General features: G+C 71.5%; 50 protein-coding genes. 33 read left to right on the top strand and 17 right to left on the bottom strand.

Annotated elements, in window-relative coordinates; translation table 11 throughout:
• Positions 1 to 395: 395 nt before the first annotated feature.
• Positions 396 to 3,008, top strand: a complete 2,613-nt coding sequence (locus ACZ6IM_RS20235; RefSeq protein ID WP_469557937.1) for a SpoIIE family protein phosphatase — start codon at positions 396 to 398, stop codon at positions 3,006 to 3,008.
• 241 nt (positions 3,009 to 3,249) lie between these two features.
• Complete coding sequence (locus ACZ6IM_RS20240) at positions 3,250 to 4,392, top strand: glycoside hydrolase family 18 protein (RefSeq protein WP_052840871.1); 1,143 nt, start codon at positions 3,250 to 3,252, stop codon at positions 4,390 to 4,392.
• Here the strand turns inward: ACZ6IM_RS20240 and ACZ6IM_RS20245 are convergent.
• Genes ACZ6IM_RS20245 through ACZ6IM_RS20260 form a run of 4 tightly spaced genes read right to left on the bottom strand, consistent with a single transcriptional unit; the run spans position 4,389 to position 8,266 of the window.
• A complete protein-coding gene (locus ACZ6IM_RS20245; RefSeq protein ID WP_469557942.1) occupies positions 4,389 to 5,168 on the bottom strand; it encodes a succinate dehydrogenase/fumarate reductase iron-sulfur subunit in 780 nt (259 codons plus the stop codon). The two genes, ACZ6IM_RS20240 and ACZ6IM_RS20245, sit on opposite strands and share 4 nt — an antisense overlap.
• The gene (locus tag ACZ6IM_RS20250) at positions 5,165 to 7,114 is read right to left on the bottom strand and encodes a fumarate reductase/succinate dehydrogenase flavoprotein subunit (protein WP_052840869.1); all 1,950 of its coding nucleotides are present in this window, start codon (positions 7,112 to 7,114) and stop codon (positions 5,165 to 5,167) included. The genes ACZ6IM_RS20245 and ACZ6IM_RS20250 overlap by 4 nt, the downstream gene beginning before the upstream one ends.
• Positions 7,114 to 7,947 (bottom strand): hypothetical protein, encoded by an 834-nt coding sequence (locus ACZ6IM_RS20255; protein WP_052840868.1) that lies wholly within the window; start codon positions 7,945 to 7,947, stop codon positions 7,114 to 7,116. Before ACZ6IM_RS20255 ends, ACZ6IM_RS20250 begins: the two co-directional genes overlap by 1 nt.
• 28 nt (positions 7,948 to 7,975) lie before the next feature.
• Complete coding sequence (locus tag ACZ6IM_RS20260; protein ID WP_052840867.1) at positions 7,976 to 8,266, bottom strand: hypothetical protein; 291 nt, start codon at positions 8,264 to 8,266, stop codon at positions 7,976 to 7,978.
• A 301-nt stretch (positions 8,267 to 8,567) separates the two neighbouring features.
• Here ACZ6IM_RS20260 and ACZ6IM_RS20265 point away from each other — a divergent pair, with 301 nt between their 5' ends.
• The 12 genes from ACZ6IM_RS20265 to ACZ6IM_RS20320 all read left to right on the top strand — a co-directional run bounded on the left by ACZ6IM_RS20265 (position 8,568) and on the right by ACZ6IM_RS20320 (position 25,889).
• The gene (locus ACZ6IM_RS20265; RefSeq protein ID WP_469557947.1) at positions 8,568 to 10,847 is read left to right on the top strand and encodes an ABC transporter family substrate-binding protein; all 2,280 of its coding nucleotides are present in this window, start codon (positions 8,568 to 8,570) and stop codon (positions 10,845 to 10,847) included.
• Positions 10,848 to 10,979: 132 nt separating this feature from the next.
• Positions 10,980 to 12,896, top strand: coding sequence for a translational GTPase TypA (typA, locus tag ACZ6IM_RS20270; protein ID WP_052840865.1), 1,917 nt, complete (start codon positions 10,980 to 10,982; stop codon positions 12,894 to 12,896).
• Between the two features lie 918 nt (positions 12,897 to 13,814).
• Positions 13,815 to 14,846, top strand: coding sequence for an ABC transporter permease (locus ACZ6IM_RS20275; RefSeq protein ID WP_052840864.1), 1,032 nt, complete (start codon positions 13,815 to 13,817; stop codon positions 14,844 to 14,846).
• Positions 14,847 to 14,955: 109 nt separating this feature from the next.
• Positions 14,956 to 16,758, top strand: coding sequence for an ABC transporter substrate-binding protein (locus ACZ6IM_RS20280; RefSeq protein WP_052840863.1), 1,803 nt, complete (start codon positions 14,956 to 14,958; stop codon positions 16,756 to 16,758).
• 112 nt (positions 16,759 to 16,870) lie between these two features.
• Positions 16,871 to 17,848, top strand: coding sequence for an ABC transporter permease (locus tag ACZ6IM_RS20285; protein WP_052840862.1), 978 nt, complete (start codon positions 16,871 to 16,873; stop codon positions 17,846 to 17,848).
• A 10-nt stretch (positions 17,849 to 17,858) separates the two neighbouring features.
• A complete protein-coding gene (locus tag ACZ6IM_RS20290) occupies positions 17,859 to 18,920 on the top strand; it encodes an ABC transporter ATP-binding protein (RefSeq protein WP_052840861.1) in 1,062 nt (353 codons plus the stop codon).
• Positions 18,921 to 18,947: 27 nt separating this feature from the next.
• Complete coding sequence (locus ACZ6IM_RS20295) at positions 18,948 to 20,093, top strand: ABC transporter ATP-binding protein (protein ID WP_052840860.1); 1,146 nt, start codon at positions 18,948 to 18,950, stop codon at positions 20,091 to 20,093.
• A 200-nt stretch (positions 20,094 to 20,293) separates the two neighbouring features.
• On the top strand, positions 20,294 to 21,928 hold the full coding sequence (locus tag ACZ6IM_RS20300; protein ID WP_052840859.1) for a peptide ABC transporter substrate-binding protein: 1,635 nt from the start codon (positions 20,294 to 20,296) through the stop codon (positions 21,926 to 21,928).
• Positions 21,929 to 21,937: 9 nt separating this feature from the next.
• Complete coding sequence (locus tag ACZ6IM_RS20305; protein WP_052840858.1) at positions 21,938 to 22,861, top strand: ABC transporter permease; 924 nt, start codon at positions 21,938 to 21,940, stop codon at positions 22,859 to 22,861.
• Positions 22,854 to 23,834 (top strand): ABC transporter permease, encoded by a 981-nt coding sequence (locus ACZ6IM_RS20310; protein WP_052840857.1) that lies wholly within the window; start codon positions 22,854 to 22,856, stop codon positions 23,832 to 23,834. Before ACZ6IM_RS20305 ends, ACZ6IM_RS20310 begins: the two co-directional genes overlap by 8 nt.
• Before the next feature lie 8 nt (positions 23,835 to 23,842).
• A complete protein-coding gene (locus ACZ6IM_RS20315; protein ID WP_052840940.1) occupies positions 23,843 to 24,826 on the top strand; it encodes an ABC transporter ATP-binding protein in 984 nt (327 codons plus the stop codon).
• Positions 24,819 to 25,889 (top strand): ABC transporter ATP-binding protein, encoded by a 1,071-nt coding sequence (locus tag ACZ6IM_RS20320; RefSeq protein WP_469557957.1) that lies wholly within the window; start codon positions 24,819 to 24,821, stop codon positions 25,887 to 25,889. Before ACZ6IM_RS20315 ends, ACZ6IM_RS20320 begins: the two co-directional genes overlap by 8 nt.
• Before the next feature lie 132 nt (positions 25,890 to 26,021).
• Here ACZ6IM_RS20320 and ACZ6IM_RS20325 read toward each other — a convergent pair whose 3' ends face one another.
• On the bottom strand, positions 26,022 to 28,145 hold the full coding sequence (locus ACZ6IM_RS20325; protein ID WP_469557960.1) for a S9 family peptidase: 2,124 nt from the start codon (positions 28,143 to 28,145) through the stop codon (positions 26,022 to 26,024).
• 188 nt (positions 28,146 to 28,333) lie between these two features.
• Here ACZ6IM_RS20325 and ACZ6IM_RS20330 point away from each other — a divergent pair, with 188 nt between their 5' ends.
• The 6 genes from ACZ6IM_RS20330 (at position 28,334) to ACZ6IM_RS20355 (ending at position 34,235) form a co-directional block, all read left to right on the top strand.
• Positions 28,334 to 28,528, top strand: coding sequence for a hypothetical protein (locus ACZ6IM_RS20330; protein WP_052840854.1), 195 nt, complete (start codon positions 28,334 to 28,336; stop codon positions 28,526 to 28,528).
• 96 nt (positions 28,529 to 28,624) lie between these two features.
• Positions 28,625 to 29,512 (top strand): N-acetyl-1-D-myo-inositol-2-amino-2-deoxy-alpha-D-glucopyranoside deacetylase, encoded by an 888-nt coding sequence (gene mshB / locus ACZ6IM_RS20335; RefSeq protein WP_469557963.1) that lies wholly within the window; start codon positions 28,625 to 28,627, stop codon positions 29,510 to 29,512.
• Positions 29,509 to 29,931, top strand: a complete 423-nt coding sequence (locus ACZ6IM_RS20340) for a DUF6113 family protein (protein WP_469557965.1) — start codon at positions 29,509 to 29,511, stop codon at positions 29,929 to 29,931. The genes mshB and ACZ6IM_RS20340 overlap by 4 nt, the downstream gene beginning before the upstream one ends.
• A gap of 155 nt (positions 29,932 to 30,086) precedes the next feature.
• Entirely contained in the window at positions 30,087 to 32,426 is a 2,340-nt protein-coding gene (locus ACZ6IM_RS20345; protein ID WP_469557967.1) for a hypothetical protein, read from the top strand.
• A gap of 31 nt (positions 32,427 to 32,457) precedes the next feature.
• On the top strand, positions 32,458 to 33,624 hold the full coding sequence (locus ACZ6IM_RS20350) for a sensor histidine kinase (protein WP_469557970.1): 1,167 nt from the start codon (positions 32,458 to 32,460) through the stop codon (positions 33,622 to 33,624).
• Entirely contained in the window at positions 33,621 to 34,235 is a 615-nt protein-coding gene (locus ACZ6IM_RS20355; protein ID WP_469557972.1) for a response regulator, read from the top strand. Before ACZ6IM_RS20350 ends, ACZ6IM_RS20355 begins: the two co-directional genes overlap by 4 nt.
• Positions 34,236 to 34,306: 71 nt before the next feature.
• Here the strand turns inward: ACZ6IM_RS20355 and ACZ6IM_RS20360 are convergent, their stop codons facing one another.
• Together ACZ6IM_RS20360 and ACZ6IM_RS20365 are read right to left on the bottom strand one after the other, a co-directional pair.
• The gene (locus ACZ6IM_RS20360) at positions 34,307 to 35,191 is read right to left on the bottom strand and encodes a transglutaminase-like domain-containing protein (RefSeq protein WP_052840848.1); all 885 of its coding nucleotides are present in this window, start codon (positions 35,189 to 35,191) and stop codon (positions 34,307 to 34,309) included.
• Positions 35,192 to 35,239: 48 nt separating this feature from the next.
• Entirely contained in the window at positions 35,240 to 36,256 is a 1,017-nt protein-coding gene (locus ACZ6IM_RS20365) for a GNAT family N-acetyltransferase (protein WP_469557976.1), read from the bottom strand.
• 140 nt (positions 36,257 to 36,396) lie between these two features.
• Here ACZ6IM_RS20365 and fdxA point away from each other — a divergent pair, with 140 nt between their 5' ends.
• Entirely contained in the window at positions 36,397 to 36,717 is a 321-nt protein-coding gene (gene fdxA, locus ACZ6IM_RS20370) for a ferredoxin (RefSeq protein ID WP_003973842.1), read from the top strand.
• Between the two features lie 116 nt (positions 36,718 to 36,833).
• Positions 36,834 to 37,931, top strand: coding sequence for a bifunctional succinyldiaminopimelate transaminase/glutamate-prephenate aminotransferase (locus ACZ6IM_RS20375; protein ID WP_469557980.1), 1,098 nt, complete (start codon positions 36,834 to 36,836; stop codon positions 37,929 to 37,931).
• Positions 37,932 to 38,134: 203 nt separating this feature from the next.
• On the opposite strand, the gene ACZ6IM_RS20380 is transcribed toward ACZ6IM_RS20375, so the two are convergent.
• Together ACZ6IM_RS20380 and ACZ6IM_RS20385 are read right to left on the bottom strand one after the other, a co-directional pair.
• Entirely contained in the window at positions 38,135 to 38,566 is a 432-nt protein-coding gene (locus ACZ6IM_RS20380) for a hypothetical protein (RefSeq protein ID WP_052840845.1), read from the bottom strand.
• A gap of 337 nt (positions 38,567 to 38,903) precedes the next feature.
• Positions 38,904 to 39,872 carry a VldE C-terminal domain-containing protein gene (locus ACZ6IM_RS20385; RefSeq protein ID WP_469557984.1) on the bottom strand — a complete coding sequence of 323 codons (969 nt, stop codon included), beginning with the start codon at positions 39,870 to 39,872 and terminating at the stop codon, positions 38,904 to 38,906.
• Between the two features lie 83 nt (positions 39,873 to 39,955).
• On the opposite strand from ACZ6IM_RS20385, the gene dapE reads away from it, so the two are divergent.
• Both dapE and ACZ6IM_RS20395 read left to right on the top strand, forming a co-directional pair.
• The gene (dapE, locus tag ACZ6IM_RS20390; RefSeq protein WP_052840844.1) at positions 39,956 to 41,035 is read left to right on the top strand and encodes a succinyl-diaminopimelate desuccinylase; all 1,080 of its coding nucleotides are present in this window, start codon (positions 39,956 to 39,958) and stop codon (positions 41,033 to 41,035) included.
• A gap of 108 nt (positions 41,036 to 41,143) precedes the next feature.
• Positions 41,144 to 41,902: an LOG family protein gene (locus ACZ6IM_RS20395; RefSeq protein ID WP_052840843.1), complete on the top strand. Its 759-nt coding sequence runs from the start codon at positions 41,144 to 41,146 to the stop codon at positions 41,900 to 41,902.
• 55 nt (positions 41,903 to 41,957) lie between these two features.
• Here ACZ6IM_RS20395 and folP read toward each other — a convergent pair whose 3' ends face one another.
• A complete protein-coding gene (gene folP, locus ACZ6IM_RS20400; RefSeq protein WP_052840938.1) occupies positions 41,958 to 42,818 on the bottom strand; it encodes a dihydropteroate synthase in 861 nt (286 codons plus the stop codon).
• 201 nt (positions 42,819 to 43,019) lie between these two features.
• On the opposite strand from folP, the gene ACZ6IM_RS20405 reads away from it, so the two are divergent.
• Together ACZ6IM_RS20405 and ACZ6IM_RS20410 are read left to right on the top strand one after the other, a co-directional pair.
• Complete coding sequence (locus ACZ6IM_RS20405; RefSeq protein WP_052840842.1) at positions 43,020 to 43,379, top strand: DivIVA domain-containing protein; 360 nt, start codon at positions 43,020 to 43,022, stop codon at positions 43,377 to 43,379.
• Complete coding sequence (locus ACZ6IM_RS20410; protein ID WP_052840841.1) at positions 43,376 to 43,969, top strand: DNA-3-methyladenine glycosylase I; 594 nt, start codon at positions 43,376 to 43,378, stop codon at positions 43,967 to 43,969. The genes ACZ6IM_RS20405 and ACZ6IM_RS20410 overlap by 4 nt, the downstream gene beginning before the upstream one ends.
• Here ACZ6IM_RS20410 and chcB read toward each other — a convergent pair.
• Positions 43,966 to 44,775, bottom strand: a complete 810-nt coding sequence (gene chcB / locus ACZ6IM_RS20415) for a 2-cyclohexenylcarbonyl CoA isomerase (RefSeq protein WP_469558277.1) — start codon at positions 44,773 to 44,775, stop codon at positions 43,966 to 43,968. The two genes, ACZ6IM_RS20410 and chcB, sit on opposite strands and share 4 nt — an antisense overlap.
• A gap of 373 nt (positions 44,776 to 45,148) precedes the next feature.
• Between chcB and ACZ6IM_RS20420 the strand changes: the two genes are divergently transcribed.
• A complete protein-coding gene (locus ACZ6IM_RS20420; RefSeq protein WP_003966491.1) occupies positions 45,149 to 45,316 on the top strand; it encodes a DUF3117 domain-containing protein in 168 nt (55 codons plus the stop codon).
• Positions 45,317 to 45,451: 135 nt separating this feature from the next.
• Here ACZ6IM_RS20420 and ACZ6IM_RS20425 read toward each other — a convergent pair whose 3' ends face one another.
• Positions 45,452 to 46,150 (bottom strand): O-methyltransferase, encoded by a 699-nt coding sequence (locus tag ACZ6IM_RS20425; RefSeq protein WP_469558280.1) that lies wholly within the window; start codon positions 46,148 to 46,150, stop codon positions 45,452 to 45,454.
• A gap of 247 nt (positions 46,151 to 46,397) precedes the next feature.
• On the opposite strand from ACZ6IM_RS20425, the gene sigE reads away from it, so the two are divergent.
• From sigE to ACZ6IM_RS20450, 5 genes are all read left to right on the top strand, one after another.
• Entirely contained in the window at positions 46,398 to 47,069 is a 672-nt protein-coding gene (gene sigE / locus ACZ6IM_RS20430; protein WP_052840838.1) for an RNA polymerase sigma factor SigE, read from the top strand.
• Positions 47,066 to 48,061, top strand: coding sequence for a zf-HC2 domain-containing protein (locus ACZ6IM_RS20435; RefSeq protein WP_052840837.1), 996 nt, complete (start codon positions 47,066 to 47,068; stop codon positions 48,059 to 48,061). Before sigE ends, ACZ6IM_RS20435 begins: the two co-directional genes overlap by 4 nt.
• 94 nt (positions 48,062 to 48,155) lie before the next feature.
• A complete protein-coding gene (locus ACZ6IM_RS20440) occupies positions 48,156 to 50,039 on the top strand; it encodes a S1C family serine protease (RefSeq protein ID WP_469557992.1) in 1,884 nt (627 codons plus the stop codon).
• Between the two features lie 147 nt (positions 50,040 to 50,186).
• Positions 50,187 to 50,648: a sec-independent translocase gene (locus ACZ6IM_RS20445; protein ID WP_052840835.1), complete on the top strand. Its 462-nt coding sequence runs from the start codon at positions 50,187 to 50,189 to the stop codon at positions 50,646 to 50,648.
• A gap of 227 nt (positions 50,649 to 50,875) precedes the next feature.
• Complete coding sequence (locus tag ACZ6IM_RS20450) at positions 50,876 to 51,547, top strand: hypothetical protein (RefSeq protein ID WP_052840834.1); 672 nt, start codon at positions 50,876 to 50,878, stop codon at positions 51,545 to 51,547.
• Positions 51,548 to 51,622: 75 nt separating this feature from the next.
• On the opposite strand, the gene ACZ6IM_RS20455 is transcribed toward ACZ6IM_RS20450, so the two are convergent.
• The 3 genes from ACZ6IM_RS20455 to ACZ6IM_RS20465 are packed head-to-tail and all read right to left on the bottom strand — an operon-like array spanning position 51,623 to position 54,685.
• Positions 51,623 to 52,756 (bottom strand): Mrp/NBP35 family ATP-binding protein, encoded by a 1,134-nt coding sequence (locus ACZ6IM_RS20455; RefSeq protein WP_052840833.1) that lies wholly within the window; start codon positions 52,754 to 52,756, stop codon positions 51,623 to 51,625.
• Between the two features lie 44 nt (positions 52,757 to 52,800).
• Positions 52,801 to 53,400 (bottom strand): DUF1003 domain-containing protein, encoded by a 600-nt coding sequence (locus ACZ6IM_RS20460; protein ID WP_052840832.1) that lies wholly within the window; start codon positions 53,398 to 53,400, stop codon positions 52,801 to 52,803.
• Positions 53,390 to 54,685, bottom strand: coding sequence for a magnesium transporter MgtE N-terminal domain-containing protein (locus tag ACZ6IM_RS20465; protein WP_052840831.1), 1,296 nt, complete (start codon positions 54,683 to 54,685; stop codon positions 53,390 to 53,392). The genes ACZ6IM_RS20460 and ACZ6IM_RS20465 overlap by 11 nt, the downstream gene beginning before the upstream one ends.
• 263 nt (positions 54,686 to 54,948) lie before the next feature.
• Between ACZ6IM_RS20465 and ACZ6IM_RS20470 the strand changes: the two genes are divergently transcribed.
• A complete protein-coding gene (locus ACZ6IM_RS20470) occupies positions 54,949 to 55,686 on the top strand; it encodes a hypothetical protein (protein ID WP_469557998.1) in 738 nt (245 codons plus the stop codon).
• A 15-nt stretch (positions 55,687 to 55,701) separates the two neighbouring features.
• Here the strand turns inward: ACZ6IM_RS20470 and ACZ6IM_RS20475 are convergent, their stop codons facing one another.
• Together ACZ6IM_RS20475 and ACZ6IM_RS20480 are read right to left on the bottom strand one after the other, a co-directional pair.
• Positions 55,702 to 56,214, bottom strand: a complete 513-nt coding sequence (locus ACZ6IM_RS20475; protein ID WP_469558000.1) for a hypothetical protein — start codon at positions 56,212 to 56,214, stop codon at positions 55,702 to 55,704.
• A gap of 33 nt (positions 56,215 to 56,247) precedes the next feature.
• Positions 56,248 to 57,363, bottom strand: coding sequence for a magnesium and cobalt transport protein CorA (locus ACZ6IM_RS20480; RefSeq protein WP_052840828.1), 1,116 nt, complete (start codon positions 57,361 to 57,363; stop codon positions 56,248 to 56,250).
• Between the last annotated feature and the right edge of the window lie 308 nt (positions 57,364 to 57,671).

Raw genomic sequence — 57,671 nt, forward strand, 5'->3', positions numbered from 1 at the left:
CCGCCCCCAGGCCCTACGTCTGGACCAAGACCGCGGACGAGATCCTCGAACGCCTCGCCAACTATCTGAACAGAATTCCCGACTCAGAAGACTAGCGCGACGGCCTCGTGACGCACCGTCGCCACCGCTCCGGTCGGGAATCCGAAATGTCCTCATATCAACCATGCTCCGGGTCGTCGACCGGTTCAGGCCAGTGGCAGTTGTGGGACTCCGTGATTCGATGCCGTGTCCGCTGGTTAGAAGACTGGAAGTGTTGTCACGGTCCGGACCGAAAACCATCGGGACCGTGCTGTGATCGTGAACACCGTGTCGTGCGGCGCCGTAGTGCTGGATACTGCGGGCAGCCGCCTCCGGTGACCGGTGCCGGACGCGGTGAGCTGGAGGGGACGGTTCGCGTGAGCGAGATACCAGCGAGGGCCAAGGAGCCCACGGAGTCCACGGAGTCCGAGGGCCCGTCGGCAGACGCGCCACTCGGTGACGCGGTGTGGCAGAGCAGCCCGCCCGGCTCCATCTACGACTACATCAAGGTCGCCTCCTTCTCCATCGGCCCCGATGGCCTCGTCGACCAGTGGAGCCTGCGCGCGGAGCAACTGCTCGGCATCCGGGCCGAGGACGCCGTGGGCACGGACCCCATCGAGGCCTTCATCGATCCCGACCTGCGCGAACGCGGCCAGCGCAAGATGACCGAGATCCTCGACGGGCGGGAGTGGACCGGCGTGGTCCCCTTCCGCGCCCCGGACGAGGCCACCGGAACCGAACTGCCGGAGGGCGGACGGCGCGCACGGCGCGGGCTCGCCGAGGTGTACGTCATGCCGACGCGCACGGAGGACGGGGAGAGGGCCGCCGTCTGCATCGTCGTCGACGTCCGCGTCCTGCGCAGCATCGAGACCGATCTCGCCGCGTCGCAGGCCATATTCGGCCAGTCTCCGTTCGGCTTCCTGCTGATCGACCCCGACCTGCGGGTGCGCCGTGCCAACCAGCGGTTCGCCTCCACCTTCGGCGGCACACCCGACGACCACCGCGGCAAGGGCGTCCACGACTACCTGCCGCGCGCCGAGGCCGACCGGGTCTCCGCGACCCTGCGCCGGGTCCTGGAGACCGGCGGCTCCATCACCGACATGCACGTCACGGGTTTCGTGCCGGGCTCGGAGGAACGCCGCCACTGGTCCGTCAACCTCTACCGCGTGCACAGCGGTTCCGGCCGGCCCATCGGCGTCGCCTGGCTCGGCACCGACATCACCGCCCGCCGCCAGGCAGCCCGCGAGGCCGCCGCCGCCCGGCGCAACCTCGCCCTGCTCAACGAGGCCGGTGCCCGCATCGGCAACTCCCTCGACCTGGAGACCACCGCCCGCGAACTCCTCGACGTGGTCGTCCCCGGCTTCTGCGACCTGGCCACCGTCGACCTCTACCAGGGCCTGCTGGTCGGCGACCAGTCCCCGCCCGGCCTCGCCGACGGCAGCGCGGAACTGCGCCGTGTCGCCTTCTCCAGTGCGGTCTCGGACGCGCCCTTCCTCGGCACCGGCGAGCGGGTCAAGCTCGGCGCCGTCCACCACTACCCGTTCAACTCGCCCTGCGCGGACGCCCTGCGCACCGCCCGGCCGCGCGCCGTCCCCGCCGAGGACGGCGGCCTCGTGCAGTCCACGCTCGCCGTGCCGATGGTGGCCCACGACACGGTCGTCGGCCTCGTCCAGTTCGCCCGCACCAAGGGCAGCGAGCCGTTCGGCGACCGCGACCGCAACCTCGCGGTGGAACTGGCCGCGCGCGCCGCCGTCTGCATCGACAACGCCCGCCTCTACCGGCGCGAACACGAACGCGCGCTGATACTGCAACGCTCGCTGCTCCCGCCCGGCGACCCGGAGGCCTCCGGCCTCGACATCGCCTGCCGCTACCTGCCCGGCAACGCGGCCACCGGCCGGGCCAGCGAGGTCGGCGGCGACTGGTTCGACGTCATCGAACTCCCCGGGCACCGCACCGCGCTGGTCGTCGGCGACGTCATGGGCCGCGGTCTGCGCGCCGCCGTCGCCATGGGCGAACTGCGCACCGCCGTACGCACCCTGGCCCAGCTCGACCTCGAACCGGCTGAGGTGCTCTCCCAGCTGGACGAGATCGCCCGCGGCCTCGGCGCGCCGGGAGGCGTCCAGCAGGCCACCCGGGCCGCCCGCCGCCCCCGAGAGGCCGACCTGTCCGAGGTCTACCTGGCGACCTGCGTGTACGCCGTCTACGACTCGGTGACCCGGCGCTGCACCTTCGCCAACGCGGGCCACCTGCCGCCGGTCCTGGTCGAGCCCGGCGAGACCGCGCTGATGCTGGACGTGCCGCCGGGGCTGCCGCTCGGCGTCGGCGGGGAGCCCTTCGAGGAGGTGGAGGTCGAACTGCCCGAGGGCGCCCTGCTCGCCCTCTACACCGACGGACTGGTCGAAAGCCGCGACCACCCCCTCGACGAGGGCCTCCAGGCCTTCGTGGGCGCCCTCACCGACCCCGCCCAGCCCCTGGAGGACGTCTGTGACCAGGTCCTGCACACCCTCGACAGCCACCACGGCGAGGACGACATCGCCCTGCTGATGGCCCGCGTCCAGGGACTGCCCAGCGACTCGGTCGGCGACTGGACCCTGCCGCGGGAGCCGCGCAGCGTCGGCCGGGCCCGCGAGTACGCCCGCGCCCAGCTGCTCGCCTGGGACATGGAGCCGCTGGTCGACACCACGGAACTGCTCGTCAGCGAGCTGGTCACCAACGCGCTCAGGTACGGCGAGGGCGAGATCAGGCTCCGCCTCCTGCTCGACCGCACGCTGGTCTGCGAGGTCTGGGACTCGGGCCTGGTCCAGCCGCGCCGGCGCCGCGCCCGCGACACCGACGAGGGCGGCCGCGGTCTGCAACTGGTCGGCCTGCTCAGCGCGGCCTGGGGCTCGCGGCGTACGCCGCGCGGCAAGACGGTCTGGTTCGAACTGCCCCTGCCGGGCGGCGACACCCAGCTCACCGACCCCGCGGAGGCCCTGCTGAGCCTGTTCTGACCCGGCCCGGAGTCGTCCGCGTCCGGGCCCGCCGGATGCGGCGCACCCGGCCGTACCCGGCCAGCAGCAGCGCCGCCCCGGCCGTGGCCAGGGGCGGCAGCAGATCGGCGGAGATCATCCTCACGCACCCCTGACCGCAACCGGAACACCGGTTCGCGTCGTCCCCGCTGGCACCACGCTCGGAGCGTAGGCGCGGAATCCGGCCACCGCGACCGGGGCCGGGCCACAGGGAGGGGACACCGTGGAGGACACGGACCGGAGAGACACCGAATCACAACCCGACCGGGCAGTCGCCGGCGACGATCAGCCCCCGCCGGGGCCACCCACGCCCGACGGCGAATGCGGCACGGGCGGTGCGGACGGGAAGCCGGAGAAGAAGAAGCGCCTCCGCCGCACCCGCCGCATCACCCTCGCCGTCCTCCTCGTCCTGCTCCTCCCCCTCCTCACCGCGGAGACCGCCCTCCGCGTCAACTACCTGGGCGACCCCGCCGACGGCACGTACACCCGCGACCGCGACGCGATCTGGCTCGGCCACGCCTGGGTCGACGGCCGCAAGGACGACGCGGACCTCGCCGCCTTCGCCCGCCGCGTCAAGGCGACCGGCATCCGCGACCTGTACGTCCACACCGGCCCGATGGAACACGACGGCACGCTGCCCGAGTCCCTCCACCCGAAGGCCGGCTGGCTGGTCGACGCCGTGCACCGGGAGCTGCCCGGGGTCCGCGTCCAGGCCTTCCTCGGCGACGTCCTCGCCACCGAGAGCCCCGACGGCATGCGGCTGGAGAAGGCCGCCACCCGTGCCGCCGTCGTCGACTCGGCCCGCCAGGTCCTGGACGTGGGCTACGACGGCGTCCACCTCGACCTGGAGCCGCTGCACTCGGGCGACCGGAACTACCTCTCCCTCCTGGACGACGTCCGCGCCGTCACCCGCGCCCGCAACGCGCAGCTCTCCGTCGCCGCCCACCAGATCGACCCGCTGCCGGGCTTCCACTCCTTCTGGGGCACGGTCGCGGGACACCCCAAGTGGTGGTCGCAGGCGTTCTTCGGCCAGGTCGCCCGCCGCGTCGACCAGATCGCCGTCATGTCCTACGACACCATGCAGCCGCTGGAGAGCCTGTACGGCGGCTACGTCGCCCAGCAGACCTCACTGGCGCTGGAGGCCACCCCGCCCACGACCCACCTCCTGATGGGCCTGCCCTTCTACCACGAGAACCGCTTCGGCCACTGGAACCACGCGGAGACCGTCGCCGCCGCCGTCCGCGGCGTCCGCCTCGGACTGTCCCGCACGGACGCCGACCGGGAGCGGTTCGGCGTCGCCGCGTACATCGACTTCGCGGCGACGGAACAGGACTGGGCGTCGTACCGGGACGGCTGGGTGCGCTAGGACCGGTCCCGGGTCCGGCGCCCGATCTTCGAGCCCAGCCACACCAGTGGGTCGTACTTGCGGTCGACGGCCCGCTCCTTCAGGGGGATCAGCGCGTTGTCCGTGATCCTGATGCCCTCGGGGCACACCTCGGTGCAGCACTTGGTGATGTTGCAGTAGCCGAGGCCGTGTTCGTCCTGGGCGGTGCGTGACCGGTCCAGGCCGGTGTCCCCGGCGGCGTCCAGCGGGTGCCTGTCCAGCTCGGCGACGCGCATGAGGAAGCGCGGGCCCGCGAAGGCCGGCTTGTTCTCCTCGTGGTCGCGGACCACATGGCAGGTGTCCTGGCACAGGAAGCACTCGATGCACTTGCGGAACTCCTGCGAGCGGTCCACGTCCTCCTGCGTCATCCGGTACTCGCCGGGGCCGAGGTCGGCGGGCGGGACGAAGGCGGGGACCTCGCGTGCCTTGGTGTAGTTGAAGCCGACGTCCGTCACCAGGTCCCGGATCACCGGGAAGGCGCGCAGCGGCGTGACGGTGACCGTCTCCTCGCGGGTGAACACGGACATGCGGGTCATGCACAGCAGCCGCGGCCGCCCGTTGATCTCGGCCGAGCACGAACCGCACTTGCCCGCCTTGCAGTTCCAGCGCACCGCGAGGTCGGGGGCCTGGGTGGCCTGGAGGCGGTGGATGATGTCGAGGACCACCTCGCCCTCGTTCACCTCGACGGTGAAGTCCGCCAGGCCGCCGCCCTCCACGTCACCGCGCCACACCTTGAACCGGGCCTCGTAGCCGCTCATTCGGACAGGCCCTCCAGTTCCTCGTCGGCGAGGTACTTCACCAGCTCCTCCTTGTCGAAGAGGGCGAGCAGGTCGGGCCGGATCGGCTCGGTGGTCTGCCGCTCCAGGGCGATCCGGCCGCGCTCCGGGTCCGTCGCCGCGAGTTCGTCCGCCGGGCCGGCCAGCGAGCAGAGCAGGTTGACCGGGCGCCAGCGCCGGTCCATCGACGGATGGTCCTCACGGGTGTGCCCGCCGCGCGACTCGGTGCGCTCCAGCGCCGCCCGCGCCACGCACTCGCTGACCAGCAGCATGTTGCGCAGGTCCAGCGCGAGGTGCCAGCCCGGGTTGAACTGCCGGTGCCCCTCCACCCCGGCCCGGCGGGCCCGCACCCGCAGCTCCGCCAGCTTCTCCAGGGCCTGCTTCATCTCCGCCTCGCGGCGGATGATCCCCACCAGGTCGTTCATCGTCTGCTGGAGTTCCTGATGCAGGGTGTACGGGTTCTCCGGCGGGCCCGCGTCGGGCTCGTGCGCCTCGGCGGAGAACGGCCGCAGGGCCTCCGCGGCGGCGGCGTCGACCTGCGCGTCCTCGACCCGGGCGCGTACGCCGTCGCCCGACCGCCCCGCCGCGTACTCGGCCGCGTACCTCCCCGCCCGGCGCCCGAACACCAGCAGGTCGGACAGCGAGTTGCCGCCCAGCCGGTTGGAGCCGTGCATGCCGCCGGCCACCTCACCGGCCGCGAACAGCCCCGGCACCCCGCGTGCGGCGGCGGTGTCGGAGTCGACGGCGACGCCGCCCATGACGTAGTGGCAGGTGGGCCCGACCTCCATCGCCTCCGCCGTGATGTCCACGTCCGCCAGCTCCTTGAACTGGTGGTACATGGAGGGCAGTCGGCGCCGGATGACGTCGGCGGGCATCCGGGTCGACACGTCGAGGAAGACCCCGCCGTGCGGCGAGCCCCGCCCCTCCTTCACCTCGGCGTTGATCGCGCGGGCGACCTCGTCGCGGGGGAGGAGTTCGGGCGGGCGCCGGTTGTGGTCCGGGTCGTCGTACCAGCGGTCGCCCTCCGCCTCCGACTCGGCGTACTTCTCCTTGAAGACGTCCGGGATGTAGTCGAACATGAACCGCTTGCCCTCGGAGTTCCTCAGCACCCCGCCGTCGCCGCGCACCGACTCGGTGACCAGGATGCCCTTCACCGAGGGGGGCCAGACCATGCCCGTCGGGTGGAACTGCACGAACTCCATGTTCAGCAGCGGCGCCCCGGCCAGCAGCGCCAGGGCGTGACCGTCGCCGGTGTACTCCCACGAGTTCGACGTCACCTTGAACGACTTGCCGATGCCGCCGGTGGCGATCACCACCGAGGGCGCCTCCAGCACGAAGAAGCGGCCGCTCTCGCGCTCGTAGCCGAAGACGCCCGAGACCTCGCGGCCCTCCTTGAGCACCCGGGTGACCGTGCACTCCTGGAAGACCTTCAGCCGGGACTCGTGGTCCCCGGTCTCCCGGAAGTCCTCCTGCTGGAGCGAGACGATCTTCTGCTGGAGGGTGCGGATCAGCTCCAGGCCCGTGCGGTCGCCGACGTGGGCCAGGCGCGGGTACTCGTGGCCGCCGAAGTTGCGCTGCGAGATCCGGCCGTCCGCGGTGCGGTCGAACAGCGCGCCCCAGGTCTCCAGTTCCCACACCCGCTGCGGGGCCTCCTGGGCGTGCAGCTCGGCCATCCGCCACTGGTTGAGGAACTTGCCGCCGCGCATGGTGTCGCGGAAGTGGACCTGCCAGTTGTCGCCGGAGTTGACGTTGCCCATGGAGGCGGCGATGCCGCCCTCGGCCATCACGGTGTGCGCCTTGCCGAACAGCGACTTGCAGATCACGGCCGTACGGGCGCCCCGCTCGCGGGCCTCGACGGCGGCGCGCAGCCCGGCGCCGCCCGCGCCCACCACGACGACGTCCCACTCCTGCCGGTCGACCACGGACATCAGAACAACCTCGGATCGTCGAAGGCACCGGACGCGACGAGATACACGTAGAAGTCGGCGAGCGCCACGCTCACCAGCGACGCCCAGGCGAGCTGCATGTGCCGGGCGTTGAGCCTGCCGACCAGCTGCCACATCCGGTAGCGCACGGGGTGCCGCGAGAAGTGCTTGAGCTTGCCGCCGACGATGTGCCGGCAGGAGTGGCAGGAGAGGGTGTACGCCCAGATCAGCGCGATGTTGGCGAGGAAGACCAGGGTGCCGAGCCCCATGTGGCCCCACGCGTAGTCCTCGTCGCGGAAGGCGAGCACGGTGTCGTAGGTGAGGATGCCCGCGACCAGCAGTGCCGCGTAGAAGAAGTACCGGTGGACGTTCTGCAGGATCAGCGGGAAGCGGGTCTCGCCGGTGTACTTCTTGTGCGGCTCGGCCACCGCGCAGGCCGGCGGGGACGCCCAGAAGCCCCGGTAGTAGGCCTTGCGGTAGTAGTAGCAGGTCAGGCGGAAGCCGAGCGGGAAGATCAGGATGATGATCGCGGGGGAGACGCCCCACCAGGTGCCGAGGAGTTCCCAGTTGGGACCCGAGCGCATCGGCTCGCAGTTCTCCGCCAGACAGGGGGAGTAGAAGGGCGAGACGTAGGGGGCCGCGTAGTAGTCGGCGTTCGCGAAGGCCCGCCAGGTCGAGTAGACGACGAAGGCCAGCAGGCCCGCGGCGGTGGCGGCCGGTGCCAGCCACCAGCGGTCGGTGCGCAGGTGCGGGGCGCGGATGGCGGCGCGCGTCGGGGTGTGCACGCCGCCGCGCGGATGGGGGTCGGTGGCAGGGGGTTCCGTACCAGTGGCCACTGGGCGACTCCGGTCGGTCGGGTCGGGTTCAGGGGGCGCGGCGGTCGCGGGCGCCGAGGCCCTCGTCGTCCGAGTCCGTCCACAGCGAGCCGTCGTACGGCGTGTCGGGGATGGGGACGAGGTCCGGACGCCTGGGCGCGTCCGGGGCGGCGGCCGCCGCACGCAGCAGCGCGACACTCTCGCGCAGGTGGTCGGCGTCGGTGCGGACCCGGCGGACCTCCAGTCCACCGCTGCCCAACTGCTGTTCCAGCCGGGTCACCGTCCGGGACAGCTCGTCCAGGCTGCGCTGCACCGATGAAAGATCGTCGTGCACGGACAAGACGTGACCTCATTTCCGTCGGACACGGCGGCAGGCGGCCGGTCCCGGGGGCTACGTTCACGCGCCTGAGAGTGTCGCGCGTCACACCGGCCGCTGGGAAGGGATGTGCAGGGATTGGCCGGGGCGCGTCGGTGCAGCGCGGGTGGCGTTGCGCCGCACGGGTGGCGTTACGCACCGTCGCCGCCGTGTCTCCCAGCGTGGGCGAACCGTTTCCCCTTCAGTGGCCGCATCCCCGTCCGGATACAAATGATCAACCTGAATACCGCAAATCTCGCAAACGCGGCCTTCCGGAGGTAGCAAGATGTCCCACGTCGGCGTCGGACCGAGCGCGGTCACGCGTTCGGTCGCCTTCCTCACCGCGGGTGTCCTCGCGGTCCCCGCGCTGGCCGGCTGCACCTCCGAGGAGCCGTCGGGCAAGCCGCTCGCCGAACAGGACGTCGCCGCCGCGGCCCGCGCCCGGATCTCCGACGGCGGCACCCTGCGCTGGGCCGTGGACTCCGTGCCGGACACGCTGAACGCCTTCCAGTCGGACGCCGACGCCACCACGACCCGCGTCGCGCAGGCCGTGCTGCCCGCGATGTACCGGATGGACGAGACCGGCAGCCCGGTGCGCGACGCCGACTACCTGGAGTCGGCCGAGGTCGTCGACACCGAGCCCAAGCAGGTCGTCGTCTACAAGCTGAACCAGCAGGCCGTCTGGAGCGACGGCCGGGAGATCGGCGCCGCGGACTTCGCCGCCCAGTGGCGCGCCCTGTCCGGGAAGGACAGCGCCTACTGGACCGCTCGCAACGCCGGCTACGACCGCATCGAGAAGATCGAGCGCGGCGCCGACGACCTGGAGGTCAAGGTCACCTTCAGTCGGCCCTACGCCGACTGGAAGGCCCTGTTCACGCCCCTGTACCCGAAGGACGTCACGGGCACCCCCGACGCCTTCAACGACGGCGCGCGACGGACGCTCAAGGTCAGCGCCGGCCCCTTCGCCGTCAAGAAGGTCGACACCAAGGGCGACCGGGTCGTCCTCACCGGCAACCCGCGCTGGTGGGGCGAGCCGGCGAAGCTGGACCAGATCGTGCTGCGCGCCGTCCCGCGCGACGAGCGGGTCTCCGAACTGGTCGCCGGCGAGCTCGACCTCGCCGAGATCGACCCGGAGACCGCCGACGAGGTCGGTCTGGCCGCCGGGCCCCGGGACCCCGCCACCGGCACCCCCCTCATGGGCCCCGGGGGCAGCCCGGCCCCCGGTCCGCAGGGCAGGTCCGCCGCCGAGGCGCTGCGCTCCTGGGCGATCGCCAACGGCTCCGACGAGGAGGCCGCCGAGGAGGAGGTCCTCGCCCGTGAGGAGCGGCGCGAGGCCGAGGCGAAGGTCCGGCGCCGCCAACAGGCCCTGAGCGGCTTCGAGGTACGCAAGTCGCTGGAGCCCGCCTACACCCAGCTCGCCCTCAACGGCGCCGACGGCCCCCTCGCCGACGAGCGCGTCCGCAGGGCCGTGGCCCGCGCCCTGGACCGCGGGAAGCTGGCCCGTGCGGTGCTGAAGCCGCTCGGCCTGCCCGCCGAGCCCGTGGGCAGCCACCTCGCGCTGTCCGGCCAGCCCGCCTACGCCGACGGCAGTGGCGCGCTCGGCGAGCAGAACGCCAAGGAGGCCCGGGCCCTGCTCGCGGACGCCGGGTGGGTCTCCGGCGGCCCGGTGAAGAAGAAGGACGGCGAGGAGGCGGCCGGCGCCGAGAAGGACAAGAAGGGCGACAAGGGCGAGGACGAGAAGGACGAGAAGGACGAGAAGACGTCCGAGGGCGACGACGACGGCACGTACATCGTCGGCGAGGACGGCAAGAACGACGGCAGGGACGACGCCAGGAACGACCACGGTGACGACGCCAAGGACGGCGCCGACCAGGAGAGCGGCGAGAAGCACAGCAGCGGCAAGAACACCGCGCAGGGCGGCGCGCCCGGCGCCTACGCCCCCAAGGGCACCGCGGCCCCGGCCGGCTCGGCGGCGGCTCCGCTCGCCAAGGACGGCAAGGCGCTCACCCTCCGCTTCGTGCTCCCCTCCGGCCCCGGCTCCGAGACCCTGCGCACCGTGGCCGACCGCATCACGGACATGCTGAAGGAGATCGGCATCGGCACCGAGGTCACCAAGGTGCCGGACGAGAGCTACTTCAAGGACCACATCGCCGCCGGCGAGTACGACCTGGCGCTCTACTCCTGGCCCGCCTCCGCCTTCCCGGCTACCGACGCCCGCCCCATCTACGCCAAGCCCGTCCCGGCCGCCGACGGTTCCCTGAACGTCGCGCAGAACTACACCCGGGTCGGCACCGACCAGGTCGACCAGCTCTTCGACCGGGCCATGGCCACCCTGGACCAGAAGGAGGCCCGGGACCTGCTGCGCAAGGCCGACTCGCGGATCTGGGCGGCGGCCGGCTCCGTCCCCCTCTACCAGCGCCCCCAGCTGGTGGCGGCCCGCGAGAACCTTGCCAACGCGGGAGCCTTCGGCTTCGAGACGCCGGTCTACGAGGACATGGGCTTCCTGAAGAAGGGCGCCCAGGGCTCCCGGCCCTCCGCCCCTTCCTCGGCCTCGCCCTCGTCCTGAACCCTCCTGGCAAGCCGCAGCCTCCGGGGCCCCGTACCATTGGGTGAGGCCGTGGCATGTACCGCCCGGCAGGCCCGCGTGACACGGACGTCCGCGAGGGCCGTCCTCACACCCTCCGGGAGTAAGCCACTTATGGCTGCGTCTACAACGCGTCACGACATCCGCAACGTCGCCATCGTCGCCCACGTCGACCACGGCAAGACCACCATCGTCGACGGAATGCTAAAGCAGGCCGGCGCCTTCGCCGCGCACCAGCTCGAAGGCGTCGACGACCGCATGATGGACTCGAACGACCTGGAGCGTGAGAAGGGCATCACGATCCTCGCCAAGAACACGGCGGTGAAGTACCACCCGAAGGATGGCGGCGACGTCATCACCATCAACATCATCGACACCCCGGGCCACGCCGACTTCGGTGGCGAGGTCGAGCGCGGTCTGTCGATGGTGGACGGCGTCGTCCTGCTCGTGGACGCCTCCGAGGGCCCGCTGCCGCAGACCCGCTTCGTGCTGCGCAAGGCGCTCCAGCAGCGGCTGCCGATCATCCTCTGCATCAACAAGACGGACCGTCCGGACGCCCGGATCGACGAGGTCGTCAACGAGACGTACGACCTCTTCCTCGACCTGGACGCCGACGAGGAGCAGATCGAGTTCCCGATCGTCTACGCGTGCGGCCGGGACGGCGTCGCCTCCCTCACCAAGCCGGAGGACGGCACGGTCCCGTCCGACTCCACCAGCCTGGAGCCGTTCTTCTCGACGATCCTGGACTACATCCCGGCCCCGACCTTCGACGAGGACGCCCCGCTCCAGGCGCACGTGACCAACCTGGACGCCGACAACTTCCTCGGCCGCATCGCGCTGCTGCGCGTGCACCAGGGCGAGCTGAAGAAGGGCCAGACGGTCGCCTGGATGAAGCGCGACGGGTCCGTGCAGAACGTGCGGATCTCCGAGCTGATGATGACCGAGGCGCTCACCCGCAAGCCCGCGGAGAAGGCCGGCCCCGGTGACATCTGCGCGGTCGCCGGCATCCCGGAGATCATGATCGGCGAGACCCTGGCGGACCCGGAGAACCCGGTCCCGCTGCCGCTGATCACGGTGGACGAGCCCGCGATCTCCATGACCATCGGCACCAACACCTCCCCGCTGGTCGGCCGCGGCGCCACCGGCAAGGGCGCCGACAACAAGGCGGTCGTCAAGGACCGCAAGGTCACCGCCCGCCAGGTCAAGGACCGCCTGGACCGCGAGCTGATCGGCAACGTCTCGCTCCGCGTCATGGACACCGAGCGCCCGGACGCCTGGGAGGTGCAGGGCCGCGGTGAGCTGGCGCTGGCCATCCTGGTCGAGCAGATGCGCCGTGAGGGCTTCGAGCTGACCATCGGCAAGCCGCAGGTCGTCACCAAGGAGGTCGACGGCAAGACGTACGAGCCCGTCGAGCGGATGACGATCGACGTGCCCGAGGAGCACATGGGCGCGGTCACGCAGCTGATGGGCGTGCGCAAGGGCCGGATGGACAACATGTCCAACCACGGCTCCGGCTGGGTCCGCATGGAGTTCGTGGTCCCCTCGCGCGGCCTGATCGGATTCCGGACGGAGTTCCTCACCCAGACCCGCGGCACCGGCATCGCCCACTCCATCCACGAGGGCCACGAGCCCTGGTTCGGCACCCTGACGACCCGTAACAACGGCTCGCTGGTCGCCGACCGCTCGGGCGCCGTCACCGCGTTCGCGATGACCAACCTCCAGGAGCGCGGCGTGCTCTTCACGGACCCCGGCACCGAGGTGTACGAGGGCATGATCGTCGGCGAGAACTCGCGCGCCGACGACATGGACGTGAACATCACCAAGGAGAAGAAGCTCACCAACATGCGGTCGTCCTCGGCCGACTCGTTCGAGGCGATCGTCCCGCCGCGCAAGCTCTCCCTGGAGCAGTCCCTGGAGTTCTGCCGCGACGACGAGTGCGTCGAGGTCACCCCGGAGGCCGTCCGGATCCGCAAGGTGAACCTGGACGCCCGCGAGCGCGCCCGCGCCGCCAGCCGCGCCAAGCACGGCTGACCCCGCCGCACGACCGACGGCACCGGACACCACGGCTCACGTGGTGTCCGGTGCCGTTCGGCGTGGTGGCGACGGAGCCGGGACGCGGGTGGGGCCGGGGCGTAGGGAAAACCCTCGATTTTCCGGCGGTGCGGCACAGGGCGGGCAGAGCCGCACTAACCTGCGCGGAAGCACTCCGCCCGGAGCGCCGGCGGGCGCTCCCGCCGGGCGGTCCGGCGGCCGGCGCCGACGGACGTGCCGGGCGCGGGACATACCTGTGGGTCAGCTTGCACCCACCGCACGTTACGCGCAATCAATTTCTGTCGCGCGGACGTCCGTTATACGGACGGTCACCACCGTTAGATGTGTAACAAGTCCGTTTCGCAGCGATCTCGTACCAAACCCTTTGTCCGGATTTTGAAAGATCTGGCCCCTATCTGTGATCGAACCGAGACCTCGAACCAGTGGTTCGTTCCCCGGAGGATGGCAGATAGTTAGGCGCGTAGAGCTCGGATAAACGGGTCACGCGCTGACGGGGCGCAGGCTCGCGAGCGTGAGGGTGCCAGGCGATCCCATCACCGGCCGGTGGCCGGAATGTGTCGCGTGCTCCTCTTTGCGGTGAACCAGCGGATTCATGAGGAGGAACCCATGCGAGGTGCCACAAGCGCCATATGGGTCGCGTCGTCCCCGATGGCAGGTGTAGGCCCCGCGGGTGCGTTCAGTGCCGTCACGGTTGATGCGGCAGCGGCCCGGCGTCGCGAACTTCCTTGACGTCGTGTGCCGTCGGTCGGCAGCCGCCGACCGCGAGCCAGGGTTCTCCGGGGGCGGTGTCGCCCCTCCGTCGTTGTTCCCCTCGCGCGCTGCGGAAGACGTACGCCGTGCGAAGGCCGTCGGCCGCGTGCACTCCCGACGACCTCCTACCTGTGAAATGGACGAATCATGACAAGTCCAATCGAGATTGAGGGTGCTGAAGCCTCTTCCGTCTTGGACAAAGAGAGCGCGCCGCAGGGCGACGCCCCGAAGCCCAAGGAGCCGGAAGGGCGCAAGCCCGGCCAGTTGATGTGGGCGCGCTTCAAGCGCGACCGGGCCGGTGTGATCTCTGCCTGCATCGTCCTGTTCTTCTTCGTCATCGCCGCGGCGGCGCCGCTGATCTCGAAGGTCTACGGCAAGGACCCGTATACCCTGTACGGGCAGGAGAACCCCAACCTCCTGGACATGTTCACCATGCCGGCCGCGCCCTTCGGCGGCATCGACGGCGACTTCTGGTTCGGCATCGAACCGGGCCTCGGCCGCGACGTGTTCACCCAGCTGCTGTACGGCATGCGCAACTCGATGGCCACCGCGCTGGCGGCGACCCTCATCATGACGGTGCTGGGCGTCCTGATCGGCCTGGCCGGCGGCTACTTCGGCGGGAAGATCGACTACTGGCTCGGCCGGATCACCGACTTCTTCATGGCACTGCCCAGCCAGCTCTTCTTCGTCGCCGCGATGCCCGTCATCACCACGGTGTTCGTCGCCCCCGACAAGGAGACGCCCACCTATGTGCGCGCCTCCGCGATCATCATCGTGCTGTCCTTCCTGGGCTGGATGAGCATGGCCCGGATCGTCCGGGGCGCCACGATGTCCCTGCGCGACCGGGAGTTCATCGAGGCGGCCCGCATCTCCGGGGCCTCGCCCTGGCGCATCCTCCGCAAGGAGCTGCTGCCCAACATCGTCACTCCGACGCTGGTACAGGCGACGCTCACGCTGCCGAGCACCATCCTCAGCATCGCGTTCCTGTCCTTCGTGGGCGTGGGGTACGTCGAGCCCACGCCGGACTGGGGGCGGATGTTCGCCATCGGCGCGGACATCGTCGAGCAGGACCCCTACTACATGCTCTTCCCCGGCGTCGCCATGGTGATCTTCATGGTGGCCTTCAACCTCCTCGGTGACTCGATCCGGGACGCCTTCGACCCCAAGGGAAACCGCTGAGGCCAGGGGGACCCCCCACATCCTCGCCCGGCCGGTTCGGTGCCGCTCAGCCCGGCCCCGGCCACGTACCAGCAGTGCTCACTACTCACAGGCAGGTGGATTCGTCCCTATGAGCATTCTCCGCAACCGCACCGCCACGGCCGCCATAGTCGCGGTCGCAGCCGGCGCCCTGACCCTCACCGCCTGCGGCGGCGGCGACGGCGGCAGCTCCGCCAAGGACAACAGCAAGAAGAAGGAAGACGCCAAGTCGCAGTCGAAGCCGGTGCAGATCGGCGACGCGCAGGCGTCCACGGGCCCGGCCCCCGAGGTCCCGGGCGCCAAGCCGGGCGGCGTGGCGACCGTGTACCAGGAGGCGGACTTCTCGCACCTGGACCCGGGCCAGATCTACGTCTCGGACGGCAAGCTGCTCAGCCGCCTCATCTTCCGCGGTCTGACCCAGTACGACGAGGACGAGAACGGCAACCTGACCGTCGTGGGCGACCTCGCCACCGACGCCGGCAAGGCGTCCGACGGCGGCAAGACCTGGACGTACACCCTCAAGGACAACCTGAAGGACGCGAACGGCAACCCGATCAACTCGGCGGACATCCGCCACACGATCGAGCGCCTCTACGCCAACTACATCACCGACGGCCCGACCTACCTGCAGCAGTGGCTGTCGGGTGACGGCACCACCTACCGCGACGCCTACGCGGGCCCGGACAAGGGCAAGCACCTGCCCGACTCCGTCCTGGAGACGCCGGACGACAAGACGATCGTCATGCACTTCAAGAAGGCGCGTCCCGACGTCCCGCAGATGCTGACCATGCCCGGTTACAGCGTCGTGCCGGAGGAGACGGACACCAAGGAGAAGTACGACAACGCCCCCGTCGCCGTCGGCCCGTACAAGATCGCCGACTTCAAGCCGGGCAAGTCCATGAAGCTGGTCAAGAACACCCAGTGGGACCCGAAGTCCGACTCGGTGCGCCACCAGTACGTCGACGGGTTCAACATCTCGATGAACCACGACGACGAGGACCAGACCAAGACCCTCCTCGCCGACCAGGGCGAGGCCAAGAACGCCATGATGTTCACGGGTCAGGTCGCCACCACGCAGCTGCAGAAGGTGGTCGGCGACAAGGACGCGATGAAGAACCGCACGATCCAGGGCTACGCCCCGTACGTGTGGCAGCTCAACTTCAATCTGGACCGCATCAAGGACAAGAAGCTCCGTGACGCGATCACCCTGGCGCTGCCCTCCGACTCGGTCTTCAAGGCCGACGGTGGCGCCTACGGCGGTGAGGTCGCCAACTCGCTGATGTCGCCCACGACCCCGGGCTACGACGACAAGTTCGACCCGTTCAACCGGCTCAAGAAGCCGAACGGTGACATCGAGGCCGCAAAGAAGCTGATCAAGGAGGGTGGCTTCGAGGGCAAGAGCCTCGTCTACGCCTACGGCAACACGCCGACCCGCCAGAAGCAGGCCGTCCTGATCGCCGACGCCCTGGAGAAGATCGGTCTGGACATCCAGAAGAAGGAGATCGACTCCGCCACCTGGTACGAGCAGGTCGGCAAGGTCAAGAACGGCTACGACCTGTACATGACCGGCTGGGGCCAGGACTGGCCGTCCGCCTCCACGGTCATCCCGCCGGTGTACGACGGCACGCAGATCCAGGACGGTTCGTCGAACTACTCGCACATCAACGACGAGCACGTGAACTCCGAGATCAAGCGCATCGAGACGATCTCGGACACGGCGGAGGCCACCAAGGCCTGGGCCGAGCTGAGCGAGTACATCTCCAAGGAAGTCAACCCGGCCGCCCCGATCTACTACACCAAGGTCTTCCAGATCTTCGGTTCCAACATCGGCGGCATCCGCTACAGCTCGGACTCGAGCTACGTGGACGTCACCCGGATCTTCCTCAAGAAGTAGTCCGCTCGGTCGGGAGACCGGTGGGGGCGCGCGGCGGAGCGCCCCCACCGGGCCCTGATCCCCTCCAGACCTCCCCATCCGACTGCCGCAGTCCTGAGAGCAGCTGTCTGCCATGCTTCAATTCCTGATTCGCCGGACCTTCGGCGCAGCGCTGATCCTGGTGTTGATCAGTGCCTTCACCTTCTTCATGTTCTTCGCGATCCCGCAGGACCCGGCCATGCTGGCCTGTGGCAAGAACTGCACTCCGGACGCGCTGGCGATCATTCACCAGAACCTGGGCCTCGACAAGCCGGTCCCGGTGCAGTACTGGAACTTCCTGATCGGCATCTTCGCCGGCCGCGACTTCGCCGTCGGCCACTGCAGCGCCCCCTGCTTCGGCGTCTCCTTCGCCAACAACCAGAACGTCTGGGACACGATCCTCGACCGCTTCCCGGTGACCATCTCGCTGACCCTCGGCAGCCTGCTCGTCTTCCTCACGCTCGGCCTCGGCGCCGGTCTCCTGGCCGCCAAGTTCCGCGGCACCTGGATCGACAAGACGTTCAGCTCCGGTTCGCTGGTCATCAGCTCGCTGCAGATCTACTTCCTCGGCCCGCTGGTGATGATCCCGCTGGTGTACTCGACGGGCTGGCTGGACAAGCCGAAGTACGTGCCCTTCTCCGAGGACCTCGGCGGCTGGTTCATGGGCCTGCTGATCCCCTGGGTCGTCATGGCGACCATCTTCACCGCCAACTACACCCGGATGAGCCGCTCCTCGATGATCGAGCAGCTGCAGGAAGAACATGTGCGGGCGGCCCGCGCCAAGGGCATGTCGGGCAACTACACCTTCTTCCGCTACGCCTGGCGCGGCTCCCTCGTTCCCATCGTGACCATCCTCGGCATCGACCTGTCCGCCCTCATGGGCGGCGGCATGGTGACCGAGATGACGTTCGGCCTGGCCGGGATCGGCCGGCTCGCACTGAAGTCCGTCACTGACAAGGACCTGCCGATGCTGATGGGCGTCATGCTGGTCAGTGCCGCGCTCATCATCGTCTTCAACCTGATCGTGGACGCCCTGTACGCCGTCATCGACCCGCGCGTGCGCCTGTCCTAGGAGAACCACCGTGACCACTCAGACCAAGCCCGAAGAGGCCCCGGCCGCCGCCGCGGGAGACTCGTTCCTCTCGGTGCGCGACCTCAAGGTCCACTTCTCCACCGAGGGCGGCGTCGTCAAGGCGGTGGACGGGCTCTCCTTCGACCTGGAGCGGGGCAAGACCCTCGGCATCGTGGGCGAGTCCGGCTCCGGCAAGTCGGTGACCAACCTGGCCGTCCTCGGCCTGCACGACCGCCGCAGGACCGCGATCGACGGATCGATCAGGCTGGACGGCCAGGAGCTGACCGACGCCAGTGAGAAGCAGCTGGAGAAGCTGCGCGGCAAGAAGATGGCGATGATCTTCCAGGACGCGCTGACCGCGCTGTCTCCGTACTACACGGTCGGCCGCCAGATCGCGGAGCCGTTCATGAAGCACAACGGCGCGTCCAAGAAGGACGCCCGGGTGCGCGCCATCGACCTGCTGCAGAAGGTCGGCATCCCGCACCCGCAGCAGCGGGTGGACGACTATCCGCACCAGTTCTCCGGCGGTATGCGTCAGCGCGCCATGATCGCGATGGCCCTCTCGTGCAACCCGGACCTGCTCATCGCGGACGAGCCCACCACGGCGCTCGACGTGACCGTCCAGGCCCAGATCCTCGACCTGCTCAAGGACCTCCAGCAGGAGTTCGGCTCCGCGATCATCATGATCACCCACGACCTGGGCGTGGTCGGCAACATGGCCGACGACATCATGGTCATGTACGCGGGCCGGGCCGTCGAGCGCGGCACGGTGCGCGAGGTGCTCAAGTCCCCGCAGCACCCGTACACCTGGGGCCTGCTGGGCTCGATGCCGAACCTCACCTCCGATGTCGACGAGCCGCTGATGCCGATCCCGGGATCGCCGCCCTCCCTGCTGAACCCGCCCTCGGGGTGCGCGTTCCACCCGCGGTGCGGCTTCACCGACCTGGTCTCCGGCAGCCGTTGCTCGGGCGAGCGCCCGTTGCTCGGCCAGGGACGCGCCGCCGCGTGCCACCTCACGGGGGACCAGCGGCAGCAGGTCTTCATCGACAAGATTCAGCCCCGGCTGGGCTGAGCGGAAACCGGCGACTGGGGCATCACCATGAGCGACAACAGCAAGACGAAGACAGCGGTGGCCGACACCTTCCCGCAGCAGCGGGACGGTGACACCGGCCCGCTCCTCAAGGTCAGGGACCTGGCGAAGCACTTCCCGATCAAGGGAGGCTTCCCGATCAAGCGCACCGTCGGCCATGTCAAGGCCGTCGACGGCGTCGACCTGGAGGTCTACCCGGGCGAGAGCCTCGGCCTCGTCGGTGAGTCCGGCTGCGGCAAGTCGACCACCGGCCGGCTGCTGACCCGCCTGTACGAACCCACCCACGGGACCATCGAGTACAAGGGCCAGGACATCAGCCGCGCCAACCGGCGACAGCTGGCGCCGATCAGGTCCGAGATCCAGATGATCTTCCAGGACCCGTACGCGTCGCTGAACCCGCGGCAGACCGTCGGAACGATCATCTCGGGCCCGATGGAGATCAACGGGATCAACCCGCCCGGCGGCCGGGAGAAGCGCGTCCGGGAACTCCTGGAGATCGTCGGTCTCAACCCGGAGCACTACAACCGCTTCCCGCACGAGTTCTCCGGCGGCCAGCGCCAGCGCATCGGTGTCGCGCGCGCCGTCGCCCTGGAGCCGAAGCTGATCGTCGCCGACGAGCCCGTCTCGGCCCTCGACGTGTCGATCCAGGCCCAGGTGGTGAACCTGCTGCAGGAGGTGCAGCGGGAGATGGGGATCGCGTTCGTCTTCATCGCCCACGACCTGGCGATCGTGCGGCACTTCTCGCAGCGCATCGCGGTGATGTACCTGGGCAAGGTCGTGGAGATCGCGGACCGCGACTCGCTCTACAACCGCCCCCGCCACCCGTACACGCACGCCCTGCTGTCCGCGGTGCCGGAGGTCGACCTCGACGCCGAGAAGAAGCAGCGCATCCGGCTCGAGGGCGACGTTCCCTCGCCGATCTCGCCGCCCTCCGGCTGCCGGTTCCGCACCCGGTGCTGGAAGGCGCAGGACAAGTGCGCCACCGAGGAGCCGCCGCTCGTGCAGATCTCCGGGAACCGCGAGGGCCACCTGACGGCCTGCCACTTCCCGGAGGAGGGCTCGACGGAGGCCAGGGCCGAGGACATCGTCCTGGACCCGGGCCTGAAGGCGATGGAGGACGACGCCGACGGCGGCGCGGCGGTCTCCAAGGCCTGACCGGCACGCGACCACGGCGCCGAAGGGCGGCGGCGGGAGGACGACTCCCGCCGCCGCCCTTCCGCATGCCGCCGCCCCCGCACCCGTCCGGAGGACGCCGGCAACCCGTATGGACCGGACGGGTGTGCGCCCCCGAGTACGCCCCCTGAGGCTGGACCGGAACGGACCAGCGGACGAGTCAGGGCACGAGGAGGCACTCCATGCGCGGAGCCACGCACGCCAAATGGGCCGCTTGCGCGGCGACGGTAGTCCTCGCGGCGACGGCCTGTGGCGGCGGGGGCGGGGACGGGGGCAGCGGCGGGGACGGCGGCGGCGTGCTCAGCTCCTCCTGGGGCGACCCCCAGAACCCGCTGGAGCCGGCCAACACCAACGAGGTGCAGGGCGGCAAGGTCCTCGACATGGTCTTCCGGGGGCTGAAGAAGTACGACCCCGAGACCGGCGAGGCCAAGGACATGCTCGCCGAGAAGATCGAGACCTCCGACTCGCAGAACTACACCGTCACCGTCAAGGACGGCTGGACCTTCAGCAACGGCGAGAAGGTCACGGCCCAGTCCTTCGTGGACGCCTGGAACTACGGCGCGAGCCTGAAGAACAACCAGCGCAACGCGTACTTCTTCGCGTACATCGACGGCTACGACAAGGTGCACCCCGAAAGCGGCTCGCAGAGCGCCGACACGCTCTCCGGGCTCAGGGTGACCGGCCCGCGCACCTTCACCGTCAAGCTCAACCAGAAGTTCTCCAGCTTCCCCGACACCCTCGGCTACAACGCCTTCGCGCCGCTGCCCAAGGCGTTCTTCGACGACCACGACGCCTGGCTGAAGAAGCCCGTCGGCAACGGCCCCTACCAGGTCGACAACTACACCCGCGGCTCACAGATGTCCCTGCGCAAGTGGGACGACTACCCCGGCCCGGACAAGGCGCAGAACGGCGGTGTGGACCTCAAGGTCTACACCGACAACAACACCGCATACACCGACCTGATCGCGGGCAACCTCGACCTCGTCGACGACGTCCCGGCCGCCCAGCTCAAGAACGTCAAGAACGACCTCGGCGACCGGTACATCAACACCCCCGCCGGCATCATCCAGACCCTGGCCTTCCCGTTCTACGACGACGACTGGAACAAGTCCGGCTCCGACAAGGTCCGCACCGGCCTGTCCATGGCCATCGACCGCAAGCAGATCACCGACACGATCTTCCAGCAGACCCGCACCCCGGCCACCGACTGGACCTCGCCCGTCCTCGGCAAGGACGGCGGCTACAAGCCGGGCCTGTGCGGCGACGCCTGCGAGTACGACCCCGACCAGGCCAAGAAGCTGATCAAGGAGGGCGGCGGGCTCCCCGGCGGCCAGGTCAAGATCACGTACAACGCCGACACCGGCTCCCACAAGCAGTGGGTCGACGCGGTCTGCAACTCCATCAACAACGCCCTGGACAACGACCGCGCCTGCGCCGGCAACCCGGTCGGCACCTTCGCCGACTTCCGCAACCAGATCACCGGCAAGAAGATGAGCGGTCCCTTCCGCGCCGGCTGGCAGATGGACTACCCGCTCATCCAGAACTTCCTCCAGCCGCTCTACTACACCAACGCCTCCTCCAACGACGGCAAGTGGTCCAACAAGGACTTCGACGGGCTGGTCGACAAGGCCAACGGCCAGACCGACACCGCCGAGGCCGTCAAGACCTTCCAGCAGGCCGAGGAGGTCGTCCGCGACAACATGGCCGCGATCCCGCTCTGGTACCAGAACGGCAGCGCCGGCTACTCGGACCGGCTCTCCAACGTGAAGCTCAACCCGTTCAGCGTCCCGGTTTACAACGAGATCAAGGTCGGCTGAGGGGGCGCCATGGGACGCTACGTCGTCCGGCGGCTGCTCCAGATGATCCCGGTCTTCATCGGGGCCACGCTGCTGATCTTCCTGATGGTCAACGTGATGGGCGATCCCATCGCGGGCCTGTGCGGCGACCGGGAGTGCGACCCGGCGACGGCCGCGCAGCTGCGCCACGAGTTCGGCCTCGACCAGCCCGTGTGGCGGCAGTACGTCACCTACATGGGCAACGTCTTCACCGGCGACTTCGGCACCGCCTTCAACGGCCAGCCGGTCACCGAGCTGATGGCAACGGCGTTCCCGGTCACCATCCGGCTCACCATCGTCGCGATCCTCTTCGAGATCGTCGTCGGCATCATCCTCGGCGTCGTCACCGGCCTGCGCCGCGGCCGCCCCGTCGACACCGGGGTGCTGCTGCTGACCCTCGTCGTCATCTCCGTGCCCACCTTCGTCACCGGCCTGCTGCTCCAGCTGCTGCTCGGCGTCAAGTGGGGCTGGATCGACCCGGCCGTCTCCTCCGAGGCGCTCTTCGGCGAGCTGATCGTCCCCGGACTGGTCCTCGCGTCGGTCTCGCTGGCCTACGTCACCCGGCTGACCCGCACCTCCATCGCCGAGAACCGGAGCTCCGACTACGTCCGCACCGCCATCGCCAAGGGCCTGCCGCGCCACCGGGTCATCACCCGGCACCTGCTGCGCAACTCCCTCATCCCCGTCGTCACCTTCATCGGCACCGACATCGGCGCCCTGATGGGCGGCGCCATCGTCACCGAGCGGATCTTCAACATCCACGGCGTCGGCTACCAGCTCTACCAGGGCATCCTGCGCCAGAACACCCAGACCGTGGTCGGCTTCGTCACCGTCCTGGTCCTCGTCTTCCTTGTCGCCAACCTCGTCGTCGACCTCCTGTACGCCGTACTCGACCCGAGGATCCGCTATGCCTGATCAGGAGCCCTACGAGCCCGAACGCGCCATCGCCGGGACCGGCATGGGCGGGACGATGGACCTCGGCACCAGCGAGGCGGTCACGCTGGAGCAGCCGCCCGGACCGGACGGGGCGGACCCGCGGGACAAGCCCCGCAGCCTGTGGTCCGACGCCTGGCACGACCTGCGCCGCAATCCCGTCTTCATCATCTCGGCGCTGGTGATCCTCTTCCTGGTCGTCATCTCCATCTGGCCGTCCCTGATCGCCTCCGGCAACCCGCTCAAGTGCGACCTGGCCAAGGCCCAAGAGGGCTCCCAGCCCGGTCACCCCTTCGGCTTCAACGGCCAGGGCTGCGACGTCTACACCCGTACCGTCTACGGCGCCCGCACCTCGGTCGCGGTCGGCATCCTCGCCACGCTCGGCGTCGCCGTCCTCGGCAGCGTCCTCGGGGGCCTCGCCGGGTTCTTCGGCGGCGGCGGGGACGCGGTCCTGTCCCGGATCACCGACATCTTCTTCGCGATCCCGGTCGTCCTGGGCGGACTCGTGCTGCTCTCCGTCATCACCAGCAACACCGTCTGGCCGGTCATCGGCTTCATCGTGCTGCTCGGCTGGCCACAGATCTCCCGCATCGCCCGCGGCTCCGTCATCACCGCCAAGCAGAACGACTACGTGCAGGCCGCGCGGGCGCTGGGCGCCTCCAACTCCCGGCTCCTGCTGCGGCACATCGCGCCCAACGCCGTCGCCCCGGTCATCGTCGTGGCGACCATCGCGCTCGGCACGTACATCTCCCTGGAGGCGACCCTGTCCTTCCTCGGCGTCGGTCTCAAGCCGCCCAGCGTCTCCTGGGGCATCGACATCTCCGCCGCCGCCCCCTACGTCCGCAACGCCCCGCACGCGCTGCTGTGGCCCTCCGGGGCGCTCGCCATCACCGTCCTCGCGTTCATCATGCTCGGCGACGCGGTGCGCGACGCCCTCGACCCGAAGCTGAGGTGAGCGACCGCATGCTGCTCGAAGTGCGCGACCTGCACGTGGAGTTCCACACCCGGGACGGCGTCGCCAAGGCCGTCAACGGCGTCAGCTACGGCGTGGACGCGGGCGAGACCCTCGCGGTGCTCGGCGAGTCCGGCTCCGGCAAGTCCGTCACCGCCCAGACCGTCATGGGCATCCTCGACATCCCGCCGGGCCGGATCACCGCGGGGGAGGTCCTCTTCGAGGGCCGGGACCTGCTGAAACTGAAGGAGGAGGAACGCCGGAAGGTCCGCGGCGCCGAGATGGCGATGATCTTCCAGGACGCGCTGTCCTCGCTCAATCCCGTCCTGACCGTGGGCGACCAGCTCGGCGAGATGTTCACCGTGCACCGGGGCATGTCCCGCAAGGACGCCCGCGCCAAGGCGGTCGAGCTGATGGACCGGGTCCGCATCCCGGCCGCCAAGGAGCGGGTCCGGCAGTACCCGCACCAGTTCTCCGGCGGCATGCGCCAGCGCATCATGATCGCGATGGCGATGGCCCTGGAACCCAAGCTGATCATCGCCGACGAACCGACCACCGCCCTGGACGTCACCGTGCAGGCCCAGGTCATGGACCTGCTCGCGGAGCTCCAGCGCGAACTGCACATGGGCCTGATCCTCATCACCCACGATCTCGGGGTGGTCGCCGACGTCGCCGACAAGATCGCGGTCATGTACGCGGGGCGGATCGTGGAGACGGCACCCGTCCACGACATCTACAAGGCCCCGGCGCACCCCTACACCCGCGGCCTGCTGGAGTCGATCCCGCGCCTGGACCAGAAGGGCCAGGAGCTGTACGCCATCAAGGGCCTGCCGCCCAACCTCACCCGCATCCCGCCCGGCTGCGCCTTCCACCCCCGCTGCCCGATGGCCCAGGACGTCTGCCGCACCGACGTCCCTCCCCTGTACGACGTCACGGACTCCGACGCCGAGCGGGGCAGCGCCTGCCACTTCTGGAGGGAGTGTCTGCATGGCTGAGACCACGGAGCCGATCCTCGAAGTCCGCGGCCTGGTCAAGCACTACCCGCTGACCTCCGGCATCCTCTTCAAGAAGCAGGTCGGCGCGGTCAAGGCCGTCGACGGCGTGGACTTCGAACTGGCCCGCGGCGAGACCCTCGGCATCGTCGGCGAGTCCGGCTGCGGCAAGTCCACGGTCGCCAAGATGCTGGTCAACCTGGAGCGGCCGACGGCGGGGGAGATCCGCTACAAGGGCGAGGACATCACCCGGCTGTCCGGCAAGGCCCTGAAGTCCGTCCGCCGGAACATCCAGATGGTCTTCCAGGACCCCTACACCTCCCTCAACCCCCGTATGACCGTCGGCGACATCATCGGCGAGGCCTACGACATCCACCCGGAGGTGGCCCCGAAGGGCGACCGGCGCAAGCGGGTCCAGCAACTGCTGGACGTGGTCGGCCTGAACCCGGAGTACATCAACCGCTACCCCCACCAGTTCTCCGGCGGCCAGCGCCAGCGCATCGGCATCGCGCGGGGCCTGGCACTGCGCCCGGAGATCATCGTCGCCGACGAGCCGGTCTCCGCCCTCGACGTCTCCGTCCAGGCCCAGGTGATCAACCTGATGGCCCGGCTCCAGGACGAGTTCGACCTCTCCTACATCTTCATCGCCCACGACCTGTCGATCGTCCGGCACATCTCCGACCGGGTCGGCGTGATGTACCTGGGTCGCATCGTGGAGACGGGCCGGGACGAGGAGATCTACGACCACCCCACGCACCCCTACACCCAGGCGCTGCTGTCCGCCGTGCCGGTGCCCGACCCGGAGGCCCGGGAGCACCGCGAGCGGATCATCCTGGCCGGCGACGTCCCGTCCCCGACCAACATCCCCTCCGGCTGCCGCTTCCGCACCCGCTGCTGGAAGGCGCGGGAGCGCTGCGCGCTGGAGGTTCCGGCCCTGGCCGTCCCCGCCGAGTTCCGCTCGGTCTCCGGCCCCGCGGCGCACGACTCCGCCTGCCACTTCGCGGAGGAGAAGCAGGTGGTGCCGCCCGAGGGCGAGGGGGACGGCAAGGGCAGCGGGCCGGGGTGACATGGTCCCCGGCCCGCTTACGGCACCCGCACGGCCGTACGCCGATCAGCGTGGCGGGCCCGTGTGTCGGGACCGCTTCGGTGAAGTTACCCGCGTGTCAAAGGGGTTGGCATACGGGTGACACGGCGGCCGTCACGCCGGGGCGGGCAGCGACCGCTTGAGGAAGTCCACCTGGAGCCGCAGCAGGTTCTCGGCGACCGACTCCTGCGGGGTCATGTGCGTGACTCCGGACAGGGGCAGCACCTCGTGCGGCCGGCCGGCCGCGAGCAGGGCCGAGGACAGGCGCAGCGAGTGGGCGACCACCACGTTGTCGTCCGCCAGCCCGTGGATCACCATCATGGGCCGGTGCGGCTCGGCGGCGTCGACCAGTCCGGCGTCGTCGATCAGCGAGTTGCGGCGGTAGACGTCCGGCTGCTCACCGGGGTGGCCGAGGTACCGCTCCTGGTAGTGGGTGTCGTAGAGCCTGAGGTCGGTGACCGGGGCGCCCACGACGGCGGCGTGGAAGACGTCCGGCCGGCGCAGCGCCGCGAGGGCGGCCAGATAGCCGCCGAAGGACCACCCCCGGATGGCGACGCGGTCCAGGTCCAGCGGGAAGTCGGCGGCGAGGGCGTGCAGCGTGTCCACCTGGTCCTGGAGCACGACGGCGGCCAGATCGTCCTTGACGGCCTTCTCCCAGGCCGGGGAGCGTCCCGGGGTGCCCCGCCCGTCGGCGACGACCACCGCGAACCCCTGGTCCGCGAACCACTGCGAGGTGAGGTGCGCGTTGTGCGCGGCCACGACGCGCTGGCCGTGCGGGCCACCGTAAGGGTCCAGGAGGACCGGGAGGGGGGTGTCACCGTGGTAGTCCGTTGGCATAAGCACGGCGCACGGGACACGCCGTGCGCCCCCTTGGGTGAGGGTGACGCGCGGGGACAAACCGGGGTCTTCCGCATACGAGGCGACGGTCGCCGCGGGTTTCCCGTCCCGCAGCACCCGGACGCGGGCGCCCGGCCGGTCGAGCGTCGCGGAGACGAGCACGGTCACGCCTCCCGCCCGGACCGCCGAGTGAACGCCGGGCTCCTGCGACAGGCGTTCGACGCCCAGTTCGTTGACCCGGTAGACGTGCACCTCGCCGGTCTCCGCCTCGGCCGCGTCCTCGCCCGCCGAGGCGGAGACCAGCACGTCGTCGGCCCCGACGTCCAGCACCGCCCGCAGGTGCAACTGGGCTCCGGTGAGGGGTCGTTCACCCACCGCGAGCACCCGCGCCCCACCCTCGTCGGCGATCCGCACGAGCTGTCCCGAGGGGCTCCAGCAGGGCACCCCGGGGAAGAGATCCAGCCAAATTGGATCTTCGTCGGCGTGCACCATCCGTGTCGTCCCCGACTCGGTGTCCACCGCCAGGAACAGCTGGCTGCGCTGGTCGCGCGCCTGTACGAGAAGCAGTGGCGCACCCGCCGCTGACCAGTGCACTCGCGCCAGATACGGATAGCGCACCCGGTCCCAGAGAACCTCCGTGCGCCCCCCGTCGAGGCCGACCACGAACAGCCGTACGTCCGCGTTGGGGGTCCCCGCCGCCGGGTACGGCACGTGTTGTGGATCACGTCCGGGGTGGGCCGGGTCGGAGATCCACCAGCGCTGCACCGGCGTGTCGTCCACCCGCGCCACCAGCAGCCGGTCCGACTCCGGGCTCCACCAGAAGCCCCGGCTGCGCGACATCTCCTCGGCCGCCACGAACTCGGCGAGCCCGTACGTGACGCCCTCGCCGTCCGCCTCCGCCAGCGCCCTGTCCCCGTCGCCCTCGGCGCCCACGACCCGCAGGGCGCCCTGGGCGACGTACGCGACGTGCCGGCCGTCGGGGGAGGGGCGAGGGTCGATCACCGGCCCGGGGGTGGGCAGTTCGCGCGCCGTGCCGACCCGCAGCTCGGCCGCGAAGAGCCGCCCCGACAACGCGAAGGAGGCCAGCTCGACCGCCGAGTCGGTGGCGTAGCCGACGATCCCGGCGCCGCCCTCGCGGCTGCGCTCGCGCCGGGCCCGTTCCTCGGGCGACAGGCGTTCCTCGGCGCCGCCCAGCAGGGCGCGAGGGTCGGCGGCGACGCGCTCCCCGCCCTCCTCGACGTCCAGGACCCACAGGGAATTCGCCCGGTCCGTACCGGTACCGGAGCGCAGGAAGGCGACCCGTGAACCATCGGGTGCCACGGTGAACGAACGCGGCGCGCCGAGCGTGAACCGCTGGGTGCGGGCGTGCCGTTTGGGGAAGGAGTCGGACTCGGTCGTCATGCCCTGACCATATTGGCCATGCGCCCCCTTGTGCGGCCGTGCGCCGAGGGATGCGCGCGCACGGATAGTTATGATCACTAGCGCATAGTGGGTATCAACCAGGTGCCCGCTGCGTGGATTTATCTGCCCCGAAGCTTCGACTGCGACCGACCCCCCCATGTCCCTGGGCCCATTGGAGGTGAGCCGCCGTGGCACTCTCGATTTCGGCGGTTGTGCTGCTGGCGATCATCGTCTTCCTGCTGGTCAAGAAGTCCGGCTTGAAGGCGGGGCATGCGATCGTGTGCATGCTCCTCGGCTTCTACCTGGCCTCCTCGACGATCGCTCCCACCATCACCGATCTGACGACCAACATCGCCGGGATGATCGGGAGCATCAACTTCTGACGTCGGTGTCGACGCCGACACGGGCCTCCTCGCCGGACGGTTCCGCACGGCCGGTGCGGACGTGAGGACGGAGCGCGGGCCTCATAAGCTGGTCCCATGACGGAACTCCCCGGCCGGCGTCTGCTGCTGGTGCACGCGCACCCGGACGACGAGTCGATCAACAACGGCGTCACCATGGCCCGGTACGCGGCCGAGGGCGCGCACGTGACGCTGGTGACCTGCACCCTCGGCGAGCGGGGCGAGGTCATCCCGCCCGGGCTCGCCCACCTGTCCGGCGCCGCCCTCGGCGGGCACCGCAGGGGCGAGCTGGCGGACGCCATGCGCGCGCTCGGCGTCGAGGACTTCCGGCTGCTCGGCGGGCCGGGGCGGTTCGCCGACTCCGGGATGGCGGGGCTGCCCGACAACGACGACCCCGGCTGCCTGTGGCAGGCGGACGTCGACGCGGCCGCGGCCCTGCTCGTCGACGTGATCCGCGAGGTGCGCCCCCAGGTGCTCGTCACCTACGACCCGGACGGCGGCTACGGCCACCCCGACCACATCCAGGCCCACCGCATCGCCATGCGGGCGGTGGAGCTGGCGGCCGAGGCCGGGTGCCCCGTCGCCAAGGTCTACTGGAACCGCGTGCCGCGCTCGTACGTGGAGGACGCCTTCGCCCGGCTCCGGGACGACCTGCCCGGCCTGCCCTTCGAGAAGGCGGCCGCTGTCGAGGACGTGCCGGGCGTCGTCGACGACGAGCGGATCACCACCGAGATCCACGGCGAGGGCACCGCGTACGCCGCCGCCAAGGCCGCCGCGATGCGGGCGCACGCCACCCAGATCACGGTCGCCGAACCGTACTTCGTCCTTTCCAACGACCTCGCCCAGCCCCTCCTCACCACCGAGCACTACGAACTGGTGCGCGGCGAGCGGGGCGGCGGCGACGGGCTCGAGAACGACCTGTTCGCCGGGATCACCGCGACCCCCGAGAGCGAGGTGGCCTCGTGAGCGGCCGCGACGAGCCCGTGAGCCCGGCCCTCGCCCAGCCGCTGCGCCCGCCCTCGCCGGGCCGGGCCGTCCTGTACGTCGGGCTCTTCGTGCTCGGCGCCGTCCTGGGCGTGGGGGGCGCGCTGGTGCAGCCGGCCTGGTTCCCGGGCGGGCTGCTGCTCGCGCTGGCCGCCGAGGCGGGGCTGTGCGTCGGGGCGGGCCGGGCCGTGGGGCGCCGGGGAGGGGCCGCCGCGCCCGCCCTCGGCTGGGCGCTCGCCGTGGTGCTGCTCACCACCAGCCGGCCGGAGGGCGACTTCCTCTTCGCCGCCGGCGCCGGCTCCTATCTCTTTCTGCTCGGCGGGATCGCCGTTGCTGTGATCTGCGCCACCCTCGCGCCGGTGCGGCAACCGGACGGCGGCCCCGCCCGACTTCGCAAGTGACGTACCGCTTCACCGTGCCGCGGGCGTGCGAGTCCCGTGTGGGTTTCCCCGGCGGTCACGGGATACGCGCGAGAAGTGGCCAGTATGGTGGTGCGCGCCGCCGAGCCGCCCGCTGAAGGCGTGACGGGCGGCGGAGCCAACCGGGAGAACCTGCCTTGAGTCGTGAAACTGACAGTTCGTCCTCCGGGCCCCACGGGCGCGGCGGAGCCGCATACCCGTCGGGCACCCCGCCCTACGGGACACCCACGGCTTCCGACGCCGGTGCGGACGCGAGCCGTTCGGCCGCCCGACCGGAGGAGCGCAAGACCGAGACGACGCTGACGACCCGGATCCGGATCAACATCCCCGGGTCGCGGCCCATTCCGCCGGTCGTCGTGCGCAAGCCCGTCGCGGACACCGCGAACGCCGCCGACGCCGCCGACGCCGCCGACGACACGGAGACGACGGGCGAGCGGCCCGCGCCGGCGCCGAGCGCCGACGCGCCCACGGCCGCCGCTCCCGAGGCTCCCGCCGAGCCCGCGCAGTCCGCCGAGGAGAAGCCGACGAGCGACTGGTTCGCGCCACGCAAGTCGGCTCCGGGCAAGGGCACTCAGGGCGGCGGCTCCACCAACGGCGCCGGTCTGCACGGCGGTTCCGCGGCGGCCGCCGGGGGTCCGGGCGCGCAGGGCGCACGCGGGGCAGGTCCCGCGGGTGCGGGTGCTTCTGGTGCCGGTGCGCGGCCGGGCGGCGGGAGTGGCCGTCCCGGTGGCGTCGTCGGCTCCATGGGCGCGCCCGGCTCCCGGCCCGGGTCCGCGGGCGGCGCCGCCCGCTCGGGTGCGACCGGCGGGCCCGTGGCGCCCGGCCACGGCGGAGGCACCGGTTCCTTCGACGTGACCGAGGCGCTGGCGGCCGGTCCACTGGGCGGCAGCAACGGAAACGGCAACGGACCCCGGCCGGGCACCGACGCCGGTGGCGAGCCGCGCCGTGACGACCTGCCGTACTTCACGGGGGAGGGACAGGCCGACCCGGGCCCCGGCGCCCCCGGCGCGCAGCAGAACGGCCTGAACGGGCAGTCCCCGTACGGCAACGGACCCCAGGCCCCCGCGGGCCCGACGAGCGGTCCCGCCACCGGCGACAGCCGGCTGTCGCCGCCCCCGGCCGGCGACCTCGGCGACCTGGGAATGTCCGGCGGCCCCGGAGCACCGGCCGGGCGGCGCGAGCCCGCACCGAACGGCCTGCGCGGCCCGGGAGGCCCCGGCGGGCCGGGTGGCCCCGGCGGTCCCGCGGGCTCCGGGCCCGGCGCGGGCCCGGGCGCCACCCGCCCCGGCCCCGGCGGCGGACTGAGCGACGACACCGCGATCCTCACCCCGCAGCGGCCGGTGCCCCCCGGCATGGGCAACCCGGACAACATCTCCGGCAACACCGTCACCAGCGGCATCCCCGTCGTACCGGGTGAGCGCACCGCGCCGTTCCCGGCCGGGTCCGGGGACGGACCGCTGCCGCACACGCCGCCCAAGCTGCCCGAGCCGGTCTCGGCACCGCCGGCCGGTTCCGCCAAGCCCGCCAAGAAGAAGAAGGGGCGCAAGAAGCTCCCGCTGCTCGTCGGCGGCCTGGTCGTCGTCGCCGGTGTCGCCTACGGCGCCGGCCTGCTGATGAACCGCTCCGACGTGCCGAAGGGCACCACCGTGCTCGGTGTCGACATCGGCGGGGGCACCCGCGACGACGCCGTCGAGAAGCTGGACAAGGCCCTCGGTGACCGCGCGGCCAAGCCGCTCAAGCTCACGGTGGGCGGCGACACCGTCTCCCTGAAGCCGGACCAGGCGGGGCTCCAGCTCGACACCCAGGCCACGGCCAGCGACGCGGCGACGAGCGACTACAACCCGATGTCCGTGATCGGCTCCCTCTTCGGCCAGAAGCGGGTCGTCGACCCGGTCATGCCCCTCGACGAGGAGAAGCTGCACGCCGCCCTGGAGAACGCCGCGGGCGGGGCCGGGTCGGTGACCGAGGGCACGATCAAGTTCGAGTCGGGCAAGGCCGTCCCCGTGTACGGCAAGGCCGGCAAGGGCATAGACGTCGCCAAGTCCACCGAGGCCGTGCAGGCCGCGTACCGCGCCCAGGTGGAGACCGGCACCGCCACCGCGGTGAACGTGCCGACGACCACCAAGCAGCCCACGGTCTCCAAGGCCGAGGTCGACCGGATGCTGAAGGAGTTCGCCGAGCCGGCCATGTCGGCCAGGGTGACCGTGCAGACGGACGCCGCGCACTCCATCCCGATGAGCCCCGAGAAGTCGCTGTGGAAGTTCCTCAGGGTCACGGCCGTCGACGGCAAGCTCGTCGACAAGCCCGACCTGAACGCCCTCAAGGAGCTGTACGGCCAGACCTTCGACGGCGTGCTCATCACCCGGGCCAACGGCGAGAAGACGGCCGTCACCCCCCAGGACGTCTACGGCGCCATGCGCCAGGCGCTGAAGAGCAAGACCGACCGGGTCGCCGTGATCGACACCGACCCCAGCTGACGCGGGCGCACAGGGGGGACACGCTGAAGGCGTGAGCGGCGTCGGCATGGGGCAGCGCCCGGAGATGCGCAGGCAGAAGGCCGTCAAGGTCATGTGGACGGCCATCTGGCTGGCCTATCTGAGCGCCCCCGTCCGTGACCTGCTGCACGGCGGTCACGCCGTCGGTGTCCAGGTCCTCAGCTGGCTGGGCCTCGTCGTCTTCGTGGCCTGGTACATGCTGCTGCTCTTCCGCACCGGCCGCGGCGACCGGACCGGCCTCGTCCTCGGCTCCCTCGCCGTTCTCGCGGCCCAGTCCACGCTCCTCGCCCTCACCCTGGGCCGCGAGTGGCTGGTCCTGTTCGTGTACGTCTCCATCGCCTCCGGTGCCGCCCTGCCGCCGCGGCTGGCCCGCTGGACGATCCCGGGCGCCTCCGCGCTGCTGACCGCCCTCGCGTTCACGGTGCCGGGCGGGACCTCCTTCATCGCCGGGCTGCTGCTCCCGGCCCTGCTGGGCGGCTTCGCCATGACCGGTGTGCGCGAGCTGATCCGGACCACCCTCGCGCTGCGCGAGGCCCGCGCCACCGTCGCCCAGCTCGCCGCCAACGAGGAACGCCTGCGCCTCGCCCGCGACCTGCACGACCTGCTCGGCCACTCGCTCTCCCTGATCACCCTGAAGAGCGAGCTGGCGGGCCGCATGCTCCCCGCCCGACCCGACAAGGCCGCCCAGCAGGTCGCCGACATCGAACAGGTCAGCCGCCAGGCCCTCGTCGACGTGCGCGAGGCCGTCACCGGCTACCGCCGCGCCCGCCTCGCCACCGAACTGGCCGGCGTCAAGATGGCGTTGACGGCCGCCGGGGTGGCCGCCGAGGTGCCCGGCGCGCCGGACCTGACCGGTGTCCCCGAGGAGTCCGAGACGGCCCTCGCCTGGGCGCTGCGCGAGGCGGTGACCAACGTCGTACGGCACAGCGGCGCCCGGCGCTGCGTGGTGGAGCTGCTGGAGCGCCGGACGCCGGACGGCGCGGTGCTGGAACTGTCGGTGGAGGACAACGGCTCCGGCCGTCCCGCCTCCGCGAACGCCCCGGGCAACGGCCTCACCGGTCTCGCCGAGCGCCTGGAGAAGGCCGGCGGCGCGCTGGAAGCGGGCGGGTCCCGCCGGGGATTCAGGCTGGTCGCGCGCGTCCCGGCGGCCGCGGCCGGGGACGTAGGATCCGGGGCATGAGCCGCCCGATCAAGGTCCTGCTGGCGGAGGACCAGGCGATGGTCCGCGAGGCGCTGGCCGCCCTGCTCGGCCTGGAGGAGGACATCGAGGTCGTCGCCCAGGTGGCGCGCGGCGACGAGGTGCTGGACGCCGCCCGTGCCCACGGCGTGGACGTGGCCCTGCTGGACATCGAGATGCCCGGCGCGACCGGCATCGAGGCGGCGGCCCTGCTGCACCGGGAGCTGCCGGCCGTGAAGCTGGTCGTCCTCACCACCTTCGGCCGCCCCGGCTACCTGCGCAGCGCCATGGAGTCCGGCGCCGACGCGTTCCTGGTCAAGGACGCCCCGGCCGCCCAGCTCGCCGAAGCGGTACGCAAGGTGCTGGCGGGCGAGCGGGTCATCGACCCGGTCCTAGCGGCGGCGGCCCTCGCCGAGGGCGCCAACCCTCTCACCGACCGCGAACGCGAGATCCTCCGCGCCGCCGCCGACGGCTCCACCAACGCCGAACTCGCCACCGCCCTCCACCTCTCCCAGGGCACGGTCCGCAACTACCTCTCCACGGCCATCCAGAAACTGGCGGTCAGAAACCGGGCGGAGGCGGTCCAGGTCGCGAGGAACAAGGGCTGGCTGTAGCGCGGCCTCCCTGGCCGCGCCCCGCAGGCGCCGGGCCGCGCGGTCCACCCCGTGCCGACACCGGCCGGCGCTCAGTTCAACATCGCCCGGGCCGCCCGGGCCTCTCCCCGCAGTTCCTCGGCGACCGCCTGGTCCACCGCCCCCACCACCTCCGCGTACGCCTCCAACTCCCCGGCCCCGGCCAGGAAATCCCCCCGCTGCACCAGCAACCTCGCCCGCTCGTACCGCAACCGCGCCGCGTGCGCCGGCAACAGCAGCGCCAGCTCGACCGCCCACAGACCCACCGCCGACTGCTCCGGCCGCCTGGCCGCCCACGCCCGGATGTTGTTCAACACCCGCGACACGACGTCCAACGGCGCCGCGGGCTCCAGCATCGACGGCCGCAGCTCCGCCCCCGTCGCCCCGGCGACCAGCACCTCCGCGTCCTTTCCGCTCAGCAGCCGCCCCCCGTCGAAGGGGTCGACGAGCACCCGCTGCTCCAGCGGCCCGGACTCCGGTGCCGACTCCGCCCCGAACCCGACCACGAAGTGCCCCGGCAAGGCGACCCCGTACACCGGCGCCCCCGCCCGCCGGGCCACCTCCAGCCACACCACCGACAGCAGGATCGGCAGCCCGCGCCGGCGCCGCAGCACCTCGTGCAGCAGCGACGACTCCAGCCGCTGGTAATCGGCCGCGACCCCGTGGAACCCGTACCGCTCGCCGAGCAGGTCCCGCAGCGCCGTGGCCCAGGCCCGCGGGGTACCCGGCCGGAACGGCAGTTGTCCCGCCAGCCGGTCCAGTTCCACCTGCGCGGCGTCCAGGCCCGCCTCGTCCAGCGAACCGTCCGCCTCCGCGCCCACCAGCAGGCAGAGTGTGACCAGGTCGGGCCGCTCGGAGCGCGCCTCTTCGGCGAACCGCCGCCGCAGTTCGGCCGAACGCTCCGGCGACGGGGGCTGGGGTGGTCGAGGATGACGCATGGCCGGCTCGTGCCCTTTCACAGCGGTGTCACGGTGAGGATGGGAGGATCACCGGTCCGTCCCGGTATCCCCGGGCTCCCGGTAGTGGTGGTAGGCGTGGTGCGCCGCGAAGCCCATCCCGGCGTACAGCGCCCGGGCCCCCGCGTTGTCCGTCTCCACCTGGAGCCATGCCGCCGACGCGCCCTCGTCGAGCGCCCGCCGGGCCAGCGCGGCCATGACGGCGGTCGCGAGCCCCCGGCGCCGCTGCGCGGGATCGACCTCGACGGCCGCGAAGGACGCCCAGCGCCCGTCCACGACACACCGTCCGATCGCCGCCGGGGTACCCGCCGCGTCCGCACCGGGCACCTGGGCGAACCACACCGACGGCCCTCCGCCCAGCACCCGCAGGGCCACGTCGCTCACGCCCTTGCGCTGGTAGCGGGCCAGCCAGGTCTCACCGGCCTCCCGGGAGAGGACCACACCGGTGCCCTCGGCCAGATCGGCGACCGGCGCGAGTCCGCCCGTCCACACCTCGGCGGTCACCTCCCGGACCCAGCCCCGCCGCTCCAGCTCCGCGCACAGCAGCTCCTGCGTGCCGTCGGCGCCGGTGGCGGTCTGGACGTACGCGGGCAGCCCGCGCTCGCCGTACCAGCGGCGTACGGCCGTCAGCGCCTGGTCGAGCGGCATGCCCGGATCACCGAGCGGCAGCACGGAGTTGGCCCGCCGGGTGAAGCCCGCCGCCGCCCGCAGCTCCCACCCGCCGAGCCACTCGCTCTCCACCGGGGGCCAGGCCCGCGCGGTGATGCGCGCCAGCTCCTCGTAGGACGCGGCGGGACCGCGACGGCGGGCGGGTGCGGCCGGCACGACCTTTCCGGCGACCAGGGCGGACTCCGCGACACGGACGGATTCGCCACTCTTTCGTGTGATCAGCAGCACACCATCGGTCCATGATGTGAGAACACCGACCGTGTCGGTGAACTTCTCACCCGCGACACCAGCTTCGCTCAAGCGCCGTACGGAGACTCGTTTGCCCACGTCAGCAGCGGTGATACGGACCTCAAGTCGCCCTGCGGCAGAGATTTCCACGGGTCTGTCCACCCCTCCTGTTCGGATCATGCCCAAGAACGGAGATACTAGGGGCGGGCATCGACGACGCCGCGCTCCCGCGCGCCAGGCGGCGGAGCCTGAGGAGGCCCGCCAGCGCCCTATCGAGGAGGAACGACAGCGTGACCTACGTCATCGCGCAGCCTTGTGTCGACGTGAAGGACAAGGCGTGCATCGAGGAGTGCCCGGTCGACTGCATCTACGAGGGCCAGCGGTCCTTGTACATCCACCCGGACGAATGCGTCGACTGTGGTGCCTGTGAGCCGGTCTGCCCGGTCGAGGCGATCTTCTACGAGGACGACACTCCCGAGGAGTGGAAGGACTACTACAAGGCGAACGTCGAGTTCTTCGACGAGCTCGGTTCGCCGGGCGGCGCCAGCAAGCTGGGGCTGATCGAGCGCGACCACCCCTTCGTCGCCGCGCTGCCGCCGCAGAACCAGTAAGAGCGGCCCGCACCCGTGCCGCCTCGGTCCCGTACGGCCTGATCACCCCGATCGGCGCCGCACGGGACCGAGGCGTTTGCCGTGCCGGCGCCGACGAGGAAAGGGAGCCACCCACCGTGTCCGCAGTCTCCGACCGACTTCCCACCTTCCCCTGGGACAAGCTGGAGCCGTACAAGAAGACGGCCGCGGCCCACCCCGGCGGCATCGTCGACCTCTCGGTCGGTACCCCGGTCGACCCGGTCCCCGAGCTGATCCAGAAGGCCCTGGTCGACGCGGCGGACTCCCCGGGCTACCCGACCGTCTGGGGCACCCCGGCGCTGCGGGACGCGATCACCGGCTGGGTGGAGCGCCGCCTCGGCGCCCGTGACGTCACCCACCGCCACGTGCTCCCCATCGTGGGCTCCAAGGAACTCGTCGCCTGGCTCCCGACCCAGCTGGGCCTCGGCCCCGGCGACAACGTCGCCTTCCCGCGCCTGGCCTACCCGACGTACGAGGTCGGCGCGCGCCTGGCCCGCGCCGAGTACGAGGCGTACGACGATCCGACCGAGCTGGACCCGGCGGGCCTGAAGCTCCTGTGGCTCAACTCCCCGTCCAACCCGACCGGCAGGGTCCTGTCCAAGGCCGACCTCACCCGGATCGTGTCCTGGGCCCGCGAGCACGGCGTCCTCGTCGTCGCCGACGAGTGCTACCTGGAGCTGGGCTGGGAGGCCGACCCGGTCTCGGTGCTGCACCCGGACGTCAACGGCGGCTCCTACGACGGCCTGGTCGCCGTCCACTCGCTCTCCAAGCGGTCCAACCTCGCGGGCTACCGCGCGGCCTTCCTGGCCGGTGATCCGGCCGTCCTGGGCCCGCTCCTGGAGATCCGCAAGCACGGCGGCATGATGACCTCGGCGCCGACCCAGGCGGCCGTGGTGGCGGCCCTCGGCGACGACGAGCACGTCCGCGTCCAGCGCGAGCGCTACGCGGCCCGCCGCGCCGTGCTGCGCGAGGCCCTGCTCGGCCACGGCTTCCGCATCGAGCACAGCGAGGCCAGCCTCTACCTCTGGGCCACCCGCCACGAGTCCTGCTGGCAGACGGTCGCCCACCTGGCCGAACGCGGCATCCTGGTGGCCCCGGGCGACTTCTACGGCCCGGCGGGCGAGAATTTCGTCCGCGTAGCCCTGACGGCCACGGACGAACGCGTCCAGACGGCAGCAGACCGCCTGAAGCCCTGACCTGGCTGGGGGCAGTCGTCCGCCACCGCTGTGGGGAGTCGTTCTGCCCCCGCTGCGGGCAGTCGTTCCGCAGGGCGGAACGGGTGGGCACGGCCCCAATCGCCGGGCACCCGGTAGGACACGCCCACTGCACCCACGTAAGACACCAAAAGGCGCCGGGGCCCAGGAAGGAAACCTGGGCCCCGGCGCCGTACAGCCCGGCGCTAGCCGATCGGCAGCCCCTGCACCGGCAGCCCGCCCTTGCCCAGCGCGTCCGTCGGCAGCCCACCCTTCGTGGCGGTCGAAGCCGTGTCACCCACGAGGTCCCCGGCGGAGCCCGCCGCGTCCCCGGCCGCGTTCTGCGCCGCCGGCGTGGCCTTCTTGACGACCGATCCACCGGTCTTGCCGGCGGCCGGCACGGCCTTCTTGACGGCCTTGCCGCCGGTGTCGCCCGCGGTCTCGGTGACGTTCTGGGCGGCGGAGGCGGCGGTGTTGCCGACGTTCGCCCCGTCCAGGGCGGTCAGTCCCCCGAGGTTCGGGGTGGCCGGCAGTTCGGGAGCCGCGCTGGCGGAGCCGGCCGCACCGACCCCGGCAGCCGCTCCCGCAGCGACGAGCAGCGCGGCACGGGCGATCCGGCGGGTCAGGGGGAGGGACATGATGCTCCTTGGACGTAAGTCGACAACAACGATGGGAAATCCGACCGGGCCCGGAGGACGACCGGAGAGCGGTCGACCGGACTCGGACGCAGTGACTACCGCTCGAAGGCCACGAAGGTTGCGGCGGCCCAACGTAAAGAGTTGGCAATGCGTCGCATTATCAGGTCCACAGAAAAACGGGCAAAAGGGCGCCGGTCGGAAAGTCTGCTGAATCCTTACGGCCCTTGATTTTCCTGGGCTCCGGCGCATTCGGGGATGACGGTGCGAAAACCCGTGCTCCGCGTCGACTTCGCGCCGACGCGGGTCACCCCCAGAGATGAAGCTTCGTACGGGCGCGCTACCGGGAGGACGTGATCCGCACCGGCCCCGCCGCCCGCTCCGCGCCCTTGGCGCCTTCGGTGCCCGTGGGGTTCCACTTGCTGTCCGTGTTGCCCGCGGTCCATTCCCGGCCCGCGTAGGTGACCCGCTGGATGTGCAGCGAGGAGGCGTTGGCGACCGCCCAGTGCGCCAGCTGCCAGCCGCGCCGCCCGCGCTCCTCGGCCGAGCCGGAACCGGTGCCGCCGGTCACCGGCAGCGTCACGGTCCGCCCGTCGGAGCCGGACGCGGACCGGGGGGAGGCGGTGTCGCCGCCCGCTTCCGCGCCGGCCGGCCGGAGCACGTCGTCCCCGAAGTCCCGTACCAGCGCCGCGCGCACCGCGTCCGGACCCTTCTCCTGGGTCGTGCCGGGTCGCCCGTCACAGGTCAGCGTCGCCGCGGACCGGCCGGTGAGCGCGGCGGCGAGCAGCTCGGCGTCCGGCTCGTGCTTGGCGTAGGCGTGCGGGAAGGCGCTGCGCTGCACGCGCTGGGCGGCGTCGGTCAGCGGAAGGTCCAGGTAGCCGGGGATCTCGACCAGGTGGTCGTAGAACAGGCCCGCCGAGTACGCCGGGTCCATGATCTCCTCGGGCTTGCCCCAGCCCTGCGAGGGCCGCTGCTGGAACAGGCCGAGTGAGTCCTTGTCGCCGTGGTCCAGGTTGCGCAGCGTCGATTCCTGCAGCGCGGTCGCCAGCGCGATCGTCACGGCCCGCTCGGGCAGCTCGCGCGCGGTGCCCACGGCGGTGATCGTCGCCGCGTTCACCGCCTGCTCCGGCGTGAACTCGTAGGTCTTCCGGCCGCCCTCGCCGCCGGCGACCCTGCACCCGGGGGCGCCCGCGCCCCCGGTGACGTACTGCACCGCCAGATAACCGGCGACCGCGAGCAGGGCCAGGGAGGCGGCGCCCGAACGGGCGAGGCGGCCACGGCGTTTGCGGGGTGGGGACGGCTGGAGCACGCGTACAAGGTACTGGAGGGTAGGGTCCGGTGTCCGCCGGGTACGCACTCTGCCCGAAAGGGCAGGGCGCTAGGGTCGGGGCCATGGCCGATACCCCGCTTGACCTCACGCTGGACGCCGCGGAGCTTACCGCGCGGCTCGTCGACCTCCCGTCCGAGAGCGGCACCGAGAAGCCCCTGGCGGACGCGATCGAGAGCGCCCTGCGGGCCCTGCCCCACCTGTCGGTCGAGCGGTACGGCAACAACGTCGTCGCCCGCACCGACCTGGGCCGCGCCGAGCGCGTCGTCCTGGCCGGCCACATCGACACCGTGCCGATCGCCGGCAACGTCCCGTCCCGGCTGGACGAGGACGGGGTGCTGTGGGGCTGCGGCACCTGCGACATGAAGGCGGGCGTCGCCGTCCAGCTGCGCATTGCGGCCACCGTCCCCGCCCCCAACCGCGACCTGACCTTCGTCTTCTACGACAACGAGGAGGTCGCCGCCGAGCTGAACGGCCTGAAGCACGTCGCCGAGGCCCACCCCGAGTGGCTGGAGGGCGACTTCGCGGTGCTCCTCGAACCGTCCGACGGCCAGGTGGAGGGCGGCTGTCAGGGGACGCTGCGGGTGCTGCTGAAGACGGCGGGGGAGCGGGCGCACTCCGCGCGCTCCTGGATGGGCTCCAACGCCATCCACGCCGCCGCCCCGATCCTCGCCCGCCTCGCGGAGTACGAGCCCCGGTACCCGGTCATCGACGGCCTGGAGTACCGCGAGGGCCTGAACGCGGTCGGCATCACCGGCGGGGTCGCGGGCAACGTCATCCCCGACGAGTGCGTGGTCACGGTGAACTTCCGCTACGCCCCGGACCGCAGCGCGGAGGACGCCCTCGCCCATGTGCGCGAGGTCTTCGCGGACTGCGGGGTGACGGAGTTCGTGGTCGACGACCACAGCGGTGCGGCCCTGCCCGGCCTGTCGCACCCGGCCGCCGCGGCCTTCATCGAGGCGGTGGGCGGCACCCCGCAGCCGAAGTACGGCTGGACGGACGTGTCCCGGTTCTCCGCGCTCGGCGTCCCGGCGGTCAACTACGGCCCCGGGAACCCGCACTTGGCGCACAAGCGCGACGAGCGGGTCGAGGTGGCGAAGATCCTCGCGGGCGAGGAGCGCCTGCGCTCCTGGCTGACGTCTTGATCCACCGCGGGTTTGGGCCGCTGCGTGGCGGACATGCTGAGGTCCCTCGTACGTAACCCGCGTAGATCTACGCTGAGGTGGAAGAACCTGCGACTGGAGGGAGCGCCCATGCCGACCGGCAACCCCGAGGGCAAGAAGCAGCCACCGGAGGAACAGCGTCTGGGCCCTGTCCTCCGAAGGCGGGGCCAGGTACAGGAGAGCACCACCGACCAGCGGCTGCTGGACGAGCGCGCTCCGACCGACTGGGTGCACACCGACCCCTGGCGCGTCCTGCGCATCCAGTCGGAGTTCATCGAGGGCTTCGGCACGCTGGCCGAACTGCCGCCCGCCATCAGCGTCTTCGGCTCCGCCCGTACGGCCGTGGACTCACCGGAGTACGACGCGGGCGTGCGGCTGGGCCGCGGCCTGGTGGAGGCGGGCTTCGCGGTCATCACCGGCGGCGGGCCCGGCGCCATGGAGGCGGCCAACAAGGGCGCCCTGGAGGCGAAGGGCACGTCGGTCGGCCTGGGCATCGAACTGCCCTTCGAGCAGGGGCTCAACCCCTACGTCGACATCGGCCTGAACTTCCGCTACTTCTTCGTCCGCAAGATGATGTTCGTGAAGTACGCGCAGGGCTTCGTCGTGCTGCCCGGCGGCCTGGGCACCCTGGACGAGCTCTTCGAGGCGCTCACGCTGGTGCAGACCCAGAAGGTGACCCGCTTCCCCATCGTCCTGTTCGGCTCCGCCTACTGGGGCGGCCTGGTGGACTGGCTCCGCGGCACCCTGGTGGCCCAGGGCAAGGCCGCGGAGAAGGACCTCATGCTCTTCCACGTCACGGACGACGTGGACGAGGCCGTGGCCCTGGTCTCCAAGGAGGCGGGCCGGTAGCGGCCGGCCACAGGCGCGGGGCGAGGCCCTGGGCCGGCCACGTGCGGGGGCGGGCCTAGGCCAGCCCCCGACGGGCCACCGACGGCTCCCGGTGCCCGGCGATCGTCGCCACCATGTCCAGCACCTGCCGGGTCTCCGCCACCTCGTGCACCCGGTACACCCTGGCCCCCAGCCACGCCGAGACCGCGGTCGTCGCCAGCGTGCCGATCAGCCGCTCCTTCACGGGCCGGTCCAGCGTCTCCCCGACGAAGTCCTTGTTCGACAGGGACACCAGCACCGGCCACCCCGTGTCCACCATCTCCCCGAGCCGCCGCGTCGCCTCCAGGCTGTGCCGCGTGTTCTTCCCGAAGTCGTGCCCGGGGTCGATCAGCACCGACTCCCGCGGCACCCCCAGCCCCACCGCCCGCTCGGCCAGCCCCAGCGTCACCCGCAGGATGTCCGCCATGACGTCGTCGTACGTCACCCGGTGCGGCCGTGTGCGCGGCTCGGCGCCGCCCGCGTGCGTGCACACCAGCCCCACCCCGTACCGGGCCGCGACCTCCGCGAGCTTCGGGTCGACGCCGCCCCACGCGTCGTTCAGCAGGTCCGCCCCGGCCTCGCACACCGCCTCGCCGACCTCGTGCCGCCAGGTGTCCACGCTGATCACGACGTCCGGGAACCGCCGCCGCACCTCCGCGACGAACCCGACCGTCCGCCGCGCCTCCTCCGCGGCCGACACCTCGTCCCCGGGGCCCGCCTTCACCCCGCCGACGTCGATGATCGCGGCGCCCTCGGCCACGGCCTGCTCCACGCGCGCGAGGGCGGGCTCGTCGCGGAAGGTCGCCCCCTGGTCGTAGAAGGAGTCCGGGGTCCGGTTCACGATCGCCATGACCACCGGCTCGTGCGCCGCGAATTCACGCCTGCCCAGCCTGAGCATCCCCTGTGACATCTCCTCGACCACACCGTTCTCTCGTGCCGCTCTCGACCTCGGGTGAGCGGTCCTTCGTCGACCGCCGCCCCGGCTGTCAGACTCGCATGGCACGATCGGACCCGACACAACCGACTCCGACACAACCGACTCCGACTCGACCGGCTCCGACTCCTGCCGGACTCCGACCCGACCATGGGGGCCCCAGCGATGGTCATGTTCCTGTTCCTCGTCATCGCGCTGGCCGTCGTCGTGGCCGCGGTGACGCTCGCCGTGGTGGGCGGCGGCGAGAGCGGGCCGCTGCCCGACGCCGCACCCGAGCGGGTGCAGGACGCGCTGCCCCCGGACCGTCCGGTGGACCGCGGCGACGTGGAGCGGCTGCGCTTCCCGCTGGTGGTCCGCGGCTACCGCATGGCGGAGGTCGACGACGCCCTCGGCCGCCTCGGCGCCGAACTGGCCGAGCGGGACGCCCGGATCGCCGACCTGGAGTCCGCGCTGGCGGGCGCCCGGGCCGCGGCGGCCCACCGCCACGTCGTCATGGACAAGCCGGCCCAGGAGGAGCAGCAGTGAGCGCCGGGGAGGCCCTCGCGGGCCCGGACGGCGCGCTGCGCTGCCCCTGGGCGCTGTCCACCGCGGACTACGTCACGTACCACGACGACGAGTGGGGCCGCCCGGTCCACGGCGACGACGCCCTGTACGAGCGGCTCAGCCTGGAGGCCTTTCAGTCCGGCCTGTCCTGGATCACCATCCTGCGCCGCCGCACCGGCTTCCGCAGCGCCTTCGCCGGCTTCGAGATCGCCGAGGTCGCGGCCTTCACCGAGGCCGACCGCGAGCGGCTCCTCGCCGACGCCGGCATCATCCGCAACCGCGCCAAGATCGACGCGACCCTGGCCAACGCGCGTGTGCTGGCCGAGTGGGCCCCCGGCGACCTGGACGAGCTGATCTGGTCGCACGCCCCGGACCCGGCGGGACGACCGGCCCCGAAGACCCTCACCGACGTCCCGGCCGTCACACCGGAGTCCACCGCGCTGTCCAAGGCCCTGAAGAAACGGGGCCTGCGCTTCGTCGGCCCGACGACGGCGTACGCGCTGATGCAGGCGTGCGGGCTGGTCGACGACCACCTGGCGACCTGCGTGGCCCGCCGGACCCGAGCGGCCTAGCGGCCCAGGTACTTCGGCTTCTCCTTCTCGACGAACGCGCGCACCGCGATCGCGTGGTCCTCGGAGGAACCCGCCCGCGACTGCAGCTCGTCCTCCTTGTCCAGCGTCTCGGAGAGCGAGTGCGTCAGCCCGTACGCCATGGCCTCCTTCAGCGCCGCGTACGCCACCGTCGGCCCCTCGGCCAGCGCCCGCGCCGTCTTCTCGGCCTCCGCGCGCAGGTCGGCGCCGGGGACGACCCGGGTGGCGATGCCCAGCTCGTACGCCTCCTGCGCGCCGATGCTGCGCGGGAAGAGCAGCAGGTCGGTGGCGCGGCCGGGGCCGACGACGCGCGGCAGCGTCCAGGAGACGCCGGAGTCCGCGGTGAGCGCCACGCCGGCGAAGGAGGTGTTGAACGCCGCCGTGTCCGCGACGATCCGGTAGTCCGCCGCGAGCGCGAAACCGAGGCCCGCCCCGGCCGCCACGCCGTTCACGGCGGCGACCACCGGCTTCTCGGCGCCGGCGAGCGCCCGGACGATCGGGTTGTAGTGCTCGCGCACCGTGCTCATCGTCCGGCCCGACCCCGTCTCCCGGTCGGCGGCCAGCAGCCCGATGTGTTCCTTGAGGTCCTGCCCGACGCAGAACGCCCGCTCCCCGGCCGCGGTCAGCAGTACCGCCCGTACGGCGTCGTCCGCCGCCGCGGAGCGCACCGCGTCCCGGAGCGCGACCTTGGTCTCGATGTTCAGCGCGTTCATCGCCTCGGGGCGGTTCAGCGTGATCGTCGCGAGCCCGTCGCTCACTTCGTAGAGCACGGTGTCGGCCATGGGAATCCCCTCCGCGTCGGGTCATGCAGTGGCATGGGCGGCATGCGGTGGCACGCGTCCGGGAGACAGCATGACGGAGATCACCGGGAACGGATCGCTCACGAGGTGTGACCTCCGTCAAAGAAATCCGGTCCGTATCCATTCGGCGGAAGTGCGCGAGGGCGCGCAGTATCGCAGTCACATCGCCGAATTGAGTGGTTTTGCTCGTGTGCGTTGCCCAAGCGATGCCGACCGATGTTGGTCATCGGGTCGTGGGATGCGGGATAATGACTGGGAAGCAATGTGTTCGATGCCGGTGTCGCGCGTCCTTGCCGGATTGCGCGTGCCCTCACGGGCCGTCGCCGGTGACGGTGAGCTGGTATCAGGAAGGGGAACGAGCATGGCGGCCATGAAGCCGCGGACGGGTGATGGCCCGCTCGAGGTGACCAAGGAGGGGCGGGGCATCGTCATGCGCGTTCCGCTCGAAGGCGGCGGGCGGCTCGTCGTCGAGCTGACCCCCGATGAGGCCGACGCGCTCGGCGACGCCCTCAAGAAGGTCGTCGGCTGACGCGCGAGCGACCATACCCGTTCAGTCGCCCCGGTACCGCACACGGTGCCGGGGCGACTGTCGTGTGACGGCCCTTTCCGGCGTCCGGTGCCTTTCTCCGGCATTCGGGTGAGCGCTGCCGGTGCCCGCTCCGGCTCAGCGCTTCACGGCGCACAGCAGTCCGTCGCCCACCGGGAGCAGTGACGGCACCAGTTCCTGGCTCTCCCGCACCGCGCGCAGCAGCTCCCGCACCCGCAGCACCTCGGTGGGCTGCGGTCCCGAGTCGATCGTGCGGCCGGCGCCGAAGACGCCCTCGAAGGCGACGAGACCCCCGGGACGCAGCAGACGCAACGATTCAGCGAGGTAGTCCACGTACTCCAGCCGGTCGCCGTCGCAGAAGACCAGGTCGTATCCCGCGTCCGCGAGCCGGGGCAGCACGTCCAGGGCGCGCCCGGGAATGAACCGGGCGCGGTTGCTGGCGAAGCCCGCGGCCCGGAAGGCCTGGCGGGCGAACTGCTGGTGCTCCGGCTCCGGGTCGACCGTCGTCAGTACTCCGTCCGGCCGCATGCCCTGCAGCAGATGTATCCCGGAGACGCCGCAGCCGGTGCCGATCTCCGCGACCGCCTTGGCGTCCACGGCGGCGGCGAGCAAACCCAGGGCGGAGCCGGTGCCCGGGGTCACCGAGCGCAGACCCGCCTCGCGGGCCCGGTCGCGTGCCCAGAGCAGCGCGTCGTCCTCGGCGACATAGGCGTCGGCGAACGCCCAGCTCGTCTGCCGGTTGCCGGTAATGACCCTCTCCTGTCCCCGTCGTTGCCTCGGCGTGACTGTATCCGTTGGCGTCGGGAACCCGCAGATGGGACCAGTCGTTCAAAGGGGGAAGCAAGAAGGCGGAACCGAGGGGACGACCGAGCGGCCCGGGGACGAGCCGTACAGGCGCAGATCAAATTCTCGTAAAACCGCTTATCCGGAGCTAACGGGCGAGGTGGCTATGGTAGGGGCTCCACTGGACACCACCAGAGCCGACAGGGGAGGTGCGGCCGCACACGCGGATCGGGGCGGAGTGCTGCGGCGCTTCCTCGGATCGGCAGGCAGGCCGAAATCCGTGAACGACACCGCTGCTGACCACAGCCACGCCGCCGGTCCCACCGCGGGACCCGCCCAGACCGCGACCTTCTCCAGCGACGCGGACGGGCAGGCGTGGACTCCGCCCACCTGGGAGGAGATCGTCAGCACCCACAGCGGCCGGGTCTACCGCCTCGCCTACCGCCTCACGGGCAACCAGCACGACGCCGAAGACCTCACCCAGGAGGTCTTCGTCCGCGTCTTCCGGTCCCTGTCGACCTACACGCCGGGCACCTTCGAGGGCTGGCTCCACCGCATCACCACCAATCTCTTCCTGGACATGGTCCGCCGCAAGCAGCGCATCCGGTTCGACGCGCTCGGCGACGACGCGGCCGAGCGCCTGCCCAGCAGGGAGCCCACCCCGCAGCAGCTCTTCCACGACGCGCACTTCGACGCGGACGTCCAGCAGGCGCTGGACACCCTCGCGCCCGAGTTCCGCGCCGCCGTCGTCCTGTGCGACATCGAGGGGCTGTCGTACGAGGAGATCGCCGCGACCCTCGGCGTCAAGCTCGGCACGGTCCGCTCCCGCATCCACCGCGGCCGTTCGCAGCTGCGCAAGGCGCTCGCGCACCGTTCCCCGAAGGCGCGGGCCGACCGCCGTTCGTTCGCGACCGGCGTTCCCGCACTGGGAGGAGGGGGCACGAGCGCGTGAGTGGGTCACGGCCTGAGCCCGAGGGACACCTCGCAGAGCAGCACCTGGGAGACCGACTCTCCGCCCTGGTGGACGGAGAGCTCGGTCATGACGCGCGTGAGCGCGTGCTGGCGCACGTGGCGACCTGCCCGAAGTGCAGGGCGGAGGTCGACGCCCAGCGCCGGTTGAAGAACGTGTTCGCGGCCGCGGCCCCGCCGGCCCCGTCCGAGAGCTTCCTGGCCCGCCTCCAGGGACTCCCGGGCGGCGGTGAAACGGACGGTGGCGGCTCACCGCCGGCCGGACTGGCCGGAGGCTTCGGCACGTCCGCGGGCTCCGGCGTCTTCGGCCCGCGGCGGGGCGAGCGGTTCGAGTTCGACTACGTCCCCGCCCGGACGCACGCCTCGGTGCTGCCGCCCTCCTCGTCGGGGCGCGGCTTCCGGATCCACGACCTGCACAGGCAGGAGTCCGACCGTTCGGCCTCGCGCGGTCTGCGGTTCGCCTTCGTCGCCGCCGGAGCGGTGTCGCTGGCCGCGATCGCGCTGGGCGGTGTCACCCTCGGCACACCGGACACCACCACCGAGGCCCGCGGCTCGGGCAGCGGCAGCAACGTGACGCCGCTGCGCACCCCGGGCGCGGCCGCGGCCACCGGCTCCGAGAGCCAGCGGCGCCGCACGGGCGGTCCACTGCTCGGGCAGGGCCAGCGCGCGCTGGGTGACACCCCCGTCGCGCCCACCACGGCCTCCGCGCCGCTGCTGCCCGGGATGCCGGCCCCCGCCGGTGGCGACGCACGGCAGCAGGCCGTCCGGGCGCTGACCACTCCGGTGACGGCCGGTGCCGCCGCCATGTCCCCGCTGATACGCCCGCTGGAAGCCGTCCCGCCGCTCTCCCTGAGCGCCTGGCCGGCGGCCCCCGAGGTCAGGCCGCCCGGCCTGCTCACCGCCCCGGACCCGGCTCCCTCCCCCTCCCCCTACCCCGCGGCTTCCCCGGCCGCCCCCTACCCTCCGGTTCGCTGACGGGGTCTGCGCGCCGCTCCGGGAACCTGATTGAATCCGGGGTGGCGCCAGAGCCCTTGGAGCCGACGATCTGCGGCCAGCTGCGGGGGAGAACATGAACGAGGGGAAGCCCACGAAGGCGAAGTGGTGGAGTCGTCCCCGCTCGTCCGAGGACGCGCCCGACGGCGACTTCGAACTGGAACGCCCCCGCCCGGCCTCCACCACGGCTACGGGCACGGCCGCCGACGGGGGCGACTTCGAGCTGGAACGCCCGGCGACGCCCCGCACGACCGGCCAGGGCGACTACGAGCTGGACCTCCCCCGCCCCGAGCGGGACGAACCGACGGACGTGAGGCCGCTGCCGCACGCGGGGGCCGGCTCCGCCCCGGCCGCCGACGGCACGCCCGCCGCCGAGCGTCCCAAGCCGCTGCACGAGCCCGACCCGTACAGCACCCCGCCGTACGGCGAGCCGGGCCCCTGGGCGCCCGCTCCGCCGGTCCAGCACCCGGCGACCACCCCCGCGCACGGCACGGTCACGGCGGCGCCTCCGCAGACGCCCGCCGCACACGCCCCGGCGGGCCCGCCCGCCCCGGTGCCGCCCGACGGCGCGTCGTCGGTGTCTCCGCCCGCGGGTGCGGTGCCCGACCCGGCGTTCGCGGATGCCCCGCCTCCGGTGCCGCAGGCGGGGCAGGGGCAGGGGCAGCACCCGGCGGCGGCCGCCCCGGCGTACGACGCGGCGTCCCACGCCGCCGCCCCGCCCCCCGACCCCTGGCCCGGGCCGGCGCCCGGTGCCGAACCCGCCGCCGACCCGTGGGGCCGTTACGACCCCTGGGCCGCCTCCGCCCAGCAGCACCACGCGGCCGGACGTGAGCCGAAGCGGCGACGCGGGACCACCGCGAAGGCACTCGTCGGCGGGGCGCTGCTCATCGCCCTGGTCTCCGGCGGCATCGGCGGCGCCGTGGGCGCCCACCTGGAGCGGAACGGCGGCGTGGGCACGGTCGAGCTGCCCCAGGCCGGACCCGAGGCGGCCGACCGGGACCCGGACAGCGTCGCGGGCATCGCCGCGCGTGCCCTGCCCAGCGTGGTGACCCTTCACGTGAGCGGCAGCGAGGCGGCCGGCACCGGCACCGGGTTCGTGCTCGACGACCGCGGTCACATCCTGACCAACAACCACGTCGTGGAGCCCGCGGGCTCCGGCGGCGAGATCACCGTGACCTTCAACAGCGGCGACACCGCCGAGGCCACCGTCGTCGGCCGGGACAGCGGGTACGACCTCGCCGTGGTGCGGATCAAGGGCGTCAGCGGCCTCACCCCCATGCCCCTCGGCAACTCCGACAACGTGCGCGTCGGCGACCCCGTCGTCGCCATCGGCGCCCCCTTCGACCTGGCCGGCACGGTCACCTCCGGCATCATCAGCGCCAGGGAACGACCCATCACCGCGGGCGGCGAGGAGGGCGACGGCAGCGACGTGTCCTACGTCGACGCCCTGCAGACCGACGCGCCCATCAACCCCGGCAACTCCGGCGGCCCCCTCCTGGACGCGCGGGGCCGGGCCATCGGCATCAACTCCGCCATCCGCTCCGCCGACAGCGGCAGCGCCGAGTCGGACGGCGGCCAGGCCGGTTCCATAGGGCTCGGCTTCGCCATCCCCATCAACCAGGGCAAGCGCGTCGCCGAGGAACTGATCAACACCGGCAAGGCCACCCACCCGGTCATCGGCATCACCCTCGACATGAACTACACGGGCGACGGCGCCCGGGTGAGCGCCAAGGACGGTGACGGCGGACCAGCGGTCACCACCGGCGGGCCCGGCGCGAAGGCCGGCATCAAGCCGGGGGACGTGATCACCGCGGTCGACGGGCAGCGTGTGCACTCTGGTGAGGAACTCATCGTCAAGACCCGTGCCCACCGCCCCGGCGACCGCCTGAAGCTGACCCTGGAACGCGGCGGCAAGGAGACCGAGGTCTCACTGGTGCTCGGCTCCTCCGGCGGCGACTGACCGCCGTACAGGTCCCCACAAGGCGCCAGGAAGGCAAACAATTCGGAAAGCGCTCACGTACACCCACTCGGGGCTCACGGGACGGTACCGGTCGGACGGGATCGGCGGGTACCGTGGTGGCGGCCCGGACATCCCAAGGAGCTTCAGGTGTTCAATGACATAGGCGCACTAGAGCTGGTGACGCTCGTCGTCCTCGCCGTGCTCGTCTTCGGGCCGGACAAGCTCCCCAAGGTCATCCAGGACGTGACGCGCACCATCCGGAAGATCCGGGAGTTCTCGGACAGCGCCAAGCAGGACATCCGCCAGGAGCTGGGCCCCGAGTTCAAGGACTTCGAGTTCGAGGACCTCAACCCCAAGACGTTCCTGCGCAAGCAGCTGGACAACGACGAGCTGGGGCTCAAGGAGATCCGCAACGGCTTCGACCTGAAGAAGGAGATGGCCGAGGTCACCGACGCGGTCCACGGCCGTGACACGGAGCCCTCGTCCTCCGGGCCGTCGTCCTCCGGCTCCGGCGGCGGTCGTGTCGACATGTCGAAGAAGCCGGAGCGGTCCGGGAAGTCCGACAAGCCCGCCGACGACCGTCCGCCCTTCGACATGGACGCCACCTGACCCTCCCCTGCGTCCGGCCCGCTCGCCGCGAACGTGACGTGTCTCATACTCCGGACGGGGCGCACGGGCCCCCGAGGCGACGCCCGCGCGGCCCACGCGCCGGGCGATTTCCCGGCTGCCGCCGACGGGGTGGCTATGCTGCCCGAGTTGTTGTGCGGAGCGGACGAGTGCGCCCGAAGGGGGGCGGGCCGTTCCGGTCCGACGAGAGCTAGGAGGCGTCCGGGCACATGGAGACGACGAGTCGGGCAGTCGCGCAGGCGCCGGCCGCGGAGGGCGGACCACAGTCCCCCTCCGGCCGGCAGACGGTCGACGGCTACCTGCGTGCGCCCTTCCCGTGGTACGGCCTCGACGAGGCCTTCACGGGACGGCGCTGGCTGATGCAGATCGGTACGGCGGCCGACGGGGCCGTGGAGCACGGTTCGATCGGGCACGGCGACGAACCGTCGGTGCGCAACGAGCACGTGGCGGGCGACGAGCAGGACGCCAAGGAGAAGTTCGCGGTCGTCGTGACCGTCGCGGCCAACCCCGACCGGCGCAGCGCCGACGGCACCGGCCTGCTGGAGGCCACCTCGGTGTCCTCGGCGGCCTGGCTCGCCGGAGTGGGCCTGCTGTCCTTCACCTGGCCCGGCCAGATGGACCACTCGCTGCGCGACGACTGGCTGGAGCAGCAGACGGAGACCGCGTGGGTCCTGGCGGACGACCTCGACGGCGAGGACTGGACGACGCTCTCCCTCCCGGTGGACGGCGTGCCGACGCCCTTTCACTACCGGGAGTCCGAGTTCGGCTGGGTGCTGGCCGGTTCGACCGAGCAGGGCGTGCACCTTGGCGCCTACGGGCGGGGCATGAGCGCGTACGGGCTGGCCTTCGCCGTGGTCAAGGACGTCGCCGCGTACGCCTAGCCGGCGGTCCCGCGTACCGGAGGAGGGGCGCCGTCCCCGTGGACGGCGCCCCCATTCCCGTACGGAAACGGGACGTCAGAACTTGTTCTTCGGCGTGATCCCCAGTGACAGCCCCGAAAGGCCCCGCTGCCGACCGCCGAGCTTGCCCGCGATCGAGCGCAGGGCCGCGCCCGCAGGGGAGTCCGGGTCGGACAGGACGACGGGCTTGCCCTCGTCGCCGCCCTCGCGCAGCCGCACGTCGATAGGAATGGCGCCGAGCACCGGCACCGAGGCGCCGGTCGTGCGGGTCAGGCCGTCGGCGACCGTCTGCCCGCCGCCGGTGCCGAAGACGTCGACCATCTCGCCGCAGTGCGGGCAGGGCAGCCCCGACATGTTCTCCACCACGCCGACGATCTTCTGGTGGGTCTGCACGGCGATGGCGCCGGCCCGCTCCGCCACCTCGGCCGCGGCCTGCTGAGGGGTCGTCACGACCAGGATCTCGGCGTTCGGCACCAGCTGCGCCACCGAGATCGCGATGTCACCGGTGCCGGGCGGCAGGTCGAGCAGCAGGACGTCCAGGTCGCCCCAGTACACGTCCGCCAGGAACTGCTGGAGCGCGCGGTGCAGCATCGGGCCGCGCCAGACGACCGGGGCGTTGCCCGGGGTGAACATGCCGATCGAGATGACCTTCACCCCGTGGGCCGAAGGCGGCATGATCATGTTCTCGACCTGGGTGGGACGCCCGTCGGCGCCCAGCATGCGCGGCACGGAGTGGCCGTAGATGTCGGCGTCGACGACACCGACCTTCAGACCGTCGGCCGCCATCGAGGCCGCCAGGTTCACCGTCACCGAGGACTTGCCGACGCCGCCCTTGCCGGACGCCACCGCGTACACCCGGGTCAGGCTGCCCGGCTTGGCGAAAGGCACCTCGCGCTCGGTCTGGCCGCCGCGCAGGGCGGTGGCCAGCTCCTTGCGCTGCTCGTCGCTCATCACGTCCAGCTCGACGTCGACGCGCGTGACACCCTCGACCCGCGACACCGCGTCCGTCACCCGCTGCGTGATGGTGTCCCGCATGGGGCAGCCGGAGACCGTCAGGTACACGGCGACCGCGACCGCTCCGTCCGCGCCGATCTCCACCGACTTGACCATCCCCAGCTCGGTGATGGGCCGGTTGATCTCGGGGTCGTTCACCGTCGCCAGTGCTTCGCGCACCGCGTCTTCCGTAGCCATAGGGTCGATGGTACGGCGCCGCCCACGGGGCACGGAAAGCCCCGTCAGCGGTCGCGTACGTCACGTCCCGCGGACCGGTCCGCCGGGAATGCCCCGCGGTCGGGGTGGTGGCCGTTCTGCCGCTCCTCCAGGTCCTTGACGAGGTCATGGAGTTCGGAGCGGATCCAGTCCCGCGTCGCCACCTCGCCGAGCCCGATACGCAGGGCGGCGATCTCGCGGGTCAGGTACTCGGTGTCGGCGATCGACCGCTCGTTCTGCTTGCGGTCCTGCTCCAGGTTGACCCGGTCCCGGTCGTCCTGCCGGTTCTGCGCGAGCAGGATCAGCGGGGCGGCGTAGGAGGCCTGGAGCGACAGCATCAGCGTCAGGAAGATGAACGGGTACTCGTCGAAGCGCAGCCCGCTCGGCGCCGACACGTTCCACACCACCCACAGGATGATGACGACCGTCATCCAGACGATGAACCGCCCGGTGCCCAGAAAGCGCGCGACGCGCTCCGACAGCCGGCCGAAGGACTCCGGGTCCCATTCGGGCAGCAGCCTGCGGCGCGGCGGACGCGGCTGGTCGAGGCGGGCCCGGGTCCGGGAGGACGCGGTGGCTCCCGACGTGGCGCGCTCGCGGGTCGTCGTCTCGCGCTCAGGCACCATCGGCGCCCACCTCTCCCGTCGCCGTCTCGTCCAGGTGGTACTCGGTCTCCCGCCAGTCGTCGGGCAGCATGTGGTCCAGTACATCGTCCACGGTGACCGCTCCGAGCAGCGCCCCCGAGTCGTCCACGACGGGCGCCGCGACCATGTCGTACGCGGCGAAGAACCCGGCGATCACGGGCAGCGCGGCGTCCGGCTCCAGCGGCCGCAGGTCGTCGTCGAGGATCGAGCCGACCAGCGTGTACGGGGGGTCGCGCAGCAGCCGCTGGAAGTGGACCGTGCCCAGGTACTTGCCGGTCGGGGTCTCCTCGGGCGGGCGGCAGACGTAGATCTGCGCGGCGTGCGCCGGGGACAGGTCGGGATTGCGGATGCGGGCCAGGGCGTCGGCGACGGTCGCGTCGGGCCGCAGCACGATCGGCTCGGTCGTCATCAGACCGCCGGCCGTGTGCTCCTCGTACGCCATCAGGCGCCGCATGTCGGCCGCGTCGTCGGGCTGCATCAGGCTCAGCAGCCGTTCCTTGTCCGCCTCGGGCAGCTCGCCGAGCAGGTCGGCCGCGTCGTCGGGGTCCATCGCCTCCAGGACGTCCGCGGCGCGCTCCTCCTTCAGCTTGCCGAGGATCTCGATCTGGTCGTCCTCGGGCAGCTCCTCCAGCACGTCGGCCAGCCGGTCGTCGTCGAGTGCGGCGGCGACCTCGGCGCGGCGCTTGGCGGACAGGTGGTGCAGGACGTTGGCGAGGTCGGCGGGGCGCAGCTGCTCGAAGGTGGCCAGCAGGTTCTCGGCGCCCTGCCCCTGCTCCTCGACGGAGAAGCCGGTGACGCCGGACCACTCCACGGTCAGCGTCTCGCCCTTGTTGCGGCGGAAGGCGCCGCCCTTCCTGCCCTTGCGGACGAAGACCTTGTCGATCTCCCAGTCCCGGCGGGCGGGCAACTGCTGCACCGACAGGTCGAGCACCGTGACCTCCTCACCGGTCTCGGTGAGCGTGACCCGCCGGTCGAGCAGCTCGCCGAAGACGAGGCGCTCGGTGGGCCGCTGCTCGAAACGCCGGACGTTGACGACGCCGGTGGTGATCACCTGGCCGGACTCGATGCCGGTGACCCGGGTCATGGGCAGGAAGATCCGGCGGCGGGTGCTGAGTTCGACGACCAGCCCGAGGACGCGCGGGGGTTTGCGGCCGACACGGAGCATGACGACCAGATCGCGGACGCGTCCCACCTGGTCACCGGCCGGGTCGAACACGGCGATGCCGGAGAGATGGGAGACGAAGATCCGGGGGGCGCCCGCTGCCATGGCCGCGGCCTCCTTTCCTCACGCTGCGCGGAGTCGGGTGGGAGTGCGTGAAAGCTGATTCGTACGGTGTCTCTTTTCCGAATTGCCCGCTCGGACGCGCTTCAGGCTAGCCCGTCCCGATCGGCCTCGCTCTGGCGGCCGGTCCGGACGGACTGGCTCCGTTCGCCCCGCACGGCCCCGGTACGCTGCGGCCCAGGCCGGGTCGGTTCGCCGCCGATGTCCGTCGGTCCCGTGTCAGCCCTGTCAGAAAGGCAGTTCCACCTGTGTCTGTGACTCCCCGGCGCCGAATCCGCAGGGCTGCCTGGCTGGGCGCGGTGTGCGCCCTGGCCGTGACGGGAGCCGGGCTGACGGGATGCAGTGGTGAGGACCCCGACGCGGGCACCAACGGCCTCGGGAAGCTCCCGGCTGACAAGATCCAGGCGAAGGCCGGTGCGGCCGCCGAGGCCGCCGACACGGTGCGCCTGCACGGCACGGTGGACGCCGGCGGCAACAGGTACACCCTCGACATGCGGCTGAAGGCGGACGGAGGGACCGGGTCGGTCGCTGCCCAGGGGACGACGTTCGGACTGCTGCGCGTCGGCGAGCAGCTCTTCCTCAAGGCCGACGCCGGTTTCTGGAGCCACGACGGCGGCGACGCCAAGGCGGCCGAGAAGCTCGCCGGCAAGTACGTGAAGGTGCCGCAGAGCGACCCCGTGTACCAGAAGTTCAGCGGTTTCACGGACAAGGACGTCCTCCTCGGCGGTCTGCTGACCCTGCACGGCACGGTGAAGACGGACGGCCGCCACGAGCAGGAGGGCGTACGCACCATCCGGATCACCGGCGACGACGGCGCCGGCGGATCGCTGGACGTCTCCCTGGAGGGCACGCCGTACCCGCTGCGCCTGGTGCGGGCGGGCAGCGCGGGCACGATCGGCTTCTCGGACTGGAACAAGGACTTCGCGCTGGAGCAGCCGGCGAAGGACGACACCCTGGACTACGGCAAGCAGCTGCCGACGTCCTGAGACGTCCCGGGGCCGTCAGCGCCGTCTGCGGCGCTTCAGCAACAGGCGCGGCAGCCCGGCCGGCACCGGCTGCCGGGTCGTCGCCGGGCTCGGCAGCGGTGCCTGGGCCAGCGAGGCGTCGGGCAGCGGGGCCGTGCTCCCCGTCGGTTCCAGGCGCAGCACCCGGCACTCACGGGCCCAGCGGTCGGTCATGGCCTCGCCGTCCGGGGCGTTCAGCCGCTTGCCCCTCAGGTCGCCGACCGCCGCCTGCCACGCCTCGGAACCGGACGGCAGCTCCACGACCCGCGCCGCCCAGGAGACCAGCCGGCCGCCCTTGTCCTTGCTGCGCACCGTCACCTCGGCAGCGGCCCCGTCAGCCAGCCCCGGCAGCGGCTGCTCGCCCGGCCCGTCGCCGACGACGCAGGCCGCGCCCTCGTGCCAGACGTGCCACAGCGCGCGGGCGGGCACCCCGGGGCCCTTGACCCAGATGAGGCCGGACTTCTTGGTGGCCTCCTCGACGAGGGCCTGGTCGAGCAGCTCGCTTGTCATGCGGTCAGCCTATCCAGGGGCCCGCGGGCGGGCTCAGAGCCAGCCGTTGCGCTTGAGCGTGCGGTGGATGCCCAGGCAGATGACGACGGTGATCGACAGGACCAGCGGATAGCCGAACTTCCAGTGCGTCTCCGGCATGTAGTCGAAGTTCATGCCGTACACGCCGCACACCATCGTCGGCACGGCGATGATCGCGGCCCACGAGGTGATCTTGCGCATGTCCTCGTTCTGCGCGACGGACGCCTGGGCCAGGTTGGCCTGGAGGATGGAGTTCAGCAGTTCGTCGAAGCCGATGACCTGCTCCTGCACCCGGGCCACGTGGTCGGCGACGTCCCGGAAGTACTTCTGGATCTCCGGGTCGATCAGCCGCATCGGCCGCTCGCTGAGCAGCTGCATGGGGCGCAGCAGCGGTGCCACCGCCCGCTTGAACTCCAGCACCTCGCGCTTGAGTTGGTAGATCCGCCCGGCGTCGGTGCCGCGCGGGGTGCCCTTGCGGCCCGGCGAGAACACCTCCGTCTCGACCTCGTCGATGTCGTCCTGCACCGCGTCGGCGACCGCGATGTAGCCGTCGACGACGTGGTCGGCGATGGCGTGCAGCACCGCCGAGGGACCCTTGAGCAGCAGCTCGGGGTCCTCCTGGAGCCGGCGGCGCAGCGCGCGCAGCGAGCCCTGCCCGCCGTGCCGGACGGTGATGAAGAAGTCCCGCCCGGTGAAGCACATCACCTCGCCGGTCTCCACGACCTCGCTGTTGGCGGTGAGCTGGTCGTGGTCGACGTAGTGGACGGTCTTGAAGACCGTGAAAAGGGAGTCGTCGTAGCGCTCCAGCTTGGGCCGCTGGTGGGCCTGGACGGCGTCCTCCACGGCCAGCGGGTGCAGCCCGAACTCCCGGGCGATACCGGCGAACTCGTCCTCGGTGGGCTCGTGCAGGCCGATCCACACGAATCCGCCGTCGCGGCGCACCTGGCGCATCGCCGTGTGCGGGGTCAGCGGCACGTCGGTCTCGACGCGGGTGCCGTCGCGGTAGACGGCGCAGTCGACGACGGCGGAGGCGGCCGCCGGGTCGCGGGTGGTCTCGTAGGGACCGCTGTCCTTGCGCAGGGAGACGCGGGACGGACGGACCACGGCGCGCAGGTCACGGATCATCGACATGGCAGGCTCCTTCGCGGCGGGCAGCGAACGAGGCCGGTGACGGATGGAACCGCCCGGAATGGGGACGTCCTGACTACGCGTGCTCGGCGCGTCCACAAAGCGGGGGGCACCGCACCGTCGCGGTGGCCGTCTTCGCTGCTGATTCAGCTGCTGATCCGGATCGACGGACAAGCGTGTCGACGGCGGATCAGGCAAAACGAGACGAAGTGCTCTTCGGTGAGAGGGCGCGAACGAGAAGCTGCGGCGAAAAGAGCCGGAACAGCTGCGTCAGCGGCCGGAAGAGCGGGTGGTACTGCACGGTCGACTTC

Source organism: Streptomyces sp. NPDC042336 (assembly GCF_055581985.1).

Bases quoted from the DNA above. Each gene is read 5' to 3' on its own strand.
- ACZ6IM_RS20245 (WP_469557942.1), bottom strand. From the start codon at position 5,168: ATGAGCGGCTACGAGGCCCGGTTCAAGGTGTGGCGCGGTGACGTGGAG.
- ACZ6IM_RS20250 (WP_052840869.1), bottom strand. From the start codon at position 7,114: ATGTCCGTGGTCGACCGGCAGGAGTGGGACGTCGTCGTGGTGGGCGCG.
- ACZ6IM_RS20265 (WP_469557947.1), top strand. From the start codon at position 8,568: ATGTCCCACGTCGGCGTCGGACCGAGCGCGGTCACGCGTTCGGTCGCC.
- typA (WP_052840865.1), top strand. From the start codon at position 10,980: ATGGCTGCGTCTACAACGCGTCACGACATCCGCAACGTCGCCATCGTC.
- ACZ6IM_RS20275 (WP_052840864.1), top strand. From the start codon at position 13,815: ATGACAAGTCCAATCGAGATTGAGGGTGCTGAAGCCTCTTCCGTCTTG.
- ACZ6IM_RS20280 (WP_052840863.1), top strand. From the start codon at position 14,956: ATGAGCATTCTCCGCAACCGCACCGCCACGGCCGCCATAGTCGCGGTC.
- ACZ6IM_RS20285 (WP_052840862.1), top strand. From the start codon at position 16,871: ATGCTTCAATTCCTGATTCGCCGGACCTTCGGCGCAGCGCTGATCCTG.
- ACZ6IM_RS20295 (WP_052840860.1), top strand. From the start codon at position 18,948: ATGAGCGACAACAGCAAGACGAAGACAGCGGTGGCCGACACCTTCCCG.
- ACZ6IM_RS20300 (WP_052840859.1), top strand. From the start codon at position 20,294: ATGCGCGGAGCCACGCACGCCAAATGGGCCGCTTGCGCGGCGACGGTA.
- ACZ6IM_RS20305 (WP_052840858.1), top strand. From the start codon at position 21,938: ATGGGACGCTACGTCGTCCGGCGGCTGCTCCAGATGATCCCGGTCTTC.
- ACZ6IM_RS20310 (WP_052840857.1), top strand. From the start codon at position 22,854: ATGCCTGATCAGGAGCCCTACGAGCCCGAACGCGCCATCGCCGGGACC.
- ACZ6IM_RS20315 (WP_052840940.1), top strand. From the start codon at position 23,843: ATGCTGCTCGAAGTGCGCGACCTGCACGTGGAGTTCCACACCCGGGAC.
- ACZ6IM_RS20320 (WP_469557957.1), top strand. From the start codon at position 24,819: ATGGCTGAGACCACGGAGCCGATCCTCGAAGTCCGCGGCCTGGTCAAG.
- ACZ6IM_RS20325 (WP_469557960.1), bottom strand. From the start codon at position 28,145: ATGACGACCGAGTCCGACTCCTTCCCCAAACGGCACGCCCGCACCCAG.
- mshB (WP_469557963.1), top strand. From the start codon at position 28,625: ATGACGGAACTCCCCGGCCGGCGTCTGCTGCTGGTGCACGCGCACCCG.
- ACZ6IM_RS20355 (WP_469557972.1), top strand. From the start codon at position 33,621: ATGAGCCGCCCGATCAAGGTCCTGCTGGCGGAGGACCAGGCGATGGTC.
- ACZ6IM_RS20360 (WP_052840848.1), bottom strand. From the start codon at position 35,191: ATGCGTCATCCTCGACCACCCCAGCCCCCGTCGCCGGAGCGTTCGGCC.
- ACZ6IM_RS20380 (WP_052840845.1), bottom strand. From the start codon at position 38,566: ATGTCCCTCCCCCTGACCCGCCGGATCGCCCGTGCCGCGCTGCTCGTC.
- dapE (WP_052840844.1), top strand. From the start codon at position 39,956: ATGGCCGATACCCCGCTTGACCTCACGCTGGACGCCGCGGAGCTTACC.
- ACZ6IM_RS20395 (WP_052840843.1), top strand. From the start codon at position 41,144: ATGCCGACCGGCAACCCCGAGGGCAAGAAGCAGCCACCGGAGGAACAG.
- folP (WP_052840938.1), bottom strand. From the start codon at position 42,818: ATGCTCAGGCTGGGCAGGCGTGAATTCGCGGCGCACGAGCCGGTGGTC.
- ACZ6IM_RS20405 (WP_052840842.1), top strand. From the start codon at position 43,020: ATGGTCATGTTCCTGTTCCTCGTCATCGCGCTGGCCGTCGTCGTGGCC.
- ACZ6IM_RS20420 (WP_003966491.1), top strand. From the start codon at position 45,149: ATGGCGGCCATGAAGCCGCGGACGGGTGATGGCCCGCTCGAGGTGACC.
- ACZ6IM_RS20440 (WP_469557992.1), top strand. From the start codon at position 48,156: ATGAACGAGGGGAAGCCCACGAAGGCGAAGTGGTGGAGTCGTCCCCGC.
- ACZ6IM_RS20450 (WP_052840834.1), top strand. From the start codon at position 50,876: ATGGAGACGACGAGTCGGGCAGTCGCGCAGGCGCCGGCCGCGGAGGGC.
- ACZ6IM_RS20455 (WP_052840833.1), bottom strand. From the start codon at position 52,756: ATGGCTACGGAAGACGCGGTGCGCGAAGCACTGGCGACGGTGAACGAC.
- ACZ6IM_RS20460 (WP_052840832.1), bottom strand. From the start codon at position 53,400: ATGGTGCCTGAGCGCGAGACGACGACCCGCGAGCGCGCCACGTCGGGA.
- ACZ6IM_RS20465 (WP_052840831.1), bottom strand. From the start codon at position 54,685: ATGGCAGCGGGCGCCCCCCGGATCTTCGTCTCCCATCTCTCCGGCATC.
- ACZ6IM_RS20475 (WP_469558000.1), bottom strand. From the start codon at position 56,214: ATGACAAGCGAGCTGCTCGACCAGGCCCTCGTCGAGGAGGCCACCAAG.
- ACZ6IM_RS20480 (WP_052840828.1), bottom strand. From the start codon at position 57,363: ATGTCGATGATCCGTGACCTGCGCGCCGTGGTCCGTCCGTCCCGCGTC.